Raw genomic sequence first — 54369 nt, 5'->3', positions numbered from 1 at the left:
AACGTCCTCCAGGACGGCGACACCATCACCGTGATCAAGGACCTCAAGGTCAAGGGCTCGTCCCTGGTGGTCAAGGTCGGCACCAAGGTCAAGAACATCCGCCTGGTCGACGGCGACCACGACATCGACTGCAAGATCGACGGCATCGGCGCGATGAAGCTGAAGTCCGAATTCGTCAAGAAGGTCTGAAGACAGCCTCCCCTGGCCGCGATGGATGAGCCTCGGCGATCATCGCGGCCAACACCACGCCCTTCCCAACCCCACTCCTCACCCTGACAAGCCCCTACACTTTGCGGTATACAGGCGCCCGCTCGCCGTCAATCGCAAGGTCCATCATGCCTATCCGCCCGCTTCTCGCCTGCCTCGCCGCCCTGCTGCTGGCCGCCTGCGCCAGCGAGCCGACACCGCCGCCCAACGCACCGGCGCCGGTGAAACCCGCCATTGCCGCCGAGCCCGAACTGCCCGCCCATATGCGCGAACTGCGCGGCAGCCTGCGCACGCCGCCAGCCGGCAGCGAGGTGGAGATGGCCCTGCTGGTGGTCGACGAGCGTGGCCGGCCGCAACAACTGCTGGCCAGCGCCCAGTTGCAGGGCGACGGCCAGGCGCTGCCATTCCGCCTGGCCTTCAACCCGGACAGCTTCCCGGCGCACGCACGCGTGGAGTTGCGCGCGCGGGTCAGCCAGTCCGGAAGGCTGATCCTGCGCCTGCCGCCGCAACGCATCCTCCAGGCCCAGAGCCAGACGCTCGGCGAACTGCCGCTGGTGAATGCGCCGTGAAGGTGCCAGCCAGCCTGCAATCCGCGCTCGGCGAACTGCTCGGCGATGCCCGGCTGGTCGCGGAAACCCTGCCGGACACCGGCCTCAAGCTATGGCTGATCGACGCCGGCAACATGGACCGCGCCTTCAGTCCCGAGGAAACCCGGCGCATCCTCGAGGAGCCGCCCTACTGGTGCTTCTGCTGGGCCAGCGGCCTGGCGCTCGCCCGCTGGCTGGCCGACCGGCCGGAATGGGTGCGCGGCAAGCGCGTGCTGGACTTCGGCGCCGGCTCCGGTGTCGCCGCCATCGCCGCCGCCAAGGCCGGCGCGGCCGAAACGGTGGCCTGCGACCTCGACCCGCTGGCCCTCGACGCCTGCCGCGCCAACGCCGAACTCAACGGAGTGACCCTGGACTACTCGGCGGACTTCTTCGCCGAGGCGGACCGCTTCGACCTGATCATCGTCGCCGACGTGCTCTACGACCGCGCCAACCTGCCGCTGCTCGACCAGTTCCTCAGCCGTGGCCGCGAAGCGCTGGTCGCCGACTCGCGGGTACGTGACTTCCAGCACCCGCTGTACCGCCGCCTGGACATGCTCGACGCCTGCACCTGGCCGGACCTGGCCGAGCCGGACGAGTTCCGCCGGGTCAGCCTGTACCACGCGCGGCGCACATAGGCCGGACCACTTGTATCCTCCGCGGCGCGCCCGCATTTATAGTCACTGTACTTCGCCCACCCGAGACCGATCATGAGCGATACCCCCTATATCTTCGACGTATCCGGCGCCGCCAGCTTCGACCAACTGGTGATCCAGAACTCCTTCCACAAACCGGTGCTGGTGGACTTCTGGGCCGACTGGTGCGCGCCCTGCAAGGCGCTGATGCCCCTGCTCGCGCAGATCACCGAGGGCTACCAGGGCGAGTTGCTGCTGGCCAAGATCAACTGCGACGTCGAGCAGGACATCGTCGCCCGCTTCGGCATCCGCAGCCTGCCCACCGTGGTGCTGTTCAAGGACGGCCAGCCGGTCGACGGCTTCGCCGGCGCACAACCGGAATCGGCGATCCGCGCCATGCTCGAACCCCATGTGCAGGCCCCCCCGCCGGCTGCGGACTCGCCCCTGGAAAGCGCCCAGGCCCTGTTCGCCGAAGGTCGCTTCGGCGAGGCGGAAAACCTGCTCAAGGCCCTGCTCAGCGAGGACAACGGCAACGCCAGCGCGCTGATCCTGTATGCCCGCTGCCTGGCCGAACGCGGCGAACTGGGCGAAGCCGAAACCGTGCTGGATGCGGTGAAGGGCGATGAGCACAAGCAGGCGCTGGCCGCGGCCCGTGCGCAGTTGACCTTCCTGCGCCAGGTTGCCGACCTGCCGGAAGCGGCGCTGCTGAAGAGCCGCCTGGCACAGAACGCCGAGGACGACGAGGCGGCCTACCAGTTGGCCATCCACCAGTTGGCGCGCCAGCAGCACGAGGCGGCGCTGGACGCCCTGCTCAGGCTGTTCGTGCGCAACCGCGGCTACGAGAACGGCCTGCCGCACAAGACCCTGCTGCAGGTCTTCGAGTTGCTCGGCAACGACCACCCGCTGGTCACCACCTACCGCCGCAAGCTCTACCAGGCGCTCTACTGATCCACAACGCCCCCGTAGGGTGGGCTTCAGCCCACACTGGACACACCTTGGTTGGTGGGCTGAAGCCCACCCTGCGGCGGTTATCCGATCCAGCGATACAGCGGCGTTTCCTCGCCGCTTTCCACCTGCACCTGCGGGTGGTGGCGCAGACGCACCAGCAGGCGCTTGCCCGCTGCCGGCCCGCCGGCCAACGCTTCGAGAGCGGCCAGCAAGGCAGTGCCTTCCATTTCGCCGGCCTGGCGCAGCACCCCCAACGCGTTCAGCCACAACGCATCGTCCGGCGTGGCAGGCGCCGGAGCCGAAGGCGACACCGGCGCGGCAGCCGGCAGATGCGCCGCCAGTTGCCGCCAGTCCTCCGCTTCCAACTCCACACTGAGGTCCACCGGCCAGTCGCCGATGATTCCACGAATCCGCAACATCGCTCGCTCCTCCTGCTGACCGGCCAATGCTCCCACGCCTGCGCGCGGCGGCCAAATCGGCATTGCCAACTCGCACGTTATAAAGTAACAATCACTATCCCGTTTTCGTCTCGGAGCCCACCCGTCATGCGCCACCTGCTGCTCGCCCTGCCCTTCGCCCTGCTGCCCCTCGCCGTCGCCCAGGCCGCACACGATCACGACCATGATCACCACGATGCCCATGGTAGCCTCGACAAGCACGAGCACGGCGTCGCCGCGCTGAACGTGGCGCTGGACGGCCAGACCCTGGAGCTCGGCCTGGAAAGCCCGGCGATGAACATCGTCGGCTTCGAGCACGCCGCCAACAGCGATGCCGCCCGGGCCAAGGTCGCCGCCGCCCGGGCGCAACTGGAGCAGCCGCTGGCCCTGTTCGCCCTGCCGCCCGAGGCAGGCTGCACGGTCGCCGGGCAGGAACTGGAAAGCCCACTGTTCGGCAACGACGGGCACGATCATGATCACGACGAACACGAGCACAGCGACATCGACGCCGAGTACAGGCTGACCTGCGCCCAGCCCGAACAGCTCAAGACCCTCGACCTCTCGGCCTTCTTCAAGCAGTTCCCCGGCACCCTGAAACTCAACGTGCAACTGATCGGTCCGAACGGCCAGAAAGGCGCCGAACTGACCCCGGCCAACCCACGCCTGGGTTTCTGAGGCAGGGTGCGCCACGGTCGATCACGGCCACGGATCGCTCCCAGGCTACTATTGGGCACCCGCGCTCATTGGGTTCCTGCGTTATTGGGTTCCCGCGTGCGCGGGAATGACGCCCGGCCATCTCCGCGAGTACGGGGATGGCGAACTACGGAACCGTCCCCCACCTCGTCACTCCCACGCACGCGGGAGTCCAGAAGAAGAGGTAGGGAAAAACGATCGCCCCACATGGACTCCCCGGATTGCAGCCAGCCATGTCCCAACCCCTGCTCGAACTTTCCGACCTCGGCTTCGCCTGGCCCGGCCAGAGCGAGCTGCTGGACATCCCCCGCTTCCAGTTGAACCGTGGCGAAACCCTGTTCCTCAAGGGGCCGTCCGGCAGCGGCAAGACCACCCTGCTCGGCCTCCTCGGCGGCGTGCAGAAGGCCGGGCGCGGTAGCATCCGCCTGCTCGGCGAGGAACTGGGCGAGATGTCCGCCGGCCGCCGCGACCACTTCCGCGTCGACCACACCGGCTACATCTTCCAGCAGTTCAACCTGTTGCCGTTCCTTTCGGTACGCGAGAACGTCGAGCTGCCCTGCCGCTTCTCGCGCCTGCGTGCCGAACGGGCGAAGCAGCGCCACGGCAGCGTCGACACGGCCGCCGTCGCCCTGCTCGAACACCTCGGCCTCGACGCCGGGCTGCTGGCGCGCCGCGCCGACGAGCTGTCCATCGGCCAGCAGCAGCGCGTCGCCGCCGCGCGCGCGCTGATCGGCCAGCCGGAGTTGGTGATCGCCGACGAGCCGACCTCGGCCCTCGACGCCGACGCCCGCGAGGCCTTCCTGCGCCTGCTGTTCGCCGAATGCCGCGAGGCCGGCGCGAGCCTGCTGTTCGTCAGCCACGACCAGAGCCTGGCACCACTGTTCGACCGCAGCCTGTCGCTCGCCGAACTCAATCGCGCCGCCCGCCCGTTGGAGATCTGAGATGCACCTGCTGCGCCTGGCCCTGGCGAGCCTCGCCAATCGCCGTTTCACCGCCCTGCTCACCGTGTTCGCCATCGCCCTGTCGGTGTGCCTGCTACTCGCCGTCGAACGGGTGCGCAGCGAGGCGCGGGCAAGCTTCGCCAGCACCATCAGCGGCACCGACCTGATCGTCGGCGCGCGCTCCGGTTCGGTGAACCTGCTGCTCTATTCGGTATTCCGCATCGGCAACGCCACCAACAACATCCGCTGGGAGAGCTTCGAACACTTCACCCAGAACCCACGGGTGAAATGGGCGATCCCCATCTCGCTGGGCGACTCGCACCGGGGCTACCGGGTAATGGGCACCAGCGACGCGTATTTCGAGCATTACCGCTATGGCCGTGGCCAGCCGCTGCGACTCGCCGAAGGGCGCGCCTTCGCCGACGATCCGTTCGAAGTGGTGCTCGGCTCCGAAGTGGCCGAGGCGCTGCGCTACAAACCCGGTGACCGGATCGTGCTGGCCCACGGGGTGGCGACCGTCAGCCTGGTGCAACACGACGACAAGCCGTTCACCGTGGCCGGCATCCTCGCCCGCACCGGCACGCCGGTGGACCGTACCCTGCACATCAACCTGGCCGGCATGGAAGCGCTGCACATCGACTGGCAGAACGGCGTGCCGGCACGCGGCGCGGGCCAGGTCAGCGCCGAGCAGGCACGGCACATGGACCTGCAACCCAAGGCGATCACCGCGTTCCTGCTCGGCCTGAACAGCAAGATCGCCACCTTCGCCGTGCAGCGCGAGATCAACGAATACCGTGGCGAACCGTTGCTGGCGATTCTTCCCGGCGTCGCCCTGCAGGAACTGTGGACCCTGATGGGGACGGCGGAGAAGGCGCTGTTCGTGGTTTCGCTGTTCGTCGTGCTGACCGGCCTGATCGGCATGCTCACGGCGATCCTCACCAGCCTCAACGAGCGCCGCCGCGAAATGGCCATCCTCCGTTCGGTCGGCGCACGGCCCTGGCACGTCGCCACCCTGCTGGTGCTGGAAGCCTTCGCCCTGGCGCTGGCCGGCGTCCTGCTCGGCCTCGCCCTGCTCTACCTGGCCATCGTGGTTTCCCAGGGCTACCTGCAGAGCCAATACGGCCTGTACCTGCCGCTGGCGCTGCCGAGCGCCTATGAGTGGACGCTGCTTGGCGCTATCCTGGCCGCTGCCCTGCTGATGGGTGTCGTGCCGGCCTGGCGTGCCTACCGGCAATCGCTGGCCGACGGCCTGTCCATTCGTTTATGAGGAAGTCTCGATGCTCCGCCGCCTGCTGTTCGCCACCCTGCTGCTCAGCGGCGCCACCTGGGCGGCGGAGCCGCGCGAGCTGACCTGGTCCGAGCTGATCCCGCCGGACGCACCGCCGGTGGCCTACTCGCAGGCTCCGGTCCATGACCTGTCGCAACTGGCCGACGCGCTGGCCGCCGAGTCGGCGCCGGCGGCCCGGCAGCAGTCGCCGGCCGCTCCGGTGGTCAAGACGCTGGACGGCCAGCAGGTGAAGCTGCCCGGCTATATCGTTCCGCTCGACGTCAGCGAGGAAGGCCGGGTGATCGACTTCCTGCTGGTACCCTACTTCGGCGCCTGCATCCACGTACCGCCACCGCCGTCGAACCAGATCGTCCACGTCACCAGCGAGCTGGGCGTGCAACTGGATGCGCTGTACCAACCGTTCTGGATCGAGGGGCCCCTCAAGGTCGAGGCGAGCAGCAGCGAGCTGGCCGAGTCCGGCTACCAGATGGCGGCGGAAAAGATCTATCCCTACGAAATGACCGAGTAACCAGCTCGGTCTATGCTTTCCGGTGGTAAGTAGCAGGCTTCTTATTCGCTAGCTATTGAGCTGGATCAATATCCGGCGGCCCTGTCTCCTGCACAGTTTTCTCAGCCAACCGTATCAATGCTGAGGAGCAACACATGTACAAGTCTCTCGCCGCCGCGTCATTGACAGCCCTAGCCCTGGCCAGCCCCCTGGCGCAGGCCCACCAGGCCGGTGACATCATCGTCCGTGCCGGCGCCGTGACCGTCGATCCCCGCGAAGACAGCGGCGATATCTATGTCGGCGCTCTCGGCACCAAGGTCGCCGGTAGCGGTGCGACCCTCGACAGCAACACCCAGTTGGGTCTGAACTTCGCCTACATGATCACCGACAACCTCGGCGTCGAACTGCTGGCCGCCACTCCGTTCAGCCACAGCGTCGGCGTGAAAGGCATGCCCGGCCCCTTCGCCGGCCTGAACGGCAAGCTCGGCGAAACCAAGCACCTGCCGCCGACCGTGAGCCTGGTCTACTACCCGCTGGACAGCAAATCGGTCTTCCAGCCCTATGCCGGCATCGGCATCAACTACACCTGGTTCTTCGACAACGACACCTCCAGCAGCGCCGAGGCCAAGGGCTTCAGCGGCCTGGACCTGGACGACTCCTGGGGCCTGGCCGCACAACTGGGCCTGGACTACATGCTGACCGACCAACTGATGCTCAACGCCCAGGTGCGCTACATCGACATCGACACCACCGGCACCACCCACTTCGGCGGCGCCAAGGTCAAGGTCGACGTGGATGTCGACCCGATGGTCTACATGGTTGGCCTGGGCTACAAGTTCTGATCCCGACCGCCGCGAAAAAACCGGCTCATGACAAACACCCCGACAGGCTCGGGGTGTTTGCCTTGCTGCCGGAAAAACCTGGCGACAGCCAGCCATTCGATCGTGCGGCAGGCACCGATTAGCTATCGCCAATGACCTTTCCGACCCACGCCAGTGGTCCATTCCTGTCTGATCCGCAACGCCCCCCTGCTCTCCCCATCCCTTCCTGCCTGAGATCTCGATCCGCGCCGCCTTTTCGCCGTCCCACGAAACGCTCCAAGCCTCCTGGAGGGAGTCGCCCCTCTGTGCGCGCCTGGTACCATTTTCCTGAAGGTTTGCCCGAAGCGGCTTCGCGAGAGGCCATAGCGGAGGGCCTCGGCTAGCGCACTACGTTTTCTTTACAATTATTTTCAAATTCCAGAATATCCAATTATTATGATAAGCATTCTCAATTAATAATAATTGGTAGTAACGTCCATGCACCCTCAGTTCTCTCGGCAACAAAACACGACGACCATCACTCGCTCACCCACGGCCCTCCGTCCACTGGCCCTGGCAGTGCACATGCTTGCAGCCGGTATCGCCTTCGTCGCCCTCCCCTCACAGGCACAGCAATCCGAGGCGGAGAACGGCATCACCCTGGACCCCACGTCCATCACCGATACCGCCAGCCGCGAAGACAGCACCGTCACCGAAGACACCCAGTCGTACACCTCGGGCGCTGCCCGCACGGCCACGCCGCTGAGCATGTCCCTGCGCGAAACGCCCCAGTCGGTCAGCGTGGTCACCCAGCAACGCATGGAAGACCAGGACATGCAGACCATCCTCGACGTGGTCAACAACACCACCGGCGTTTCGGTCAATCGCTACGAAACCAGTCGCGCCCAGTTCAACGCCCGCGGCTTCCAGATCAACGCCCTGATGGTCGACGGCGTGCCCACCATCTGGGAGCAGCCCTGGAGCTCCGGGGAAATCTTCAACAGCCTGGCCATGTTCGACCGCGTCGAAGTGGTGCGCGGCGCCAACGGCCTGATGGCCGGCGTCGGCGATCCTTCCGCCTCTCTCAACATGGTGCGCAAGCGCGCCAGCAGCCGGGAGCTGAAAGGCTCGGTGGAGCTCAGTGCCGGCACCTGGGACACCTACGGCACGCTGGGCGACGTGTCCATGGCGCTGAACGAGGCCGGCACCGTCCGTGCCCGCCTGGTCGGCGAATACAACGAAGGCGATAGCTGGATCGACCTGCACGCCAACCAGCGCGAAACCCTCTACGGCACCATGGATATCGACCTGACGCCCGATACCACGCTGTGGTTCGGCCTGAGCCGGCAGGAGAACAAGTCCGACTCGCCGATGTGGGGTGGCCTGCCGGTCTGGTACACGGACGGCGGCCGCACCAACTGGAGCCGATCCAAGACCACCTCCGCCGACTGGAGCAAGTGGGATAGCACCCACGAGACCTACTTCGTCAACCTGGACCACACCTTCGCCAACGACTGGCAGGCCAACCTCAGCTATACCCGTGGCGAGCGCAACGCCGACTCCTACCTGCTCTACGTGTTCACCTATGCGGACAGGACCGGGAGCGTCCCGATGCTCACCTCCCCGGGCTCGTACAAGACCAAGACCGTGCAGGACGACTACAGCCTCCGTTTCAACGGTCCACTTGCCCTGTTCGGACGCGAGCACGAGCTGGCCTTCGGCTACATCTACAGCGAGCAGGAATTCGATGCCGATACACGCCCCGCACTGACTGGCTTCGAAGGCATTCCCAGCCTGGATGCCTACAAGGGCCACTTCCCCGAGCCGGTGTGGGGACAGCGGATTACCTACGGCTACGGCGATGTCGAGCAGAAGGGGCTGTACGGCGCAACACGCCTGAACCTGACCGATGACCTCAAGGTGATCATTGGCGTCCGGGACAGCAGCTACGAGAAAACCAGCGACGACATCTACTCTTCGCCGAGCCATATCGACGTCGATCACGAACTGACGCCCTATGCCGGCGTCATCTACGACCTCACCGAAAACCTCTCGGCCTATGCCAGCTACACGGAAATCTTCCTGCCGCAGTCGGTGCGCGACATCAACGGCAAGCAACTGGACCCCATCGTCGGCGAGAGCTACGAGGCCGGCCTGAAGGCCGAGTTCTTCGACGGCCGCCTGAACGCCTCAGCCGCCATCTTCCAGATCAAGCAGGACAACCTGGGGCAGAGCACCGGCGTGCTGATTCCCGGTACCATGGGTGAACTCGCCTACGAGGCCACCGAGGGCGCAACCAGCAAGGGCTTCGAACTGGAAATCTCCGGCGAGCTGGCTCCGGGCTGGAATGTCGCGGCGGGCTACACCCAGTTCGACGCCGAGGATGCCGACGGCAAGGACGTCAACACCCTTTACCCGACCAAGCTGCTGCGGACCTTCACCACCTACAGACTGCCGGGCGTGCTCAACAAGCTGACCATTGGCGGCGGGGTGAACTGGCAGGACTCCATCCATACCTACGCCACCAACCCGGCGGGGAATCTCGAGAAGATCGAGCAGGACTCCTACGCCCTGGTCAACCTGATGGCGCGCTACGACATCAGCGAAAACCTCTCGGCCCAGTTGAACGCCAACAACGTCACCGACGAGAAGTACTTCGATATCTTCGACGCGTATGGAGCCATGACCTACGACGCACCGCGCAGCTTTACCGCTTCAGCGAAATACCGCTTCTGAGGCAACACCGGGTACGGCGGCAGGAAGTCACCTCCTGCCGCTGCTGCTTCAGCGTCCCAGCAAACGGGCCAACCCTTCGCGGATCGGCGTCGGCTCGGGGAACTCGAAGCGCTCCAGCAGGCGGCTGTTGTTCGCCCGCGAATGCTTGATGTCGCCAGGCCGCGCTTCGGCATGACGTACCTCGGGCAAGCCGCCGAGCACGTCGCGGATCGCCGCCAGCAACTGGTTGAGGCTGGTGGCGCGATTCAGGCCGACGTTCACCGCCCCGACCTCCAGCACCGGCAGCTCCAGAGCCTGCGCCAGCACCCTCACCAGATCGCCGACATAGACGAAATCACGGGTCTGCTCGCCATCGCCGAACAGGATGATCGGCGTGCCGGCCAGGGCGCGCTCGGTGAAGATGCTGATCACCCCCGAATAGGGCGAGGACGGGTCCTGGCGCGGGCCGAAGATATTGAAGAAACGGAACACCGCCGGCTCCAGGCCGTGCTGCCGGCGGTAGAAATCGAGGTAGTGCTCGCTGGCCAGCTTGTCCGCCGCATAGGGGGTCAGCGGCGCCTTCGCGGTGTCCTCGTCGATCGCCTGCCCCTCGCCGTTGTTGCCGTAGACCGCCGCGCTGGAGGCGAACAGCACGCGCTTGATGCCCGCTTCGCGCATCGCCTCGCAGACATTCAGGGTACCGATGAAATTGCTCTGGTGGGTGGCCACCGGGTCGTCCACGGAGGCCTGTACCGAAGCCACCGCCGCCAGGTGGGCGACCGCCCGGCAGCCGGCCACGGCACGGCGCACCAGGGCGGTGTCGGCGACGTCGCCCTCGAGCAGCTCCAGGCGTGGATTGTCGAGCGGCAGGTTGGCGCGCTTGCCGGTGGACAGGTTGTCCAGGACACGCACGGCATGCCCCTTGGCGAGCAGCGCGTCGACCAGGTGCGAGCCGATGAAACCGGCACCGCCGGTGACCAGAATAGGGCTTGAGTGTTCCATCACAGTTCTCCTGAGAGCCTTGTCGCCGGACTCCGGCGCCGGTCAGACGTGGCGGTAATAGCGGTCCAGCAGGGCCGGCAGGGCGGCGCGCCAGGCGCGTGGTTTGATACCGAAGGTGTGCAGGATCTTCTTGCAGGCCAGCACCGCGTGCTGCGGCTCGTCGGCGGCATCGGGACGGGCGGCGTGGGGCTGCGGGACGATGTTGTCGGTCAGCGCCAGCCGGTAGGCGCGCGCCTCGCCGAGGATCGTCTGGCCCAGCGCCAGCGTGGTGGTCGCCTCGTGGCCACCATAGTGGTAGGTGCCCCACAGCGGCGCCTCGCAATCCAACTGCTTGAGCACGGCGATCAGCACCCGCGCGGCATCGTCGACCGGGGTCGGGTTGCCGCGGCGGTCATCGGCGAGCATCAGCTCCTCGCCCTGCTCGGCGCGCCTGAGGAAGCGATCGATCAGGCCGCCGGGGCTTTCGTCGAGCAACCAGCCGAAGCGCAGCAGCACGTGTCGCGGACAGACCGCACGCACGCTCTGCTCCATCCGCCACAGGGCCTGGCCACGCAGACCGAGCGGCACCTGTTCCTCCTTCTCGCTGTAGGCGGTGGCACGCGAACCGTCGAACACGCGGTAGCTGGAGGGCTGCAACAGGAGGATCTGGTGATGCTGGCAGAGTTCGGCCAGCCGCTCGACCGCCCGTTCCTGGTCGGCCAGGCGGCCGGCGTCGGGCGCCTCGGCCTGGAACCAGTCGAAGTAATAGGCCAGGTTGACCAGGGCGTCGGGGCGGGTGTCGTCGAGCAGTTGGGTCAGGCTGGGGACATCCCAGCCGTCCTTGGGCGGGCGCGGGGCGAGGAAGCCGATGTCTTCCTCGGCGCCGAGGCGGATCAGCGCCTGACCCAGGGCATTACCACCGCCCAACAGCATCAGGCGCATACGCATGGCAGGACCCGCCGATCAGAACGGGATGTCGTCGTCGAAGCTGTCGTAGTCGGCGGCCGGTTGCGCCGCCGGCTGCTGTTGCGGCGCCGGGCGCGACTCGCGCTGCGGTTGGGCTTCACGCTGCGGACGCGGCTGGCGCGGCGCGGAATCGTCGCCACCACGGCCGCCGAGCAGCTGCATCTGGCCGTTCATGTCGACGACGATCTCGGTGGTGTAGCGCTTGACGCCGTCCTTCTCCCACTCGCGGGTCTGCAGGCGGCCCTCGACGTAGACTTGCGAGCCCTTGCGCAGGTACTCGCCGGCGATCTCGGCGAGACGGCCGAAGAACACCACGCGGTGCCACTCGGTACGTTCCTGCTGCTGGCCGGTCTGCTTGTCCTTCCAGCTATCGCTGGTGGCCAGGGTGATGTTGGTCACCGCGTTGCCGTTGGGCAGGTAACGGGTTTCCGGGTCGCCACCGACGTTGCCGAGCAAAATGACTTTGTTAACCCCACGGGCCATAAACGTTCTCCTAGGCTTCAGCACGCCGGCGCGGCATTGATCTCGCGCTCGAGGGACGTGCGGTCCAATTGTTCAGAATCCACTTTGATGTACAGGGCGGCCTCCTCGGCCACCACGATGGCGTCTGCCACGCCGGGTAGCTTCAGCATACGCTCGGCCAGCCCGGCATCCCGGGCCGCGGCGGGCGGCAGGGGCAGGCGCAGGCTGGTCACATACGGCGGTTCGCGCATGGTAACAGCAAATACCAGCCACAGTGCACAGAGTGCCGCACAGCCCAGGAACACCATGCCCAGGCCACCATGCTGGAACAGCCAGCCGCCGAGAATCCCGCCCAGCGCGGCGCCCAGGAACTGGCTGGTGGCGTACACCCCCATCGCCGTGCCCTTGCCGCCGGCCGGCGAAACCTTGCTGATCAGCGAGGGCAGCGTCGCCTCCAGCAGGTTGAAGGCGGTGAAGAACAGCACGGTGCCGAACACCAGCGCCTGCAGACTGCCGCCGAAGCGCCAGAAGAACAGCTCGCAGATCAGCAGCACCGCCACCGCTCCGGACAGCACCCGCTTCATCTGGCGCTTTTTCTCGCCATAGATGATGAACGGCAGCATCCCGAAGAAGCCGATCAACAGCGCCGTCAGGTACACCCACCAATGCTGCTCCTTGGGCAGCCCGGCGTTCTCCACCAGGCTCAGCGGCAGCGCCACGAAGCTGGCCATCAGCACCGCGTGCAGGACGAAGATGCCAAGGTCGAGGCGCAGCAGGTCCGGGTGGCGCAGGGTCGGCAGCAGCGCCTTGCCGGCCACCTCGGACTCGCGGTGGTGCAGCGGGCCGTTCGAGCGCGGCACGACCAGGCCCACGATGGCGATGCCGAGCAGCGCCATGCCGGCGGTCGTCCAGAACAGCCCGTGCAGGCCGAAGGCGCGGGTCAGCAAGGGGCCGGCGACCATGGCCACGGCGAACGACAGGCCGATGCTCATGCCGATCATCGCCATTGCCTTGGTGCGGTGCTGCTCGCGGGTGAGATCGGAAAGCAGCGCCATCACCGCGGCGGAGATCGCCCCGGCGCCTTGCAGGATGCGACCGGCGATCACCCCCCAGATCGAATCGGCCTGGGCCGCCAGCACCGCGCCGGCGGCGAACACCAGCAGGCCGAGGTAGATCACCGGGCGCCGGCCGATACGGTCGGAGAGCATCCCGAAGGGAATCTGCAACAGCGCCTGGGTCAGGCCATAGGCACCGATGGCCAGGCCGATCAGCGCCGGGGTGGCGTCGGCCAGGTCCATGCCGTAGGTGGCCAGTACCGGCAGCACCATGAACATGCCGAGCATGCGGAATGCGAACACCAGCGCCAGGCCACCCGCCGCGCGGGTTTCACTGCCGCTCATACGTTCATTGTGCGGATCGTGCATTGAAAACGCCCTATCGAAACCAGCCGGCGATTCTACCAGCCAGTCCCACGTGCCGGCACCGCCGCGACGCTTTGCCGCTGAACGGAGCGCGGCCGTATACTTGCCGGTTTCCGCCCGCCGTGCGAGGCCGCTGTTTGTGGACAAGATCCTGATCCGTGGGGCACGTACCCACAACCTGAAGAACATCGACCTGACCCTGCCGCGCGACAAGCTGATCGTGATCACCGGCCTGTCCGGCTCCGGCAAGTCGTCGCTGGCCTTCGACACGCTCTACGCCGAGGGCCAGCGACGCTACGTGGAGTCGCTGTCGGCCTACGCCCGGCAGTTCCTGTCGATGATGGAGAAGCCCGACGTCGACACCATCGAGGGCCTGTCGCCGGCGATCTCCATCGAGCAGAAATCCACCTCGCACAACCCGCGCTCGACGGTCGGCACCATCACCGAAATCTACGACTACCTGCGCCTGCTCTATGCCCGCGTCGGCACCCCGCGCTGCCCGGACCACGACGTACCGCTGGAGGCGCAGACCGTCAGCCAGATGGTCGACCAGGTGCTCGCCCTGCCCGAAGGCCGCCGGCTGATGCTGCTGGCGCCGGTGATCCGCGAGCGCAAGGGCGAGCACCTGGCGGTGTTCGACGAGCTACGCGCCCAGGGCTTCGTCCGCGCGCGGGTCAACGGCAAGGTCTACGAACTGGACGAACTGCCCAAGCTGGACAAGCAGAAGAAGCACTCCATCGACGTGGTGGTCGACCGCTTCAAGGTGCGCGAAGACCTGCAGCAGCGCCTCGCCGAATCCTTCGAGACGGCGATCGGCCTGGCCGACGGCATCGCCCTGGTCGCCCCGATGGACGATGGGGAAGGCGAAGAGATGATCTTCTCCGCCCGCTTCGCCTGCCCGATCTGCGGCCACTCGATCAGCGAGCTGGAACCCAAGCTGTTCTCCTTCAACAACCCGGCCGGCGCCTGCCCGACCTGCGACGGCCTCGGCGTGAAGCAGTTCTTCGACCCGCGCCGGGTGGTCAACGGCGAGCTGACCCTGGCCGAAGGCGCGATCCGCGGCTGGGACCGGCGCAACGTCTACTACTTCCAGATGCTCGGCTCGCTGGCCGCGCACTATGGTTTCAGCCTGGAAAAACCGTTCGACGACCTGACCGCCGAACACCAGAAGGTCATCCTGTTCGGTTCCGGGCGCGACAACGTCGAGTTCCGCTACCTCAACGACCGCGGCGATATCGTCAAGCGCGCCCATCCGTTCGAGGGCATCCTGCCCAACCTGGAGCGCCGCTACCGCGAGACCGAATCGGCCACCGTGCGCGAAGAGCTGGCCAAATTCCTCAGCACCCAGCCCTGCCCGGACTGCCATGGTACCCGCCTGCGTCGCGAGGCGCGCCACGTGTGGGTCGGCGACAAGACCCTGCCGGCGGTCACCGCGCTGCCGATCGGCGCCGCCTGCGAGTACGCCGCCGGCCTGTCGCTGAGCGGCCGGCGTGGCGAGATCGCGGCGAAGATCCTCAAGGAAATCCGCGAGCGCCTGCAATTCCTGGTCAACGTCGGCCTCGACTACCTCACCCTGGACCGCAGCGCGGACACGCTGTCCGGCGGCGAGGCGCAGCGCATCCGCCTGGCCAGCCAGATCGGCGCCGGCCTGGTCGGGGTCATGTACATCCTCGACGAGCCCTCCATCGGCCTGCACCAGCGCGACAACGAACGCCTGCTGGCCACCCTCACCCACCTGCGCAACCTCGGCAACACGGTGATCGTGGTCGAGCACGACGAAGACGCCATTCGCCTCGCCGACTACGTGGTCGACATCGGGCCGGGCGCCGGCGTGCATGGCGGCCGCATCGTCGCCGAAGGCACCCCGGGCGAGGTGATGGCGCATCCCGATTCGCTGACCGGCAAGTACCTGTCCGGGCGCAAGAAGATCACCGTGCCCGCGCAGCGCACCCTGCGCGACAGGAAGAAACTGCTCAAGCTCAAGGGCGCGCGCGGCAACAACCTGCAGAACGTCAACCTGGAGATTCCGGTCGGCCTGCTGACCTGCGTCACCGGCGTATCCGGCTCGGGCAAGTCGACGCTGATCAACAACACCCTGTTCCCGATCACGGCGACCGCGCTGAACGGCTCCACCAGCCTGGAGATCGCGCCGCACGAGGCGTTCGATGGCCTGCAGCACCTCGACAAGGTAGTCGACATCGACCAGAGCCCGATCGGCCGCACGCCACGCTCCAACCCGGCGACCTACACCGGGCTGTTCACGCCGATCCGCGAACTGTTCGCCGGCGTGCCGGAAGCCCGCTCGCGCGGCTACGGCCCGGGGCGCTTCTCGTTCAACGTCAAGGGCGGCCGCTGCGAAGCCTGCCAGGGCGACGGCGTGATCAAGGTGGAGATGCACTTCCTGCCGGACATCTACGTGCCCTGCGACGTCTGCAAGGGCAAGCGCTACAACCGCGAGACCCTGGAGATTCGCTACAAGGGCAAGACCATCCACGAGGTGCTGGAAATGACCATCGAGGATGCCCGCGAGTTCTTCGACGCGGTGCCGGCCATCGCCCGCAAGTTGCAGACCCTGATCGACGTCGGCCTGGCCTACATCAAGCTGGGACAGAGCGCGACCACCCTGTCCGGCGGCGAGGCACAACGGGTCAAGCTGTCTCGCGAGCTGTCCAAGCGCGACACCGGCAAGACTCTGTACATCCTCGACGAGCCGACCACCGGCCTGCACTTCGCCGATATCCAGCAACTGCTCGACGTGCTGCACCGCCTGCGCGACCACGGCAACACCGTGGTGGTGATCGAGCACAACCTGGACGTGATCAAGACCGCCGACTGGCTGGTCGACCTCGGCCCCGAGGGCGGCTCCAAGGGCGGCCAGATCATCGCCACCGGCACCCCGGAGCAGGTAGCGGAAATGCCGCAGTCCTATACCGGGCACTTCCTCAAGCCGTTGCTGGAAAGGGATAGGACTTAAGGCTGGAGGCTGGAGGCTGGAGGCTGGAGGCTGGACGAAAAGGCTTGTCGTTCAGCCTCCAGCCTTCCAGCGCCTTTATCGGCTTTTACCGCCGTCCTACATCTGGCTCTGCAGATAGTTCTCCAGCCCGAGCTTGTCGATCAGTTGCAACTGGATCTCCAGCCAGTAGGCGTGGTCTTCCTCGGTGTCCTTGAGCTGGGCCAGGAGGATGTCACGGGACTGGTAGTCCTGATGTCGCTCGCACAGGTCGATCCCCTTGCTCAGGGCGGCCCGCACCTCGTACTCCAAGGCCAGGTCCAGCTTCAGGGCCTCGGGCACGGTCTGGCCGAACTTGAAGGAGTTGGGCGCCATGTCCGGCGTACCTTCGAGGAAGATGATCCGCCGGAGCAGCGCGTCGGCATGCTGGGTCTCCTCCTCCATTTCATGGTTTATCCGCTCGTAGAGCTTGCCGAGGCCCCAGTCTTCGTACAGCCGCGAGTGGATGAAATACTGGTCGCGCGCGGCCAGCTCGCCCTTGAGCAGGGTCTTGAGATAGTTGATGACTTCGATATGGCCCTTCATGCCTGGAGTCCTTGCTGCATCCTTGGAATGGACAAATGCTCCGCCTCGGGCTCGCTTCGGTCAAGCCGAAAAGCACAACGCCTCCCCGCAGGAAGGCGTTGTGCGTCGAGCGGAGCCCCCGCCAGGCGTGGGCAGCGATGGCGCCCACACCCGGCAACGGCTCAGGCGAGGTCGAAGCGGTCGAGGTTCATCACCTTGACCCAGGCCGCCACGAAGTCCTTGACGAACTTTTCCTTCGCATCCGAACTGGCGTAGACCTCGGCCAGCGCGCGCAGCACCGAGTTGGAGCCGAAGACGAGATCACTGCGCGTGCCGGTCCACTTCAGATCGCCAGTCCTGCGGTCCCGGCCTTCGAACAGCTCGGCCTTGTCGTCCACCGGCTTCCACTCGGTCGCCATGTCGAGCAGGTTGGTGAAGAAGTCGGTGCTGAGCACGCCGACCCGGTCGGTGAACACGCCGTGCGCACTTCCGTCGTAGTTCGCGCCGAGCACGCGCAGGCCGCCGACGAGCACGGTCAGCTCCGGTGCTGTCAGGGTCAGCAACTGGGCACGGTCGATCAGCATGGCCTCGGTCGGCGCCACGACACTCTCGTCCCTGTAGTTGCGGAAGCCGTCCGCGCGGGGCTCGAGCACCGCGAAGGACTCGACGTCGGTCTGTTCCTGCAACGCATCCACCCGGCCCGGAGCGAACGGAACCTCGACGCTCACGCCGGCCGCCTTCGCAGCCTGCTCGACGCCGACATTACCGGCCAGCACGATCACGTCAGCCAGCGAAGCCTTGCCCGAATCCCGCTGGATTTCCTCCAGCTTGGCCAGCACCTTGGCCAGTTGCGGCGGGTTGTTGACCTCCCAGTCCTTCTGCGGAGCCAGGCGGATGCGCGCACCGTTGGCGCCGCCGCGCTTGTCGCCGCCACGGAAGGTCGAAGCCGAAGCCCAGGCGGTCACCACCAGTTCGGATACCGACAGGCCGGAGGCTGCGATCGCGGCCTTCAGGTCGGCGATATCGGCCGTCGTCGGCTTGTGGGTCGGCGCCGGCAGCGGGTCTTGCCAGATCAGGTCTTCCTTCGGCACCTCCGGGCCCAGGTAGCGGGCTTTCGGCCCCATGTCGCGGTGCGTCAGCTTGAACCAGGCACGGGCGAAGGCCTCGGCGAAGGCCTGCGGGTCGTTGAGGAACTTGCGCGAGATCTTTCCGAACTCCGGGTCGAAGCGCAAAGTCAGGTCGGTGGTGAGCATCGTCGGCTTGCGCTTCTTCGTGGGATCGAACGGGTCCGGGATGAGTTCCGGCGCGTCCTTGGCCACCCACTGGATCGCGCCAGCGGGCGAGCGGGTCTGCTCCCATTCGTACTTGAACAGGTTCTCGAAGAAGTAGTTGCTCCACTGGGTGGGCGTCTGCGTCCACACCACTTCGATACCGGAAGTGATGGCATCAGGCCCCTTGCCGCTGCCGTAGCTGCTGGCCCAGCCCATACCCTGCGCCTCGATGCTCGCGGCTTCCGGGGCGGGCCCGACATTGTCCGCGGGGCCGGCGCCGTGGGTCTTGCCCAGGGTGTGGCCACCAGCGATCAGAGCAACGATCTCCTCGTCGTTCATCGCCATGTTGCCAAAGGTCGCGCGGATGGCCGGCGCGGCCGAGAGCGGGTCGCCGCTGGCGTTCGGGCCTTCCGGGTTCACATAGATCAGGCCCATCTCGGTGGCGGCGAGCGGGTTCTTGGCCAGGTATTCCGGATTGCGGTGGGCCAGCCAGGCCTTCTCGTCACCCCAGTTCACATCCTCATCCGGCTCCCATACGTCCTCGCGGCCGCCGGCGAAACCGAAGGTGCGGAAGCCCATCGACTCCAGCGCAACGTTGCCGGCGAGGATCATCAGGTCGCCCCAGGAAATCTTCTGGCCATACTTCTGCTTGACCGGCCAGAGCAGGCGGCGCGCCTTGTCCAGGCTGACGTTGTCCGGCCAGGAGTTCACCGGTGCGAAGCGCTGCTGGCCGCGCCCGGCGCCGCCGCGTCCGTCACCGATCCGGTAGGTGCCGGCAGCATGCCAAGCCATGCGGATCATCAGACCACCGTAGTGGCCCCAGTCCGCCGGCCACCAGTCCTGCGAGTCCGTCATCAGGCGTTTGAGGTCGGCCTTCAGCGCGGCATAGTCGAGCTTCTTGAACTCTTCACGGTAGTTGAAGGCCTCACCCAGCGGGTTGGACCTGGATGAATGCTGGTTGAGCAAATCGACTTGCAATTGATTCGGCCACCAGTCCTTGTTGGTGGCACCACCACCTGCGACGTGGTACGGACATTTCGCTTCGTTCGACATTATTTTTCTCCTCTCTCCTCATTGATCAGGTCAGGCCGACTCGTCGCGTGCGAGCCACGATAGAACAAGACTAGTCCTGCCTAGAGAGAGGAACCAATATATGAAACGCAAGAATCCGATAGTTTTTAATTAATTCATATACCGCCAGGCAAGCGGCGGAAGCAGGGCAAACGGAGAGGGGCTTTCCCCGCTGGAGGATACGTCGGGGCGCGATGGGACAATGGGGATTGCGCGATTTTCTCTCGCCCGGAAACGAAAAAACCGGGCACTGGGCCCGGTTCTTCGTACAAGCGGAGCTTACTCGGCGGTTTCCACCGAGCCGCCGACCGGACGGTCGACCAGCTCAACGTAAGCCATCGGTGCGTTATCGCCAGCGCGATAGCCACACTTCAGGATACGCAGGTAGCCGCCCTGGCGGGTGGCGTAGCGCTTGCCCAGATCGTTGAACAGTTTGCCGACGGCTTCTTTCGAACGAGTACGGTCGAAAGCCAGACGACGGTTGGCAACGCTGTCTTCCTTGGCCAGGGTGATCAGCGGTTCGGCGACGCGACGCAGTTCCTTGGCTTTCGGCAGAGTGGTCTTGATCAACTCGTGCTCGAACAGGGAAACCGCCATGTTCTGGAACATGGCCTTGCGGTGCGCGCTGGTGCGGTTCAGATGACGACCACTTTTACGATGACGCATGGTTCAATTCCTTACCAAACTCACGTTCGGTGATTACGACGATCAGGCAGTAGCCTTATCGTCTTTCTTAAGACTTGCCGGCGGCCAGTTGTCGAGGCGCATGCCGAGGGACAGACCACGGGAGGCCAGAACGTCCTTGATCTCGGTCAGGGACTTCTTGCCCAGGTTCGGAGTCTTCAACAGCTCCACTTCGGTGCGCTGGATCAGGTCACCGATGTAGTAGATGTTTTCCGCCTTCAGGCAGTTCGCCGAACGCACGGTCAGCTCCAGATCGTCGACCGGACGCAGCAGGATCGGATCGATCTCGTCTTCCTGCTGAACCACGACCGGCTCGCTGTCACCCTTGAGGTCCACGAAGGCGGCCAACTGCTGCTGCAGGATGGTCGCGGCGCGGCGGATAGCCTCCTCCGGATCCAGGGTACCGTTGGTCTCCAGGTCGATGACCAGCTTGTCCAGGTTGGTGCGCTGCTCGACACGAGCGTTCTCTACCACGTACGCCACGCGGCGTACCGGGCTGAAGGACGCATCCAACTGCAGACGACCGATGCTACGGCTCTCGTCCTCGTCGCTCTGGCGGGCATCAGCCGGCTCGTAACCGCGACCACGGGCTACGGTGAGCCGCATGTTCAGCGAGCCGTTGGCGGCCAGGTTGGCGATGACGTGATCACCGTTGACGATCTCGACATCATGATCCAGCTGGATATCGGCAGCGGTCACAACCCCTGCACCCTTCTTCGCCAGAGTCAGGGTCACTTCATCACGACCATGCAGCTTGATAGCCAGACCTTTCAGGTTGAGCAGGATCTCGATGACATCTTCCTGCACGCCTTCAATGGCGCTGTACTCGTGGAGTACACCGTCAATCTCGGCCTCGACTACTGCACAGCCAGGCATGGAGGACAACAGGATGCGACGCAGCGCGTTGCCCAGGGTATGGCCGAAACCACGCTCGAGCGGCTCGAGGGTGATCTTGGCGCGGGTCGGACTGACCACCTGCACATCGATGTGGCGGGGGGTCAGGAACTCATTTACCGAAATCTGCATGGATGCACCTATTTTCTAGCCCTTACTTGGAGTAGAGCTCGACAATCAGGCTTTCGTTGATGTCGGCGGACAGATCGCTGCGAACCGGCACGCTCTTGAACACGCCAGACTTCTTCTCAGCATCCACATCCACCCACTCGGCACGGCCGCGCTGTGCGGACAGTTCGAGAGCCTGAGCAATGCGCAATTGGTTCTTCGACTTCTCACGCACCGCGACCACGTCGCCAGCCTTGACCTGGTAGGACGGAATGTTCACGGTTTTACCGTTAACAGTGATGGTCTTGTGCGAAACCAGCTGACGGGATTCGGCACGGGTAGCACCGAAGCCCATGCGATAGACCACGTTGTCCAGGCGGCACTCGAGCAGCTGCAGCAGGTTCTCGCCGGTAGCGCCCTTGCGACGGGCAGCTTCCTTGTAGTAACCGCTGAACTGACGCTCCAGAACGCCGTAGATACGACGAACCTTCTGCTTCTCACGCAGCTGGGTACCGTAGTCGGACTGACGGCCACGGCGGGCGCCGTGCTGGCCGGGAGCCGATTCGATGTTGCACTTGGATTCGAGCGCGCGCGCACCACTCTTCAGGAAGAGATCGGTGCCTTCACGGCGAGACAGTTTGCACTTAGGACCAATGTAACGAGCCATCTTTCACTGTCTCCTATTACACGCGACGCTTCTTCGGCGGACGGCACCCGTTGTGCGGGATCGGCGTCACGTCGGTGATGCTGGAAATCTTGTAACCGCAGGCGTTCAGAGCACGCACAGCGGACTCGCGACCCGGGCCCGGGCCCTTGACGTTCACGTCGAGGTTCTTCAGACCGTACTCGAGAGCGGCCTGGCCAGCGCGCTCTGCAGCCACCTGGGCGGCGAACGGGGTGCTCTTGCGGGAACCGCGGAAGCCGGAGCCACCGGAGGTAGCCCAGGACAGAGCGTTACCCTGACGATCAGTGATGGTCACGATGGTGTTGTTGAAAGAAGCGTGGATATGGGCGATGCCATCCACCACTGTCTTTTTGACTTTCTTACGAGGACGAGCAGCAGGTTTTGCCATGACTAGATTCCTGTCGATTCGCGAATGCGATTACTTGCGGATCGGCTTGCGCGGACCCTTACGGGTACGGGCGTTGGTCTTGGTGCGCTGACCACGAACCGGCAGGCCGCGACGGTGGCGCAGGCCACGGTAGCAACCCAGGTCCATCAGGCGCTTGATCTTCATGTTGATTTCGCGGCGCAGGTCACCTTCGGTGGTGAACTTGGCGACTTCGCCACGCAACAGTTCAATCTGCTCGTCGCTGAGATCTTTGATTTTCGCTGCCGGGTTGACCCCGGTCGCCGCGCAGATGCTCTGCGCAGTAGTGCGACCAACACCGTAGATGTAGGTCAGCGAGATAACAGTGTGCTTGTTATCCGGAATGTTAACGCCTGCAATACGGGCCATTCAGTGGAACTCCAATTGACAGCTACCTACGCCCCGGAAGCCAAGAAAAGGGCGCGAGATATTAGCGCTGTAGAAACAAATAATCAACCCGGCAGCGCACTAGCTGCCGGGCTTATGGCGTTTGATCACACTCAGCCTTGGCGCTGTTTGTGACGCGGCTCCGCACTGCAGATCACTCGCACGACACCTTCGCGACGAATGATTTTGCAGTTGCGGCACAGCTTCTTCACCGATGCACGAACTTTCATCACCAACTCCTCGAACCTTACGGGCACATGGTCAGCGGAGCATGCCGCTGCCGTAGCCCTTCAGGTTGGCTTTCTTCATCAGGGATTCGTACTGGTGCGAAACGAGGTGCGATTGTACTTGCGACATAAAGTCCATCACAACCACGACCACGATCAGCAACGAGGTCCCGCCAAGGTAGAACGGCACGTTGGCCGCCACCACCAGGAACTGGGGCAGCAGGCAGACAGCCGTCATGTACAGAGCACCGAACAGGGTCAAGCGGGTCAGCACGCCATCGATATAGCGCGCGGATTGCTCACCAGGACGGATACCCGGGATAAAGGCGCCGGACTTTTTCAGGTTCTCCGCCACGTCTTTCGGGTTGAACATCAGAGCCGTATAGAAGAAGCAGAAGAAAATGATCCCTGCACTAAACAGCAGAATGTTCAACGGCTGGCCGGGGGCAATGGCCTGAGCAACGTCCTGCAGCCAGCCCAGACCTTCGGACTGACCGAACCAGGCTCCCAGGGAAGCCGGGAACAGCAGGAGGCTGCTGGCGAAAATAGCCGGAATCACACCGGCCATGTTCACCTTCAGCGGTAAGTGGCTGGTCTGCGCAGCGAAGACCTTGCGGCCCTGCTGACGCTTGGCGTAATGCACAGCGATACGACGCTGGCCACGCTCGATGAACACCACGAATCCGATGATCGCCACTGCCAGCAGGCCGATGGCAACCAGGGCGAAGATGTTGATATCACCCTGGCGGGCAGACTCGAAGGACTGCCCGATTGCCGACGGCAGACCGGCGACGATGCCCGCGAAGATCAGCATCGAGATGCCGTTGCCGACACCCCGCTCGGTGATCTGCTCACCGAGCCACATCATGAACATCGCCCCCGCCACGAAGGTGGTGACCGCCACGAAGTGGAACCCGAACCCCGCCGAAAACGCCACGCCCTGCCCCGCCAGACCAATGGACATGCCAGTGGCCTGAACGAGAGCGAGCAGCAGCGTACCGTAGCGAGTGTACTGGCTGATCTTGCGACGACCAGCCTCACCTTCCTTCTTCAACTGCTCCAGTTGCGGGCTGACGGCAGTCATCAGCTGCATGATGATCGATGCCGAGATATACGGCATGATCCCCAGCGCAAAGATGCTCATCCGCTCCAGCGCACCGCCGGAGAACATGTTGAACAGGCTAAGAATAGTCCCCTCATTCTGCCGGAACAGGTCAGCGAGCCGGTCAGGGTTGATCCCGGGAACCGGAATGTGCGCCCCTATCCGATAGACGATGATCGCCAGGAAAAGGAAGCGCAGCCGAGTCCAAAGCTCGGACAACCCGCCATTGCTGAGCGCTGAGAGAGCACCTTGCTTAGCCATTTAGTCCTCGAACTTGCCGCCAGCTGCTTCGATGGCCGCACGCGCACCCTTGGTGGCGGCGATGCCTTTCAGGGTTACCGCGCGAGCAACATCACCGGACAGCACGACTTTCACGCGCTGCACGTTGCGATTGATCACGTTGGCATCCTTCAGGGCCTGCAGAGTGACGACATCGCCCTCGACCTTGGCCAGCTCGGAAGTACGGACTTCCGCGCGATCCAGGGCTTTCAGGGAAACGAAGCCGAATTTCGGCAGACGGCGGTGCAGGGGCTGTTGACCACCCTCGAAGCCGGGCGCGATGGTGCCGCCGGAGCGAGAGGTCTGACCCTTGTGGCCACGGCCACCGGTCTTGCCCAGGCCGCTACCGATACCGCGACCCACACGATGCTTCTCGCGACGGGCACCCGGCGCAGAACGCAGATCGTTCAGTTGCATGTCTTAACCCTCCACACGCAGAAGGTAATAGGCCTTGTTGATCATCCCGCGGTTTTCCGGAGTATCCAGAACCTCGACGGTGTGACCGATGCGACGCAGACCGAGGCCCTTGACGCACGCCTTGTGGTTGGCCAGACGGCCATTCACGCTCTTGACCAGCGTGACTTTGACAGTTGCGTTAGCCATGGTTAGAGAATCTCCTCGACGCTCTTGCCACGCTTGGCAGCCACGGAATCCGGGGACTGCATGTCCTTCAGAGCCTTGAAGGTGGCGTGAACCACGTTGACCGGATTGGTGGAGCCGTAGCACTTGGCGAGCACGTTCTGCACACCAGCCACTTCCAGCACGGCACGCATGGCGCCGCCGGCGATGATGCCGGTACCTTCGGATGCCGGCTGCATGTACACCTTGGAAGCGCCATGGGCGGACTTCATCGCGTACTGCAGGGTGGTGCCGTTCAGGTCCACCTGGATCATGTTGCGACGCGCAGCTTCCATCGCCTTCTGGATGGCGGCCGGCACTTCACGGGACTTGCCACGGCCGAAACCGACGCGACCCTTGCCATCACCCACCACGGTCAGCGCGGTGAAGGTGAAGATACGACCGCCTTTGACGGTCTTGGCAACGCGGTTAACCTGGACCAGCTTCTCGATGTAGCCTTCGTCGCGCTTTTGGTCGTTATTTGCCATAACTTAGAACTCCAGTCCGCCTTCACGAGCAGCATCGGCCAGCGCCTTGACGCGACCGTGATACTTGAAGCCAGAACGATCGAAAGCCACCTTGGTGACGCCAGCGGCTTTCGCGCGCTCGGCCACCAACTGACCCACTTTCTTGGCCGCGTCGACGTTGCCGGTAGCGTCGTCACGCAGTGCTTTGTCCAAGGTCGAGGCGCTGGCCAGGACCTGGGCGCCGTCGGCCGAAATGACCTGGGCGTAGATGTGCTGGGAAGAGCGGTACACGCAGAGGCGTACGGATTCCAGCTCGCGCATTTTCAGGCGTGCCTTGCGAGCGCGACGCAGACGAGTTTCTTTCTTTACGCTCATTTGCTATGCCCTACTTCTTCTTAGCTTCTTTACGATGAACGACTTCATCGGAATAACGCACGCCCTTACCTTTGTAAGGCTCCGGCGGACGGAAGTCGCGGATCTCGGCGGCCACCTGACCGACCAGCTGCTTGTCGATACCCTTGATGACGATATCGGTCTGGCTGGGGGTTTCGGCGGTAACGCCTTGCGGCAACTCATAGTCGATCGGGTGCGAGAAGCCGAGAGCCAGGGACAGCACTTGACCTTTGGCTTGCGCCTTGTAACCAACGCCGACCAGTTGGAGCTTGCGCTCGAAGCCCTGGCTGACACCGATCACCATGTTGTTGACCAGGGCACGGGTGGTACCGGCCATGGCTTTGTTCTGCTGATCGCCATTGCGCGCAGCAAAACGCAGTTCACCTGCTTCCTGCTGGACTTCAACGGACGGATGCAGGTTCAACTCGAGAGCGCCCTTGGCACCTTTCACCGAGATCTGCTGACCAGCCAGCTTGACTTCTACGCCAGCGGGCAGCTTGACGGGGTTCTTAGCAACGCGAGACATGCTTATCCCCCCTTAGAACACAGTGCAGAGGACTTCGCCGCCCACGCCAGCAGCGCGAGCAGCACGATCAGTCATCACACCTTTGTTGGTGGAGACAATCGACACGCCCAGGCCACCACGCACTTTCGGCAGCTGGTCTACGGATTTGTACTGGCGCAGGCCAGGACGGCTCACACGCTTCAGCTCCTCGATAACCGGACGGCCTTCGAAGTACTTCAGCTCGATGGACAGCAGCGGCTTGGCATCGCTGCTGACTTGATATCCCGTGATGTAACCTTCGCTCTTGAGAACGTTGGCCACCGCCACCTTCAGCTTGGAGGACGGCATGCTTACGACAGACTTTTCAGCCATCTGGGCATTACGGATACGAGTTAGCATGTCCGCTAACGGGTCCTGCATACTCATGGGCTAGATGCTCCTAAAACAAAAAGGAATGGCCTTGCGGCCACTTGGTACCGCCACGAACGCCCGGCAAAAAACAGGCCTGGCTCTGGCGAGCCGGTCATTTTAGAGACCGTTCATAAATGAATCAAGCCCCAGAAGGGGCTTGATTCATTTTCACGCGGAGGGAACCGCCCTTTCGGGCGGCACTCTCAAGCGATCATTACCAGCTGGCCTTGACCAGACCCGGTACATCGCCACGCATTGCGGCTTCGCGCAGCTTGTTACGGCCGAGGCCGAACTTGCGGTACACGCCGTGCGGACGACCGGTCAGGCGGCAGCGATTACGCAGACGGCTGGCACTGGCATCACGCGGTTGCTTCTGCAGAGCGATCTGCGCCTCCCAACGAGCCTCCGGAGTGGAGTTCGGGTTGACGATGATAGCCTTCAGCTCAGCGCGCTTCTTGGCGAACTTGGCAACCGTTTGCTGACGCTTCAGCTCGCGGTTCTTCATACTCTTCTTGGCCATGTCCTACTCCAATCAGTTGCGGAACGGGAAGCTGAAAGCACGCAGCAGCGCGCGACCTTCATCATCCGTACGGGCAGTGGTGGTCAGGGTGATGTCGAGACCACGCAGTGCATCGATCTTGTCGTAATCGATTTCCGGGAAGATGATCTGCTCTTTCACGCCCATGCTGTAGTTGCCACGACCGTCGAAGGACTTGGCATTCAGGCCGCGGAAGTCACGCACGCGCGGCAGGGAGATGGACAGCAGGCGATCCAGGAACTCGTACATACGATCGCGACGCAGGGTCACCTTGACACCGATCGGCCAGCCTTCGCGGACCTTGAAGCCTGCGATGGACTTACGAGCGTAAGTCACGACAGGCTTCTGGCCGGTGATCTTCTCCAGATCGGCGACGGCGCTCTCGATGACCTTCTTGTCACCGATCGCTTCGCCCAGGCCCATGTTCAGGGTGATTTTGGTAATGCGCGGAACTTCCATCACGTTCGCCAACTGAAGCTCTTCCTTCAGTTTGGGCGCGATTTCTTTCCGGTAAATCTCTTTTAGTCGTGCCATGGTATCTACCTAGCAGTGCTCAAGCGTCGACCGGCTTCTGGTTCGACTTGAAGACACGAATTTTCTTACCGTCTTCGACTTTGAAACCAACGCGATCAGCCTTGCTGGTTTCCGGATTGAAGATGGCCACGTTGGATGCGTGCAGCGGCGCCTCTTTCTCGACGATACCGCCTTGTACGCCCGACATCGGGTTCGGCTTGGTATGACGCTTGACCAGGTTGACCCCGCCGACGACCAGACGGTCGTCAGCGAGCACCTTCAGCACCTTACCGCGCTTACCCTTGTCCTTGCCGGCGATCACGATGATCTCGTCGTCACGACGAATCTTTTGCATGTCGGATCTCCTTACAGAACTTCAGGGGCGAGCGAGACGATCTTCATGAACTTCTCGGAACGAAGCTCACGGGTCACGGGCCCAAAGATACGGGTACCGATCGGCTCCTGCTTGTTGTTCAGCAGAACAGCAGCGTTACCGTCGAAGCGAATGATCGAGCCGTCCGGACGACGCACACCATGACGGGTACGCACCACGACCGCAGTCATTACCTGACCCTTTTTCACCTTGCCGCGCGGAATCGCTTCCTTCACGGTCACCTTGATGATGTCACCAATACCGGCGTAACGACGGTGGGAACCGCCGAGCACCTTGATGCACATAACACGACGCGCGCCACTGTTATCAGCGACATCGAGCATGGATTGAGTCTGAATCATAAAATTTCTCCGACCCTGAGCTCTTAGACTTCGACTGCGCGTTCGACGATCTCAACCAGGGTCCAAGACTTGGTCTTGGCCAGCGGGCGGGTCTCACGGATCGAGACGGTATCGCCAACGCGGCACTGGTTGCTTTCGTCATGGGCGTGCAGTTTGGTCGAACGCTTGACGTACTTACCGTAGATCGGGTGCTTGACGCGACGCTCGATCAGAACGGTGATGGTCTTGTCCATTTTGTCGCTGACGACACGGCCGGTCAGCGTACGGACGGTTTTCTGAGCTTCAGCCATGATTACTTACCTGCCTGCTGAGTGAGCACAGTCTTCACGCGAGCGATGTCGCGCTTCACTTGCGAGAGCAGGTGAGACTGCCCCAACTGGCCAGTCGCTTTCTGCATACGCAGATTGAACTGGTCGCGCAGCAGACCGAGCAATTGCTCGTTCAGCTCCTGCGCGGATTTGCCACGAAGTTCGTTCGCTTTCATCACATCACCGTCCGCTTAACGAAGGAGGTAGCAATCGGCAGCTTCGCAGCGGCCAGGGCGAACGCCTCACGGGCCAGCTCTTCGGAAACGCCTTCGATCTCGTAGAGCACCTTGCCCGGCTGAATCTGGGCTACCCAGTACTCGACGCTACCCTTACCTTTACCCATCCGCACTTCCAGGGGCTTCTTGGTGACCGGCTTGTCCGGGAACACGCGGATCCAGATTTTGCCGCCACGCTTGACGTGACGGGTCAGCGCACGACGCGCAGACTCGATCTGGCGAGCGGTGAGACGACCACGAGCAACGGACTTCAGCGCGAATTCGCCGAAGCTCACTTTGCTACCGCGATGAGCCAGACCACGGTTGTGGCCGGTCATCTGCTTGCGGAATTTTGTACGCTTTGGTTGCAGCATGTTGCGTACTCCTTACTTAGCAGCTTTCTTGCGAGGCGCCGGAGCGACAGGCTTCAGCTCTTCCTGGCGGCCACCAATGACCTCGCCCTTGAAGATCCAAACCTTCACACCGATCACACCGTAGGTGGTGTGCGCTTCGTAGGTGGCGTAATCGATATCGGCACGCAGGGTGTGCAGCGGCACACGACCTTCGCGATACCACTCGGTACGGGCGATTTCCGCGCCACCGAGACGACCACTCACCTGGATCTTGATGCCCTTGGCACCGATACGCATGGCGTTCTGTACAGCACGCTTCATGGCGCGACGGAACATCACGCGACGCTCCAGCTGCTGAGCTACGCTCTGCGCAACCAGCATACCGTCGAGCTCCGGCTTGCGGATCTCTTCGATATTGATGTGCACCGGCACACCCATTTGCTTGGTCAGGTCCTGACGCAGCTTCTCGACATCCTCACCTTTCTTGCCGATCACGATACCGGGACGGGCGGTGTGGATGGTGATGCGTGCGGTTTGCGCCGGGCGATGGATATCGATACGGCTTACGGACGCGCTTTTTAGTTTGTCTTGGAGATACTCACGGACTTTCAGATCCGCGAACAGGTAGTCCGCGTAAGTCCGACCGTCTGCATACCAGACGGAAGTATGATCCTTGACGATTCCCAGGCGGATGCCAACGGGATGTACTTTCTGACCCATCTGATCGACTCCGTTACTTGTCCGCAACCTTGACAGTGATATGGCAAGACCGCTTGACGATGCGATCAGCGCGGCCTTTGGCACGCGGCATGATGCGCTTAAGCGAACGCCCCTCGTTGACGAAAACGGTGGAGACCTTCAGGTCGTCCACGTCCGCGCCCTCGTTGTGCTCGGCGTTGGCTACGGCCGACTCCAGCACTTTCTTCATGATCTCGGCGGCTTTCTTATTGCTGAAAGCCAGGAGGTTGAGCGCTTCACCCACCTTCTTCCCGCGGATCTGGTCGGCGACCAAGCGGGCCTTCTGGGCGGAGATTCGAGCGCCCGACAACTTAGCGGCTACTTCCATCATTCCTTACCCCTTAACGCTTGGCTTTCTTGTCAGCCACGTGCCCACGATAGGTGCGGGTAGCAGCGAACTCGCCGAGTTTGTGGCCAACCATGTCTTCGCTCACCAGGACCGGGACATGTTGACGGCCGTTATGCACAGCGATGGTCAGACCGACCATCTGCGGCAGGATCATCGAACGACGCGACCAGGTCTTAACCGGTTTGCGATCGTTCTTTTCCACCGCCGCCTCGACCTTCTTCAGCAGGTGAAGATCGATAAAAGGACCTTTTTTCAGAGAACGTGGCACTGTCGTATCCCTCTATTTACTTGCGACGACGGACGATCATGTTATCGGTGCGCTTGTTACCACGAGTCTTCGCGCCCTTGGTCGGGAAGCCCCACGGCGACACCGGATGACGACCACCGGAGGTACGACCTTCACCACCACCATGCGGGTGGTCGACCGGGTTCATGGCAACACCACGAACGGTCGGACGAACGCCGCGCCAGCGTTTGGCACCAGCCTTACCCAGCGAGCGCAGGCTGTGCTCGGAGTTGGAGACTTCGCCCAGGGTCGCACGGCACTCGGCCAGTACCTTGCGCATCTCACCGGAGCGCAGACGCAGGGTCACATAGGCACCTTCGCGGGCCACCAACTGGGCGGAAGCACCAGCGGAACGAGCGATCTGCGCGCCTTTGCCCGGCTTCAGCTCGATACCGTGAACGGTCGAACCCACCGGAATGTTGCGCAACTGCAGGCTGTTACCCGGCTTGATCGGCGCCATTGCGCCCGAGATCAGCTGGTCGCCAGCGCTCACGCCTTTCGGCGCGATGATGTAGCGACGCTCACCGTCGGCGTACTTCAGCAGAGCGATGTGAGCAGTACGGTTCGGGTCGTATTCGATGCGCTCGACGATGGCAGGGATGCCATCCTTGTTGCGACGAAAATCGACCAGACGGTAATGCTGCTTGTGACCACCGCCAACGTGGCGAGTGGTGATGCGGCCGTTGTTGTTACGACCACCGGACTTCGACTTCTTCTCGAGCAGCGGAGCATAAGGAGCGCCTTTGTGCAGCTCCTGATTGACCACTTTGACCACGAAACGGCGGCCAGCGGAAGTCGGTTTGCATTTAACGATTGCCATGATGCACCCCTTCCTTACTCAGCACTGCTGGTGAAATCGAGATCTTGGCCCGGCTGAAGGGCGATGATCGCCTTCTTCCAGTCGTTACGCTTGCCTAGGCCACGTGCGGTACGCTTGCTCTTGCCCAGAACGTTCTGGGTAGTCACACGCTCGACTTTGACGCTGAACAGGCTTTCGACGGCCTTCTTGATTTCCAGCTTGGTTGCATCGGTGGCAACCTTGAAAACGAACTGGCCTTTCTTCTCGGCCAGAACTGTGGCCTTCTCGGAGATGTGCGGGCCAAGCAGCACTTTGAATACGCGTTCCTGGTTCATCCCAGCAGCTCCTCGAACTTCTTAACCGCCGACACGGTGATCAGCACCTTGTCGAAAGCGATCAGACTGACCGGATCGGAACCCTGAACATCGCGCACATCGACGTGCGGCAGGTTGCGAGCAGCCAGATACAGATTCTCGTCGACCGAGTCGGCGACGATCAGCACGTCGGACAGACCCAGGCCATTCAGCTTGCTCAGCAGGGCCTTGGTCTTCGGGGCTTCCACGGAGAAGTCCGGAACCACGACCAGACGGTCGCTACGCACCAGCTCGGAGAGGATGGAGCGCAGGGCTGCGCGATACATCTTCTTGTTGAGCTTCTGCGAGTGGTCCTGCGGACGGGCCGCGAAGGTCACACCACCGCCACGCCAGACCGGACCGCGAGTGGTACCGGCACGGGCACGACCGGTGCCCTTCTGGCGCCACGGACGCTTGCCGCCACCGGACACGTCGGAACGGGTCTTCTGCTGCTTGCTGCCTTGACGACCAGCAGCCATGTAGGCCACGACAGCCTGATGCACCAGAGTTTCGTTGAACTCGCCACCGAAGGTCGCTTCGGACACTTCGATCGCTTGTGCGCCATTAACACTCAATTGCATGTCAGCTTCCCCTTAACCGCGAGCCTTGGCTGCCGGACGCACAATCACGTCGCCGCCCGGAGCGCCAGGAATGGCACCCTTGACCAGCAGCAGATTGCGTTCAGCGTCAACGCGAACCACTTCCAGGGACTGTACGGTCACGCGCTCAGCGCCCATGTGACCGGACATCTTCTTACCCTTGAACACACGGCCAGGAGTCTGGCACTGGCCGATGGAACCCGGGACGCGGTGGGAAACGGAGTTGCCGTGGGTATTGTCTTGACCGCGGAAATTCCAGCGTTTGATGGTACCGGCGAAGCCTTTACCCTTCGACTGACCGGTCACGTCGACCAGTTGGCCCGCCTGGAAGATCTCGGCATTGATCAGGTCGCCGGCCTGGTATTCACCTTCTTCAAGGCGGAACTCCCAGACGCTACGACCAGCAGCGACGCTCGCCTTGGCGAAGTGACCAGCCTGAGCCTTGGTCACGCGGGAAGCACGACGCTCGCCCACGGTAACCTGGACAGCGCGATAGCCGTCGCTTTCTTCAGTTTTGAATTGGGTCACGCGATTCGGTTCAATCTCGATGACTGTAACCGGAATGGAGACACCTTCTTCGGTGAAAATGCGGGTCATGCCGCACTTACGACCGACTACACCAATAGTCATGTTGTAACCTCATGAGTGTACGGGGCTTTCACCCGCTATGGCCGCCCATTTCAGAGCGTTACACGACTAAAACCGCAAGGTCTTAGCCGAGGCTGATCTGCACTTCCACGCCTGCAGCAAGGTCCAGCTTCATCAGCGCATCGACGGTCTTGTCGGTCGGCTGAACGATGTCCAGCACGCGCTTATGAGTGCGAATCTCGTACTGATCACGCGCGTCTTTGTTGACGTGCGGGGAGATCAACACGGTGAAACGCTCCTTGCGAGTAGGCAGAGGAATCGGACCACGCACCTGAGCACCAGTACGTTTCGCGGTTTCCACGATTTCCTGGGTGGATTGATCGATCAGGCGATGGTCAAAAGCCTTCAACCGAATACGGATTTGTTGGTTTTGCATTTTGACCTCAGACTCCAAGTTGCCATCCCCACCGAACGCAATACGCCCGATAAAAGGAGGCGCAATTGTACGGATGCGCCCCCAGGGTGTCAATAAATGATCAACAAACAGAAAAGGCCCCAAGAGGGGCCTTTTCCTTAGCGCGATCTTCGATTACTCGATGATCTTGGCAACCACGCCGGCGCCGACGGTACGACCGCCTTCGCGGATCGCGAAGCGCAGACCTTCTTCCATGGCGATCGGGGCGATCAGGGTAACAGTCATCTTGATGTTGTCACCCGGCATCACCATCTCGACGCCTTCCGGCAGCTCGCAGTTACCGGTCACGTCAGTGGTACGGAAGTAGAACTGCGGACGGTAGCCCTTGAAGAACGGAGTGTGACGGCCGCCCTCTTCCTTGCTCAGCACGTACACTTCGCCTTCGAACTTGGTGTGCGGCTTGATGGTGCCCGGCTTGGCCAGAACCTGGCCACGCTCCACTTCGTCACGCTTGGTGCCGCGCAGCAGCACGCCGACGTTCTCGCCAGCACGACCTTCGTCGAGCAGTTTGCGGAACATTTCCACGCCGGTGCAGGTGGTCTTGGTGGTCGGACGGATACCGACGATCTCGACCTCTTCCTGGACCTTGACGATGCCGCGCTCGACACGACCGGTTACCACGGTACCGCGACCGGAGATCGAGAACACGTCTTCGATCGGCATCAGGAACGGCTGGTCGATGGCACGCACCGGCTCCGGAATGTAGGCATCCAGGGTTTCCACCAGCTTGCGAACAGCGGAAACGCCCATTTCGTTGGAGTCTTCGCCGTTCAGCGCCATCAGCGCAGAACCGATGATGATCGGGGTATCGTCGCCCGGGAAGTCATAGGTGGAGAGCAGGTCACGGACCTCCATCTCGACCAGCTCCAGCAGCTCGGCGTCGTCCACCATGTCGGCCTTGTTCAGGAACACGACGATATACGGAACGCCTACCTGACGGGACAGCAGGATGTGCTCGCGGGTTTGCGGCATGGGGCCGTCGGCAGCCGAGCAGACCAGGATCGCGCCGTCCATCTGGGCGGCACCGGTGATCATGTTCTTCACGTAGTCGGCGTGACCCGGGCAGTCCACGTGGGCGTAGTGGCGGATCGGCGAATCGTATTCAACGTGGGAAGTGTTGATGGTGATACCACGCGCCTTCTCTTCCGGAGCGTTGTCGATCTGGTCGAACGCGCGGACAGCACCGCCCCAGGTCTCGGCACAGACCTTGGTCAGCGCTGCGGTCAGGGTGGTTTTACCGTGGTCAACGTGACCGATGGTGCCTACGTTGACGTGCGGTTTGTTACGTTCAAATTTTTCCTTAGCCACGACAGTAAACCTCTTACTTAAAGGGCTGAATCAACCTTGTTTTTTGATGATAGCTTCGGCGATGTTGGCCGGAGCTTCCGCGTACTTCGAGAACTCCATGGAGTAGCTCGCGCGCCCCTGAGACATGGAACGGACGTCGGTAGCGTAGCCGAACATCTCGCCCAGCGGCACTTCGGCGCGGATAACCTTGCCGGAAACGCTGTCTTCCATACCCTGGATCAGACCGCGACGACGGTTCAGGTCACCCATCACGTCGCCCATGTAGTCTTCCGGAGTCACGACTTCGACCTTCATGATCGGCTCGAGCAGAACGGCACCGCCCTTCTGGGACAACTGCTTGGTCGCCATGGACGCCGCGATCTTGAACGCCATTTCGTTCGAGTCGACATCGTGGTAGGAACCGTCGAACACGGTAGCCTTCAGGCCGAGGAGCGGATAGCCGGCGATAACACCGTTCTTCATCTGCTCTTCGATACCCTTCTGGATCGCCGGGATGTATTCCTTCGGAACCACACCACCCACGACTTCGTTCTTGAACTCCAGACCTTCCTGACCTTCGTCGGCCGGCGCGAAGCGAATCCAGCAGTGACCGAACTGGCCACGACCACCGGACTGGCGAACGAACTTGCCTTCGATCTCGCAAGTATTGCGGATGGTCTCACGGTAAGCCACCTGCGGCTTGCCGATGTTGGCCTCGACGTTGAACTCACGCTTCATGCGATCAACGAGGATGTCCAGGTGCAGCTCACCCATACCGGAGATGATGGTCTGGCCGGACTCTTCGTCGGTCTTGACGCGGAACGACGGGTCTTCCTGGGCCAGTTTGCCAAGGGCGATACCCATCTTCTCCTGGTCAGCCTTGGTCTTCGGCTCCACGGCTACCGAGATAACCGGCTCCGGGAAGTCCATCCGCTCGAGGATGATCGGCTTCTCGATGTCGCACAGGGTGTCACCGGTGGTGACGTCCTTCATGCCGATCAGAGCAGCGATGTCGCCAGCGCGTACTTCCTTGATCTCCTCACGGGTGTTGGCGTGCATCTGGACCATACGGCCGACGCGCTCCTTCTTGCCCTTGACGGAGTTGATCACGGAGTCGCCCGAGCTCAGCACGCCCGAGTAAACACGCGCGAAGGTCAGAGTACCGACGAAGGGGTCGGTCGCGATCTTGAACGCCAGAGCCGAGAACGGCTCGCTGTCGTCAGCATGCCGCTCGTCGACCTTCTCCTCGTCATCCGGGTGGGTACCCTTGATGGCCGGGATTTCGGTCGGCGCCGGCAGGAAGTCGATCACCGCATCGAGAACCAGGGGCACGCCCTTGTTCTTGAAGGAGGAACCGCAAACAGCCGGAACGATTTCACAGGCGATGGTACGCTGACGCAGGCCAGCCTTGATCTCTTCGATCGTCAGCTCGCCGCCTTCCAGGTACTTGTTCATCAGCTCTTCGTTGGCTTCGGCAGCCGCCTCGACCATGTTGGAGCGATACTCTTCGGCCAGGTCAGCCAGCTCCGCCGGAATCTCTTCCTCGCGGTAGGTCATGCCTTGGTCGTCTTCGTTCCAGTAGATCGCCTTCATCTTGATCAGGTCGATCTGGCCCTGGAAGTTCTCCTCGGCACCGATCGCCAGTTGCACCGGAACCGGAGTGTGGCCCAGGCGCTGCTTGATCTGGCCGACCACGCGCAGGAAGTTGGCGCCCTGACGGTCCATCTTGTTCACGTAGACGATACGCGGAACACCGTATTTGTTGGCCTGACGCCATACGGTCTCGGACTGCGGCTCAACGCCGGAGGTACCGCAGAACACCACCACGGCACCGTCCAGCACACGCAGGGAACGCTCCACCTCGATAGTGAAGTCCACGTGACCGGGGGTGTCGATGATGTTGACGCGGTACTTGTCGTATTGCTTGGTGGAACCAGACCAGAACGCGGTGGTAGCCGCGGAGGTAATGGTGATACCACGCTCCTGCTCCTGCACCATCCAGTCCATGGTCGCGGCGCCGTCGTGCACCTCGCCCATCTTGTGGTTGACGCCTGTGTAGAACAGGATCCGCTCGGTAGTGGTGGTCTTGCCCGCGTCTACGTGGGCACAGATACCAATGTTCCGGTAGCGGTTGATAGGAGTTGTACGAGCCACAATAAAATCCTCGTGGGATGTGAAGCGCGGTTCTTAGAAACGGTAATGGGAGAAGGCCTTGTTGGCCTCTGCCATACGGTGCACGTCTTCACGCTTCTTGACGGCGGCGCCTTTACCTTCGTAGGCATCCAGCAACTCGCCAGCCAGGCGCAGGGCCATGGACTTTTCACCACGCTTGCGCGCACTTTCCACCAGCCAGCGCATGGCCAGGGCGTTGCGACGGGACGGACGAACCTCGACCGGGACCTGGTAGGTAGCACCGCCTACACGGCGGGACTTGACTTCGACCAGCGGAGCGATGGCGTCGAGAGCTTTCTCGAAGATCTCCAGGGGATCGCTGTTCTTGCGGGATTTGACGGTATCCAGCGCGCCGTAAACGATGCGCTCGGCTACGGCCTTCTTGCCGCTTTCCATCACGTGGTTCATGAACTTGGCGAGGATCTGGCTTCCGTACTTCGGATCGTCCAGGATCTCACGCTTGGCTGCTACACGACGTCTTGGCATTGATAAGCCCTCAAACGGTCTTCAGGTTAGCTCGGGACCATGACGCCAGGGTCACGCCCGACCTTACTCTTATCGACTCAGATAAATGGAAACGGATTATTTCGGACGCTTGGCGCCGTACTTGGAACGACCCTGCTTACGGTCTTTCACGCCGGAGGTATCCAGCGAACCGCGCACGGTGTGGTAACGCACACCCGGAAGGTCCTTCACTCGGCCGCCGCGAATCAGCACAACGCTGTGCTCTTGCAGGTTGTGGCCTTCACCGCCGATGTAGGAGGTGACTTCGTAGCCGTTGGTCAGACGAACACGGCACACTTTACGCAGTGCGGAGTTCGGTTTCTTCGGCGTGGTGGTGTACACGCGGGTGCACACGCCACGACGCTGCGGGCAGTTCTGCAGCGCAGGCACGTCGCTCTTGTCGACGAGACGCTTGCGCGGCTTGCGTACCAGCTGGTTGATAGTTGCCATCTATAGCTCCACTGTTGTCTTTCGACATAAACAAAATGGCAGGACCAAGGTCCCGCCAAATTTAGGGGTACAAAAGTCTAAAGAGCTTGCCACACCCCGTCAAGGCAGGTCCTGCAGCCTGGGAAGGCTACAGGACCCCACACTTTCTTACAGATTGTTGAGCGCTTCCGACAGCTGGGCTTCCGCCTCGCTGGCGCTCACCTGAACCGGCTTGCCGGCATCACGCTTGCGCTTGCGCTCGCTGTGGTAGGCCAGTCCGGTACCGGCCGGGATCAGACGACCCACCACCACGTTCTCCTTCAGGCCGCGCAGGAAGTCGCGCTTGCCGGTGACCGCCGCCTCGGTGAGGACGCGGGTGGTCTCCTGGAAGGAGGCCGCCGAGATGAACGACTCGGTGGACAGCGAGGCCTTGGTAATACCCAGCAGCACGCGCTCGTACTTGGCCGGGAAGCGGTCGTCCGTGCCCAGCTTCTCGTTCTCTTCCAGCACCTGGGTCAGCTCGACCTGGTCGCCTTTGATGAAGCTGGAGTCGCCGGACTCGCTGACCTCGACCTTGCGCAGCATCTGCCGCAGGATGGTCTCGATGTGCTTGTCGTTGATCTTCACGCCCTGCAGGCGGTACACGTCCTGGATCTCGTTGACGATGTACTTGGCCAGCGCGCTGACACCGAGCAAACGCAAGATGTCGTGCGGGTTGCTCGGACCATCGGAGATCACTTCGCCGCGGTTCACCTGTTCGCCTTCGAAGACGTTGAGGTGACGCCACTTCGGAATCAGCTCCTCGTACGGATCGCTACCGTCGGTCGGGGTGATGACCAGGCGGCGCTTGCCCTTGGTTTCCTTGCCGAAGGAGATGGTGCCGCTGATTTCCGCCAGGATCGACGGCTCTTTCGGACGACGCGCTTCGAACAGGTCGGCAACGCGCGGCAGACCACCGGTGATGTCGCGAGTCTTCGAGGTTTCCTGCGGGATACGGGCGATTACGTCACCCACGCCCACCTTGGCTCCGTCGGTCAGGTTGACCAAGGCGTTGGCCGGCAGGAAGTACTGTGCAGGCACGTCGGTACCCGGCAGCAGCAGTTCCTTGCCGTTGGCGTCGACCAGCTTCACGGCCGGACGGATGTCCTTGCCAGCGGCCGGACGATCTTTCGGGTCCATCACCTCGATGTTGGTCAGACCGGTCAGTTCGTCGGTCTGGCGCTTGATGGTGATGCCCTCTTCCATGCCCACGAAGGTCACGGTACCGGCCATCTCGGTGACGATCGGGTGGGTGTGCGGGTCCCACTTGGCGACGATGGCGCCAGCATCGACCTTGTCACCTTCCTTGACCGAGATCACCGCACCGTACGGCAGCTTGTAGCGCTCGCGCTCTCGGCCGAAGTCGTCGGCGATCGCCAGCTCGCCGGAGCGGGACACCGCCACCAGGTTGCCGTCGGCACGCTCGACGTGCTTGAGGTTGTGCAGACGCACGGTACCGCCGTTCTTCACCTGGACGCTGTCGGCTGCCGAAGTCCGGCTGGCCGCACCACCGATGTGGAAGGTCCGCATGGTGAGCTGGGTACCCGGTTCACCGATCGACTGGGCGGCGATGACACCGACCGCCTCACCGATGTTGACCTGGTGACCACGAGCCAGGTCGCGGCCGTAGCACTTGGCGCAGATGCCATAGCGGGTTTCGCAGGTGATCGGCGAACGCACGATCACTTCGTCGATGCTGTTGCGCTCGATGAACTCGACCCACTGCTCGTCGACCAGGGTACCGGCCGGCACGATGACGTCTTCGCTGCCCGGCTTGAACACGTCGCGGGCGATCACACGGCCCAGCACACGCTCACCGAGCGGCTCGACCACGTCGCCGCCTTCGATGTGCGGGGTCATCAGCAGGCCATGTTCGGTGCCGCAGTCGATTTCGGTCACTACCAGGTCCTGGGCCACGTCGACCAGACGACGGGTCAGGTAACCGGAGTTCGCGGTCTTCAGCGCGGTATCCGCCAGACCCTTACGAGCACCGTGGGTGGAGATGAAGTACTGCAGAACCGACAGACCTTCGCGGAAGTTCGCGGTGATCGGGGTCTCGATGATCGAGCCGTCCGGCTTGGCCATCAGGCCACGCATACCGGCCAACTGACGGATCTGTGCGGCGGAACCCCGGGCGCCGGAGTCGGCCATCATGTACATGGAGTTGAAGGACTCCTGCTCGACTTCCTTGCCCTCGCGGTCGATGACCCGCTCTTTCGAGAGATTGGCCATCATCGCCTTGGACACTTCGTCGTTGGCCTTCGACCACAGGTCGATCACCTTGTTGTACTTCTCGCCCTGGGTCACCAGGCCGGAGGCGTACTGGCTCTCGATCTCCTTCACTTCCTCGGTGGCGGCGTCGATGATGCGCGCCTTCTCGTCCGGGATGACGAAGTCGTTCACGCCGATCGACACACCGGAGATGGTCGAGTAGGCGAAGCCGGTGTACATCAACTGGTCGGCGAAGATCACGGTGTCCTTCAGGCCGACAGTGCGGTAGCACTGGTTGATCAGCTTGGAGATTGCCTTCTTCTTCATCGGCTGGTTGACCACCTCGAAGGGCAGCCCGGCCGGCACGACCTGGAACAGCAGGGCACGGCCGACAGTGGTGTCGACGATGCGGGTGTTCTTGGTGATCGAGCCGTCCTTTTCCTTGACGGTCTCGTTGATGCGCACTTTCACGCGGGCGTGCAGGGACGCCTCGCCGGCACGGAATACCCGGTCGACTTCCTGCAGGTCGGCGAACACTCGACCCTCGCCCTTGGCGTTAACGGCTTCGCGGGTCATGTAGTACAGACCCAGAACCACGTCCTGGGACGGCACGATGATCGGATCACCGTTGGCCGGCGACAGGATGTTGTTGGTGGACATCATCAGCGCGCGCGCTTCCAACTGGGCCTCGAGGGTCAGCGGGACGTGCACGGCCATCTGGTCACCGTCGAAGTCGGCGTTGTACGCGGCACAGACCAGCGGGTGAAGCTGGATCGCCTTGCCTTCGATGAGCACCGGCTCGAACGCCTGGATGCCCAGACGGTGCAGGGTCGGCGCACGGTTGAGCAGCACGGGGTGTTCGCGGATGACTTCGGCGAGAACGTCCCAGACCTCGGGCAGCTCGCGCTCGACCATCTTCTTCGCGGCCTTGATGGTGGTCGCCAGACCACGCATTTCCAGCTTGCCGAAGATGAACGGTTTGAACAGCTCGAGGGCCATCTTCTTCGGCAGACCGCACTGGTGCAGACGCAGGGTCGGGCCGACGGTAATCACCGAACGGCCGGAGTAGTCGACGCGCTTGCCGAGCAGGTTCTGACGGAAACGGCCCTGCTTGCCCTTGATCATGTCGGCCAGGGACTTCAGCGGGCGCTTGTTCGAGCCGGTGATGGCACGGCCGCGACGGCCGTTGTCCAGCAGGGCGTCGACGGCTTCCTGCAGCATGCGCTTCTCGTTGCGCACGATGATGTCCGGAGCGGCCAGGTCGAGCAGGCGCTTCAGACGGTTGTTACGGTTGATCACCCGGCGATACAGGTCGTTCAGGTCGGAAGTCGCGAAACGGCCGCCATCCAGCGGGACCAGCGGACGCAGGTCCGGCGGCAGCACCGGCAGGACGGTCAGGACCATCCACTCCGGACGGTTACCGGAGTCCTTGAAGGCTTCCATCAGCTTCAGGCGCTTGGACAGCTTCTTGATCTTGGTCTCGGAGTTGGTCTGCGGAATCTCCTCGCGCAGGCGGCCGATCTCGTGATCCAGATCGATGGCGTTGAGCAGTTCGCGAACCGCTTCGGCGCCCATGCGCGCGTCGAAGTCGTCACCGAACTCCTCGATGGCCTCGAAGTACTGCTCGTCGTTGAGCAGTTGGCCCTTCTCCAGGGTGGTCATGCCCGGGTCGATCACCACGTAGCTCTCGAAGTAGAGCACGCGCTCGATGTCACGCAGGGTCATGTCCAGCAGCAGGCCGATACGGGACGGCAGCGACTTGAGGAACCAGATGTGGGCGACCGGCGAAGCCAGTTCGATGTGCGCCATGCGCTCGCGACGGACCTTGGCCAGCGCCACTTCCACGCCGCACTTCTCGCAGATCACACCACGGTGCTTCAGGCGCTTGTACTTGCCGCACAGGCACTCGTAGTCCTTCACCGGGCCGAAGATCTTGGCGCAGAACAGGCCGTCGCGCTCCGGCTTGAAGGTACGGTAGTTGATGGTCTCCGGCTTCTTCACTTCACCGAACGACCACGAACGGATCATCTCAGGCGAAGCCAGGCCGATACGGATGGCGTCGAACTCTTCGATTTGACCCTGGTTTTTCAACAGATTCAGTAGGTCTTTCAAGGCCTTTCCTCCTGACGGAGCGGGGAGCGAGGCAGCCCCCGCTCCCGATACGCGTCACGTGTTATTCGGTTTCCAGATCGATGTCGATACCGAGCGAACGGATCTCTTTGATCAGCACGTTGAAGGACTCGGGCATGCCCGGCTCCATGCGGTGATCGCCGTCCACGATGTTCTTGTACATCTTGGTCCGGCCGTTCACGTCGTCCGATTTCACGGTCAGCATCTCCTGCAGGGTGTAGGCGGCGCCGTAGGCTTCCAGCGCCCAGACCTCCATCTCCCCGAAGCGCTGACCACCGAATTGCGCCTTACCACCCAGCGGCTGCTGGGTAACCAGGCTGTAGGAGCCGGTGGAACGAGCGTGCATCTTGTCGTCGACCAGGTGGTTCAGCTTGAGCATGTACATGTAGCCGACGGTGGTCGGGCGCTCGAACTGGTTACCGGTACGACCGTCGAACAGGCGCATCTGGCCGCTTTCCGGCAGGTCGGCGAGCTTGAGCATCTTCTTGATCTCAACCTCTTTCGCCCCGTCGAACACAGCGGTCGCCATCGGCACGCCACCCTTGAGGTTGTTGGCCAACGCGAGGATCTCGTTGTCGGAGAGCTCGTCCAGGTTTTCCTGGCGGCCGCCGACCTCGTTGTAGATCTCGTGGAGGAACTTGCGCAGCTCGGCGATCTTGCGCTGCTCTTCGAGCATGCGGTTGATCTTCTCGCCCAGGCCCTTGGCCGCGAGGCCCAGGTGGGTCTCGAGGATCTGGCCGACGTTCATACGAGACGGTACGCCCAGCGGGTTGAGCACGATGTCCACCGGCGTGCCATTGGCGTCGTGCGGCATGTCTTCGACCGGCATGATCACCGAGACCACACCCTTGTTACCGTGACGGCCGGCCATCTTGTCGCCCGGCTGGATGCGACGCTTGATCGCCAGGTAGACCTTGACGATCTTCAGCACGCCCGGAGCCAGGTCGTCGCCCTGCTGCAGCTTGCGCTTCTTGTCCTCGAACTTGTCGTCGAGCAGTTGACGGCGGTCGGAGAGGTAGGCCTGGGCCTTCTCCAACTGCTCGTTCAACGCGTCCTCGGCCATGCGCAGCTTGAACCACTGGCCGCGCTCGAGGCCATCGAGGATCTCGTCGGTGATGACGGTACCCTTCTTCAGGCTGGCGCCGCCTTCGGCAGTCTGGCCGACCAGGGCGGAACGCAGACGCTCGAAGGTGGCGCCTTCGACGATGCGGAACTCTTCGTTGAGGTCCTTGCGGATCTCGTCCAGTTGCTGCTTCTCGATGGCCAGGGCGCGGGAGTCGCGCTCCACGCCGTCGCGGGTGAACACCTGGACGTCGATGACAGTGCCCTTGGTGCCGGTCGGCACGCGCAGGGAGGTGTCCTTCACGTCGGAGGCCTTCTCACCGAAGATCGCACGCAGCAGCTTCTCTTCCGGGGTCAACTGGGTCTCGCCTTTCGGGGTGACCTTGCCGACCAGGATGTCGCCCGGGCCGACTTCGGCGCCGACGTAGACGATACCGGCTTCGTCCAGCTTGTTCAGAGCGGCTTCACCGACGTTCGGGATGTCAGAGGTGATTTCCTCTGGGCCGAGCTTGGTGTCGCGGGCCACACAGGTCAGTTCCTGGATGTGGATGGTGGTGAAGCGATCTTCCTGCACCACGCGCTCGGACAGGCAGATGGAGTCCTCGAAGTTGAAGCCGTTCCAGGGCATGAACGCGACGCGCATGTTCTGTCCCAGAGCCAGCTCCCCCATGTCGGTGGACGGACCGTCGGCGAGGATGTCGCCACGCGCAACCACGTCACCTTTCTGTACCAGCGGGCGCTGGTTGATGCAGGTGTTCTGGTTGGAGCGGGTGTACTTGGTGAGGTTGTAGATGTCCACACCGGCTTCGCCGGTCTCGACCTCGGCATCACGCACACGCACCACGATGCGACTGGCGTCGACCGAGTCGATCACCCCGCCACGACGGGCAACCACGCAGACACCGGAGTCACGGGCGACGTTGCGCTCCATGCCGGTACCCACCAGCGGCTTGTCGGCACGCAGGGTCGGCACGGCCTGACGCTGCATGTTCGAACCCATCAGTGCACGGTTGGCATCGTCGTGCTCGAGGAACGGAATCAGCGAGGCGGCGACCGAGACGACCTGCTTGGGCGAAACGTCCATCAGGGTGACGTCTTCCGGCGCCTTCACGGTGAATTCGTTCAGGTGACGCACAGCCACCAGCTCGTCGATCAGCTCACCCTTGTCGTTCAGGGTGGCGGAGGCCTGGGCGATCACGTGATCGGCCTCTTCGATCGCCGACAGGAACACGATCTCGTCGGTGACCTTGCCTTCCTTGACCACGCGGTACGGGCTTTCCAGGAAGCCGTACTGGTTGGTGCGGGCATAGGCGGCCAGCGAGTTGATCAGACCGATGTTCGGACCTTCAGGGGTTTCAATCGGGCAGACGCGACCGTAGTGGGTCGGGTGCACGTCACGCACCTCGAAGCCGGCACGCTCGCGGGTCAGGCCGCCTGGGCCGAGCGCGGAAACACGACGCTTGTGGGTGATCTCCGACAGCGGGTTGTTCTGGTCCATGAACTGCGAGAGCTGGCTGGAACCGAAGAACTCCTTGACCGCGGCAGCCACCGGCTTGGCGTTGATCAGGTCCTGCGGCATCAGGCCTTCGCTTTCGGCCATCGACAGACGCTCTTTCACCGCGCGCTCGACGCGCACCAGACCGACGCGGAACTGGTTCTCGGCCATCTCGCCGACGCAACGCACGCGACGGTTACCGAGGTGGTCGATGTCGTCGACGATGCCCTTGCCGTTACGGATGTCGACCAGGGTCTTGAGGACCTCGACGATGTCTTCCTTGCTCAGTACGCCGGAACCTTCGATCTCGGTGCGACCGATACGGCGGTTGAACTTCATGCGACCGACAGCGGACAGGTCGTAGCGCTCGGCACTGAAGAACAGGTTGTTGAACAGGGTCTCGGCGGCATCCTTGGTCGGCGGTTCGCCGGGACGCATCATCCGGTAGATCTCGACCAGCGCATCCAGTTGGTTGGTGGTGGAGTCGATCTTCAGGGTGTCGGAGATGAACGGGCCGCAGTCGATGTCGTTGGTGTACAGCGTTTCGATGCGCACCACCTGGGCCTTGGCGATCTTGGCCAGCAGCTCGGTGGTCAGCTCGGTGTTGCACTCGGCGATGATCTCGCCAGTGGACGGGTGCACGATGGCCTTGGCGGTGGTACGGCCAATCACGTAGTCGAGCGGTACTTCCAGTTCCTTGATGCCGGCCTTGTCGAGCTGGTTGATGTGGCGCGCGGTGATCCGGCGGCCCTGCTCGACGATGACCTTGCCGCTACCGTCCTTGATGTCGAGGACGGCGATTTCGCCACGCAGGCGTTGCGGCACCAGTTCCAGGCTCAGGTTCTCACCCTTCACGTGGAAGACGTTGGTGGCATAGAAGGTATCGAGGATTTCCTCGGTGCTGTAGCCCAGGGCGCGCAGCAGGACGGACGCCGGCAGTTTGCGGCGACGGTCGATACGCACGAACACGGCGTCCTTCGGATCGAACTCGAAGTCCAGCCAGGAGCCGCGGTAAGGGATGATGCGCGCGGAGTACAGCAGCTTGCCGGAGCTGTGGGTCTTGCCACGGTCGTGGTCGAAGAACACACCCGGGGAACGGTGCAACTGGGAAACGATGACGCGCTCGGTACCGTTGATGATGAAGGTACCGTTCTCGGTCATCAGGGGGATTTCCCCCATGTAGACTTCCTGTTCCTTGATGTCCTTGATCGCCTTGTTCGACGATTCCTTGTCGAAAATGATCAGGCGCACTTTCACGCGCAGCGGAACGGCGAACGTCACGCCGCGCAGCACGCACTCCTTGACGTCGAACGCCGGCTCGCCCAGGCGGTAGCCGACGTATTCGAGGGCTGCGTTGCCGGAGTAGCTGATGATCGGGAATACGGACTTGAAGGCCGCATGCAGGCCAACGTCGCGGAGCTGTTCCTTGCTCGCTCCTTGCTGCAGGAATTCGCGGTACGAATCCAGCTGGATGGCCAGGAGGTAAGGCACATCCATCACGTCCGGCAACTTGCTAAAGTCCTTGCGGATACGTTTTTTCTCAGTGTATGAGTAAGCCATCAGCGTTCCCCAGCTTGGTCACCTGCTTGTTTGGCCACACCCGGCGGGAGCAGCCAGAAAATCGTGCAAACCTCACGGTCTGCGCCGCCCTCGGGCGGATTTCCGGTCATGGGCAGGCCTGCTCGGCAAACCGCCCATAACGGAAAAAGGCCGGTGGCAAAAGCCACCAGCCGCCAGCCTTTTGCTTAACGCTCGGGCTGTAGACGCAAGGTCGTCGCTTACTTGAGCTCGACTTTGGCGCCAGCTTCTTCCAGAGCCTTCTTGGCTGCTTCGGCTTCTTCTTTCGAAGCGCCTTCCTTGACAACGCCCGGGGCGCCGTCAACGACAGCCTTGGCTTCTTTCAGGCCCAGGCCGGTCAGCTCGCGCACGACCTTGATCACGTTCACTTTCTTGTCGCCAGCTTCGGCCAGAACGATGGTGAACTCGGTCTGCTCTTCAGCAGCGACAGCGGCAACAGCCGGGCCAGCGGCAACGGCAGCAGCAGCGGTAACACCGAACTTCTCTTCCATCGCCTTGATCAGTTCAACGATCTGCATGACGGACATTTCGGATACGGCGTTGATGATGTCTTCGTTGGTCAGAGCCATGACTCTAATTCCTGTATTGGGGTGACAGCCTTCGCGGCCATCAAATTAAACAAATTACGGAAAGGGACGGATTGGCCTGGATCAGGCCGCAGCGCCTTCTTTCTGGTCGCGAATAGCCGCCAGAGTACGAGCCAGCTTGCTGGTGGCGCCTTGGATCACGCTCATCAGTTGGGCAACGGCTTCGTTGTAGGTCGGCAGAGTTGCCAGTACGTCGATCTGGTTAGCGGCGAGGAACTGACCCTCGAACGCAGCTGCCTTGATCTCGAACTTGTCCTGACCCTTGGAGAACTCCTTGAAGATACGGGCAGCAGCGCCCGGGTGCTCGTTGGAGAACGCAATCAGGGTCGGGCCTTTGAACACGTCGTTGAGCACTTCGAACTGAGTGCCTTCAACGGCGCGCTTGAGCAGGGTGTTACGCACGACTTTCACGTACACACCAGCTTCGCGGGCCTCTTTACGGAGTCCGGTCATTGCGCCGACAGTCACGCCACGGGCATCAGCCACGACAGCGGACAGACCAGCTTTGGCAGCCTCGTTGACTTCAGCGACGATGGCCTTCTTGTCTTCGAGTTTAATTGCCACGGGTTTACTCCTGGATGTTACCGTTTCGCCGAGCCGGAGCCCGACGTCGTTTTGGTGTCTGATTCGGTAAGGAATCGGGAGCACCATCTGCGTAGGCTGGTGGTTTAAGGCTTGCGCCACCTACGGTCTTGGACAGCCCCCGCCAGGCAGGGACCCCAATCTTGGCGGCTGGCGGAAGCGCTCCCACCAGCCGTGCATCATCACGCGTTGAGCGATGCCTGATCGATCATCAGCCCCGGACCCATGGTGGTGCTCAGGGTCACGCGCTTGACATAGATACCTTTGGCCGAAGCCGGCTTCAGACGCTTCAGGTCAGCCAGCAGCGCTTCCACGTTCTCTTTCAGCTTGCCGGCTTCGAAGCCGACCTTGCCGACGGAGGCGTGGATGATGCCGTTCTTGTCGGTGCGGTAGCGGATCTGACCGGCCTTGGCGTTCTTCACCGCAGTAGCCACGTCCGGAGTCACGGTACCGACCTTCGGGTTCGGCATCAGGCCGCGCGGGCCCAGTACCTGACCCAGTTGACCGACTACGCGCATCGCGTCCGGGGAGGCGATCACCACGTCGTAGTTCAGATCGCCGCCTTTCATTTCGGCAGCCAGGTCATCCATGCCAACGCGATCGGCACCGGCAGCCAGAGCGGCTTCGGCAGCCGGACCCTGGGTGAACACGGCGACGCGTACGGTCTTGCCAGTGCCATGCGGCAACACGGTGGCGCTACGCACGACCTGGTCGGATTTACGCGGGTCAACGCCCAGGTTCACCGACACGTCGAACGACTCGGTGAACTTGACGGCGGACAGCTCGGCCAGCAGGGTGGCCGCTTCCTCGAAGCTGTAAGCCTTGCCTGCTTCGACTTTGGCCGCGATGGCCTTTTGGCGCTTGGTCAACTTAGCCATTACACACCCTCCACGTTCAGGCCCATGCTGCGCGCGGAACCAGCGATGGTGCGCACGGCGGCATCCAGGTCAGCAGCAGTCAGGTCGGCTTGCTTGGCCTTGGCGATATCTTCCAGTTGGGCACGGGTCACAGTGCCGACTTTCTGGGTATTCGGGCGGCTGGAGCCGCTCTGGACACCGGCAGCCTTCTTCAGCAGAACCGAAGCAGGGGTGCTTTTGGTTTCAAAGGTAAAGCTGCGGTCGCTATAGACGGTGATGATCACCGGAGTCGGCAGACCAGGCTCCATACCCTGGGTCTTGGCGTTGAACGCCTTGCAGAACTCCATGATGTTCACGCCATGCTGACCCAGGGCCGGGCCAACGGGCGGCGACGGGTTGGCCTGACCGGCCTTCACTTGCAGCTTGATATAAGCTTGAATCTTCTTAGCCATGAGCTACTCCAATTGCGGGTATTAGCGCCTGACGGCTCCCCGATTGACATCTATTTATCCCAGCGACGACAAAACCCCGCAGTCAGCGACTGCGGGGTGCGGGATGCGTTTTCAGTTACGCCTTCTCGACCTGACTGAACTCCAACTCGACCGGCGTAGAGCGACCAAAAATGGTAACTGCCACCTGAATCCTGCTTTTCTCGTAGTTGACTTCTTCAACTACGCCACTGAAATCGGCAAATGGCCCGTCAATGACCCGCACCATTTCACCCGGTTCGAACAAGGTTTTCGGCTTCGGCTTGTCACCGCTATCGGCAACGCGACGCAGAATGGCCTCAGCCTCTTTCTCGGTGATGGGAGCCGGCTTGTCGGCCGTACCACCGATGAAGCCCATGACACGAGGGGTATCCTTGATCAAGTGCCAAGTCGCCTCGTTCATTTCCATCTGAACCAGCACATAGCCGGGGAAGAACTTACGCTCGCTCTTGCGCTTCTGGCCATTGCGCATCTCCACCACTTCTTCGGTGGGCACCAGAATTTCGCCGAACTCATCTTCCATACCGGCCAGCTTCACACGCTCGATCAGCGAGCGCATGACATGCTTCTCGTAACCCGAGTAAGCATGCACGACGTACCAACGCTTAGCCACGGGACACCTTTAACCAACAATCAAAGAAACGAGCCAGCCCAGCAGGGAATCCAGCCCCCACAGCAGCAACGCCATCACGAGCACCACGGCCACGACGATCAGGGTCGTCTGGGTGGTCTCCTGGCGAGTTGGCCAGACAACCTTGCGAATCTCGGTACGCGCTTCTTTCAGCAAGCTGAAGAAGAGCTGACCCTTTGCGGTCTGCAAGGCCACGAACGCCGCAATGGCAGCAAGCACTATCAGACCGATGACACGATACAGAATCGGCTCGCCCGAGAAGTACTGATTACCGACCACACCGGCAACGACCAAAGCAGCGACAACCAACCACTTCAGCAGATCTAGGCGTGAATCTTTGGCCTCAGCCTTGGCATTCATTTACGAGGATCCTGTGAAATACAAGCCAACTCCTAAGCGGGAAGTTGGCAGGTCAGGAGGGAATCGAACCCCCAACCTACGGTTTTGGAGACCGTCGCTCTGCCAATTGAGCTACTGACCTGTAACGAAAATCAGGCCGGCCATTATGCCGGCCTGAAAGCGGGAGATCAACCGATTACTCGATGATCTTGGCAACCACGCCGGCGCCGACGGTACGACCGCCTTCGCGGATCGCGAAGCGCAGACCTTCTTCCATGGCGATCGGGGCGATCAGGGTAACAGTCATCTTGATGTTGTCACCCGGCATCACCATCTCGACGCCTTCCGGCAGCTCGCAGTTACCGGTCACGTCAGTGGTACGGAAGTAGAACTGCGGACGGTAGCCCTTGAAGAACGGAGTGTGACGGCCGCCTTCTTCCTTGCTCAGCACGTACACTTCGCCTTCGAACTTGGTGTGCGGCTTGATGGTGCCCGGCTTGGCCAGAACCTGGCCACGCTCCACTTCGTCACGCTTGGTGCCGCGCAGCAGCACGCCGACGTTCTCGCCAGCACGACCTTCGTCGAGCAGCTTGCGGAACATTTCCACGCCGGTGCAGGTGGTCTTGGTGGTCGGACGGATACCGACGATCTCGACCTCTTCCTGGACCTTGACGATGCCGCGCTCGACACGACCGGTTACCACGGTACCGCGACCGGAGATCGAGAACACGTCTTCGATCGGCATCAGGAACGGCTGGTCGATGGCACGCACCGGCTCCGGAATGTAGGCATCCAGGGTTTCCACCAGCTTGCGAACAGCGGAAACGCCCATTTCGTTGGAGTCTTCGCCGTTCAGCGCCATCAGCGCAGAACCGATGATGATCGGGGTATCGTCGCCCGGGAAGTCGTAGGTGGAGAGCAGGTCACGAACCTCCATCTCAACCAGCTCCAGCAGTTCGGCGTCGTCCACCATGTCGGCCTTGTTCAGGAACACGACGATATACGGAACGCCTACCTGACGGGACAGCAGGATGTGCTCGCGGGTTTGCGGCATGGGGCCGTCGGCAGCCGAGCAGACCAGGATCGCGCCGTCCATCTGGGCGGCACCGGTGATCATGTTCTTCACGTAGTCGGCGTGACCCGGGCAGTCCACGTGGGCGTAGTGGCGGATCGGCGAATCGTATTCAACGTGGGAAGTGTTGATGGTGATACCACGCGCCTTCTCTTCCGGAGCGTTGTCGATCTGGTCGAACGCGCGGACGGCACCGCCCCAGGTCTCGGCACAGACCTTGGTCAGCGCTGCGGTCAGGGTGGTTTTACCGTGGTCAACGTGACCGATAGTGCCTACGTTGACGTGCGGTTTGTTGCGCTCGAACTTCTCTTTAGCCATCAGACCATCTCCCATCAATGAATTGAGCTAGCCATGCCGCCATTAAAAGAAAGGCAGATATCGAAATATCTGCCTTCACAAAATGGAGCTCATGAGCGGATTTGAACCGCTGACCTCACCCTTACCAAGGGTGTGCTCTACCAGCTGAGCTACATGAGCCAAACACCTTGCATAAACAGCAAACCTGGAGCGGGTAGCGGGAATCGAACCCGCATCATCAGCTTGGAAGGCTGAGGTTCTACCACTGAACTATACCCGCGGAGCCTGCAGCTCACGCTGAATCTGGTGGAGGGGGAAGGATTCGAACCTTCGAAGTCTATGACGTCAGATTTACAGTCTGATCCCTTTGGCCACTCGGGAACCCCTCCAAACGGGAGGCGGCATTTTCATCGCCTACCATCCCACTGTCAAGCATTTTCTCATTTAAAAACTTGAGGTTAGCAACGCTGACAGCATCTCCACGAACCACCCCTGAAGGGTCGTGCTCGCGAAGCGGGCGCCATTCTATGCAAACTATTGAGAGGTTGCAACGCTTTCGCACGGCATTATCTGATGTTCCAGTCCGGCGAAATCGGCAGCCAGCACTTGCAGCATCGCACCGTCCACCAAACGCCGGCTCTCCGGGGCCACACGCACCCAGTAACTGCGATGCGCGCGGGGCAGCTCGCGCATCATCGGCTCGTATCCGGCATCGCGCAGACGCTGCATGACCGCCTCGGCCGACTCGTTTCTCGGGAAGATACCCAGCGAAATACCGTTGACCAGGTCGCCCTGGGTAATGATGTAGCTGTCGATCCTGCGCGCCTGCAACTCCTTGAGCTGCCGGACGGATGCCTGCCGGGAGGCAAGCGGCGCCAGGTAGACCCAGTAATCGACGCTGGCCGGGGCATTGACCACCCGGACCTCGGAGCGCACGTCGAGACTGATCAAGCGTTGCTCCACCGCCCTGGCAGCCTCATCCTGCTCGAAGCCCCCCAGGAACAGACAAGCCTCCGAGGCGGCAGTCACAGGCTCCTTGCGCTCCTCCTCAGGAGGTCGGCGCTGCTGGGGGCGATCCGCCTCGCTGAGCAGGCGGATACCCTGCCTCTCCCCCTGGTACAGCAGCATCGGCGCCACCTCCTTGGCCCGCAATGGCGCCTGCTGCTGATGCCAGACGTAATAAAAGAGATTCAGAACCAGAAGCAGCAGGAACAGCCAACGCATGGGAGCACGACCTCAAGACAAGGGACAGGCTATCGCCAAACCAACGAAAATCAGATCCGGCACCACGCGCGCATCCGGCAGCATCCCTTCTACCAGGGCCGCATCCCCGCCGGTAAGGAAGGTTTGAAAATCCGCCCCCCAATACTCCTGCGCCATTTCCAGTTGAGTCTGCACGAAGCCTCGCAGCATCAGCGAACAACCACGCTCGACCGCCTCGACCGTCGAACGCCCGGGGGTCAGCGAATGCAGCGCTTCCTCGGCCGCGGCGTCGTCATAGCGGATCCTGCGCGTATGAGTCCTCAACTGATTGCGCATGAGCGGCATCCCGGGACATATGAACCCACCCAGATGCCCACCATCCGCCGCGACGAAATCCGAAGTGACCGCGGTCCCCAGGTCGATCACCAGGCAAGCGCCTCGCGCCTGATGATAGGCCCCCACCAAGGCCAGCCAGCGATCCAGCCCGAGCCGCCTGTAGTCTTCATAGCCATTTCGCACGCCACCCAACGATACCTCCGCGCACGCGGAACAGGCACTTACACCGAAACGCTCGGCCAACAGCGCGACGAGATGAGCCGTCTCCTCATCGCTACGCACGCTGACCATCCGCGAATGACGCAAGGCCAGCGCCGGCACAGCAACCAGAGCGGACAGCAACTGCTCCGCAGAGTCCGCCACACCCGCAGCAACGACCCCTGCCTCATCCTGCGCCAGAACGCGCCACTTAATAAGGCTGTTGCCACAATCGAGCTCAAGAATCATTGTGCAGCCTCAAACTCAGCTCGCCACCGCTGTAGCACTGTTCACCAGCGCTCGTTTGCAGCCGCAAGGCTCCCTGATGATCAACCCCCAAGACAACCCCCTCCACATGCTGCACCCCGGACGCCAGAACGACCCGCTCGCCCTGCCAAAGGTGATTGGCCTCCCACTCTCCCCTCAACGCGGAAAAACCCTGAGTCCGATGACGCTCGAGATACTCGCCAAGACGCGCAACCAGACGCAGCGCCAAAGTCGTCCTATCACACAGAACGCCCGACTCCAGACGTACCGAAGTCCAGGGCTGACCGATCTCCTGGGCAACCGCCTGCATATTGGTATTGATGCCGACCCCGATCACCACATAGCAGACGTCGGCAGGATCACCCGACAGCTCGAGTAGAATGCCAGTTATTTTCTTTCCAGCAGCCAGGAGGTCGTTCGGCCATTTGACACCGATATCGCTCAGGCCGACATCCTGTAGAGCCCGCAAAACCGCAAGCCCTACCACCAGACTCAACCCCTCCAACTGCCGAGCACCGCCATCGAGCCTCAAAGCCAGGCTGCAATAGAGGTTCTCGGCGAACGGGCTGACCCAATCCCGGCCACGACGCCCCCGCCCTGCAGACTGCCCTTCGGCGGTCACCAGGAAAGGCGGCGCATCGGCAGAGAGACGGCGCAAAGCCTCCGCATTGGTCGAATCGATCCGATCGAAGCAAAAAAGCTTCCATCCCGCATCCGCACAAGCCGCCTGCAGCCGCTCGACATCCAACATGGATATCGGGCTGGCCAGCCTGTAACCGCGACCGCGAACCTTGTGAATGGCGAGCCCCAGATCCTCTTCGAGCAACTGCAACTGCTTCCAGACAGCGCTCCGACTCACACCGAGCGCCGCGCCAAGAGCAGTTCCAGAATGGAAATGGCCATCCTGCAAAAGCCTCAATAGAGCCAACATACCGACAGCACCTCCAGCAAGGCAGGCATCATATCGGCGCAGCTCCGGATTGCCTAGAAAGCTGCAGAACCAGACTCCCACGCGCCCGTATTTTCTTCCGCGCAAAGAGAAACCCCCGACCTGTTGCCAGGACGGGGGTTTCGGCATAGGAGCTTGACGATGACCTACTCTCACATGGGGAGACCCCACACTACCATCGGCGATGAGTCGTTTCACTGCTGAGTTCGGGATGGGATCA

General features: G+C 62.3%; 62 protein-coding genes, 4 tRNA genes and 1 rRNA gene (1 of these 67 only partly in view). 11 read left to right on the top strand and 56 right to left on the bottom strand.

What is annotated here, in order from left to right; genetic code table 11:
- From PSEWESI4_RS16115 to trxA, 4 genes are all read left to right on the top strand, one after another.
- Positions 1 to 189, top strand: the 3' portion of a protein-coding gene (locus PSEWESI4_RS16115) for a zinc ribbon domain-containing protein YjdM (RefSeq protein ID WP_187672231.1). The gene continues 156 nt to the left of window position 1, outside the view; only the last 189 of its 345 coding nucleotides appear in the window; its start codon lies off the left edge, out of view; the stop codon is at positions 187 to 189.
- Between the two features lie 146 nt (positions 190 to 335).
- On the top strand, positions 336 to 776 hold the full coding sequence (locus PSEWESI4_RS16110) for a YbaY family lipoprotein (protein ID WP_187672230.1): 441 nt from the start codon (positions 336 to 338) through the stop codon (positions 774 to 776).
- A complete protein-coding gene (locus tag PSEWESI4_RS16105) occupies positions 773 to 1429 on the top strand; it encodes a class I SAM-dependent methyltransferase (protein WP_187672229.1) in 657 nt (218 codons plus the stop codon). The genes PSEWESI4_RS16110 and PSEWESI4_RS16105 overlap by 4 nt, the downstream gene beginning before the upstream one ends.
- Positions 1430 to 1501: 72 nt before the next feature.
- Positions 1502 to 2374: a thioredoxin gene (trxA, locus tag PSEWESI4_RS16100; protein WP_187672228.1), complete on the top strand. Its 873-nt coding sequence runs from the start codon at positions 1502 to 1504 to the stop codon at positions 2372 to 2374.
- Positions 2375 to 2454: 80 nt separating this feature from the next.
- Here the strand turns inward: trxA and PSEWESI4_RS16095 are convergent, their stop codons facing one another.
- A complete protein-coding gene (locus PSEWESI4_RS16095; protein WP_187672227.1) occupies positions 2455 to 2793 on the bottom strand; it encodes a hypothetical protein in 339 nt (112 codons plus the stop codon).
- A 126-nt stretch (positions 2794 to 2919) separates the two neighbouring features.
- Between PSEWESI4_RS16095 and PSEWESI4_RS16090 the strand changes: the two genes are divergently transcribed.
- The 6 genes from PSEWESI4_RS16090 to PSEWESI4_RS16065 all read left to right on the top strand — a co-directional run bounded on the left by PSEWESI4_RS16090 (position 2920) and on the right by PSEWESI4_RS16065 (position 9756).
- On the top strand, positions 2920 to 3486 hold the full coding sequence (locus PSEWESI4_RS16090; protein ID WP_187672226.1) for a DUF2796 domain-containing protein: 567 nt from the start codon (positions 2920 to 2922) through the stop codon (positions 3484 to 3486).
- Positions 3487 to 3737: 251 nt separating this feature from the next.
- On the top strand, positions 3738 to 4445 hold the full coding sequence (locus tag PSEWESI4_RS16085; protein WP_187672225.1) for an ABC transporter ATP-binding protein: 708 nt from the start codon (positions 3738 to 3740) through the stop codon (positions 4443 to 4445).
- Position 4446: 1 nt separating this feature from the next.
- Positions 4447 to 5712, top strand: coding sequence for an ABC transporter permease (locus tag PSEWESI4_RS16080; protein ID WP_187672224.1), 1266 nt, complete (start codon positions 4447 to 4449; stop codon positions 5710 to 5712).
- A 10-nt stretch (positions 5713 to 5722) separates the two neighbouring features.
- Positions 5723 to 6241 (top strand): DUF3299 domain-containing protein, encoded by a 519-nt coding sequence (locus PSEWESI4_RS16075; RefSeq protein WP_187672223.1) that lies wholly within the window; start codon positions 5723 to 5725, stop codon positions 6239 to 6241.
- A 134-nt stretch (positions 6242 to 6375) separates the two neighbouring features.
- Positions 6376 to 7062 carry an OmpW/AlkL family protein gene (locus tag PSEWESI4_RS16070; protein WP_187672222.1) on the top strand — a complete coding sequence of 229 codons (687 nt, stop codon included), beginning with the start codon at positions 6376 to 6378 and terminating at the stop codon, positions 7060 to 7062.
- A gap of 543 nt (positions 7063 to 7605) precedes the next feature.
- Positions 7606 to 9756 carry a TonB-dependent siderophore receptor gene (locus PSEWESI4_RS16065; protein WP_235978951.1) on the top strand — a complete coding sequence of 717 codons (2151 nt, stop codon included), beginning with the start codon at positions 7606 to 7608 and terminating at the stop codon, positions 9754 to 9756.
- A gap of 48 nt (positions 9757 to 9804) precedes the next feature.
- On the opposite strand, the gene PSEWESI4_RS16060 is transcribed toward PSEWESI4_RS16065, so the two are convergent.
- The 4 genes from PSEWESI4_RS16060 to PSEWESI4_RS16045 are packed head-to-tail and all read right to left on the bottom strand — an operon-like array spanning position 9805 to position 13568.
- Positions 9805 to 10737, bottom strand: a complete 933-nt coding sequence (locus PSEWESI4_RS16060) for an NAD-dependent epimerase/dehydratase family protein (RefSeq protein ID WP_187672220.1) — start codon at positions 10735 to 10737, stop codon at positions 9805 to 9807.
- Between the two features lie 42 nt (positions 10738 to 10779).
- A complete protein-coding gene (locus PSEWESI4_RS16055) occupies positions 10780 to 11664 on the bottom strand; it encodes a sugar nucleotide-binding protein (protein ID WP_187672219.1) in 885 nt (294 codons plus the stop codon).
- Positions 11665 to 11679: 15 nt separating this feature from the next.
- Positions 11680 to 12165 (bottom strand): single-stranded DNA-binding protein, encoded by a 486-nt coding sequence (locus PSEWESI4_RS16050; RefSeq protein ID WP_187672218.1) that lies wholly within the window; start codon positions 12163 to 12165, stop codon positions 11680 to 11682.
- A gap of 17 nt (positions 12166 to 12182) precedes the next feature.
- On the bottom strand, positions 12183 to 13568 hold the full coding sequence (locus tag PSEWESI4_RS16045; RefSeq protein ID WP_187672217.1) for an MFS transporter: 1386 nt from the start codon (positions 13566 to 13568) through the stop codon (positions 12183 to 12185).
- Positions 13569 to 13704: 136 nt separating this feature from the next.
- Here PSEWESI4_RS16045 and uvrA point away from each other — a divergent pair, with 136 nt between their 5' ends.
- On the top strand, positions 13705 to 16539 hold the full coding sequence (uvrA, locus tag PSEWESI4_RS16040) for an excinuclease ABC subunit UvrA (RefSeq protein ID WP_187672216.1): 2835 nt from the start codon (positions 13705 to 13707) through the stop codon (positions 16537 to 16539).
- 96 nt (positions 16540 to 16635) lie between these two features.
- Here uvrA and bfr read toward each other — a convergent pair whose 3' ends face one another.
- From bfr to rrf, 51 genes are all read right to left on the bottom strand, one after another.
- Positions 16636 to 17100, bottom strand: coding sequence for a bacterioferritin (gene bfr, locus PSEWESI4_RS16035; protein ID WP_187672215.1), 465 nt, complete (start codon positions 17098 to 17100; stop codon positions 16636 to 16638).
- A gap of 161 nt (positions 17101 to 17261) precedes the next feature.
- Complete coding sequence (gene katG, locus PSEWESI4_RS16030; protein ID WP_187672214.1) at positions 17262 to 19403, bottom strand: catalase/peroxidase HPI; 2142 nt, start codon at positions 19401 to 19403, stop codon at positions 17262 to 17264.
- A 297-nt stretch (positions 19404 to 19700) separates the two neighbouring features.
- Positions 19701 to 20087 (bottom strand): 50S ribosomal protein L17, encoded by a 387-nt coding sequence (rplQ, locus tag PSEWESI4_RS16025; RefSeq protein ID WP_187672213.1) that lies wholly within the window; start codon positions 20085 to 20087, stop codon positions 19701 to 19703.
- A 42-nt stretch (positions 20088 to 20129) separates the two neighbouring features.
- A complete protein-coding gene (locus PSEWESI4_RS16020) occupies positions 20130 to 21131 on the bottom strand; it encodes a DNA-directed RNA polymerase subunit alpha (RefSeq protein ID WP_187672212.1) in 1002 nt (333 codons plus the stop codon).
- 22 nt (positions 21132 to 21153) lie between these two features.
- Complete coding sequence (rpsD, locus tag PSEWESI4_RS16015; RefSeq protein WP_187672211.1) at positions 21154 to 21774, bottom strand: 30S ribosomal protein S4; 621 nt, start codon at positions 21772 to 21774, stop codon at positions 21154 to 21156.
- Between the two features lie 16 nt (positions 21775 to 21790).
- Entirely contained in the window at positions 21791 to 22180 is a 390-nt protein-coding gene (rpsK, locus tag PSEWESI4_RS16010; protein WP_187672210.1) for a 30S ribosomal protein S11, read from the bottom strand.
- A 30-nt stretch (positions 22181 to 22210) separates the two neighbouring features.
- Positions 22211 to 22567 carry a 30S ribosomal protein S13 gene (rpsM, locus tag PSEWESI4_RS16005; protein WP_187672209.1) on the bottom strand — a complete coding sequence of 119 codons (357 nt, stop codon included), beginning with the start codon at positions 22565 to 22567 and terminating at the stop codon, positions 22211 to 22213.
- Positions 22568 to 22698: 131 nt separating this feature from the next.
- A complete protein-coding gene (gene rpmJ / locus PSEWESI4_RS16000; RefSeq protein WP_002555468.1) occupies positions 22699 to 22815 on the bottom strand; it encodes a 50S ribosomal protein L36 in 117 nt (38 codons plus the stop codon).
- Between the two features lie 31 nt (positions 22816 to 22846).
- Entirely contained in the window at positions 22847 to 24175 is a 1329-nt protein-coding gene (gene secY / locus PSEWESI4_RS15995) for a preprotein translocase subunit SecY (RefSeq protein WP_187672208.1), read from the bottom strand.
- Entirely contained in the window at positions 24176 to 24610 is a 435-nt protein-coding gene (gene rplO, locus PSEWESI4_RS15990; RefSeq protein ID WP_187672207.1) for a 50S ribosomal protein L15, read from the bottom strand.
- Positions 24611 to 24613: 3 nt separating this feature from the next.
- A complete protein-coding gene (gene rpmD / locus PSEWESI4_RS15985; protein WP_187672206.1) occupies positions 24614 to 24796 on the bottom strand; it encodes a 50S ribosomal protein L30 in 183 nt (60 codons plus the stop codon).
- A gap of 2 nt (positions 24797 to 24798) precedes the next feature.
- Positions 24799 to 25299 (bottom strand): 30S ribosomal protein S5, encoded by a 501-nt coding sequence (gene rpsE, locus PSEWESI4_RS15980; protein ID WP_187672205.1) that lies wholly within the window; start codon positions 25297 to 25299, stop codon positions 24799 to 24801.
- A 3-nt stretch (positions 25300 to 25302) separates the two neighbouring features.
- Entirely contained in the window at positions 25303 to 25653 is a 351-nt protein-coding gene (gene rplR, locus PSEWESI4_RS15975; protein WP_187672204.1) for a 50S ribosomal protein L18, read from the bottom strand.
- Between the two features lie 10 nt (positions 25654 to 25663).
- Positions 25664 to 26197: a 50S ribosomal protein L6 gene (gene rplF / locus PSEWESI4_RS15970; RefSeq protein ID WP_187672203.1), complete on the bottom strand. Its 534-nt coding sequence runs from the start codon at positions 26195 to 26197 to the stop codon at positions 25664 to 25666.
- Positions 26198 to 26209: 12 nt separating this feature from the next.
- Positions 26210 to 26602, bottom strand: a complete 393-nt coding sequence (rpsH, locus tag PSEWESI4_RS15965) for a 30S ribosomal protein S8 (RefSeq protein WP_187672202.1) — start codon at positions 26600 to 26602, stop codon at positions 26210 to 26212.
- Positions 26603 to 26801: 199 nt separating this feature from the next.
- Complete coding sequence (rpsN, locus tag PSEWESI4_RS15960; protein WP_187672201.1) at positions 26802 to 27107, bottom strand: 30S ribosomal protein S14; 306 nt, start codon at positions 27105 to 27107, stop codon at positions 26802 to 26804.
- 12 nt (positions 27108 to 27119) lie between these two features.
- Positions 27120 to 27659, bottom strand: coding sequence for a 50S ribosomal protein L5 (gene rplE / locus PSEWESI4_RS15955; RefSeq protein WP_187672200.1), 540 nt, complete (start codon positions 27657 to 27659; stop codon positions 27120 to 27122).
- 19 nt (positions 27660 to 27678) lie between these two features.
- Entirely contained in the window at positions 27679 to 27993 is a 315-nt protein-coding gene (gene rplX, locus PSEWESI4_RS15950) for a 50S ribosomal protein L24 (RefSeq protein ID WP_187672199.1), read from the bottom strand.
- A gap of 11 nt (positions 27994 to 28004) precedes the next feature.
- Positions 28005 to 28373, bottom strand: a complete 369-nt coding sequence (rplN, locus tag PSEWESI4_RS15945) for a 50S ribosomal protein L14 (protein ID WP_003289207.1) — start codon at positions 28371 to 28373, stop codon at positions 28005 to 28007.
- A gap of 23 nt (positions 28374 to 28396) precedes the next feature.
- Positions 28397 to 28663 (bottom strand): 30S ribosomal protein S17, encoded by a 267-nt coding sequence (gene rpsQ / locus PSEWESI4_RS15940; RefSeq protein WP_187672198.1) that lies wholly within the window; start codon positions 28661 to 28663, stop codon positions 28397 to 28399.
- 2 nt (positions 28664 to 28665) lie between these two features.
- Positions 28666 to 28857 (bottom strand): 50S ribosomal protein L29, encoded by a 192-nt coding sequence (gene rpmC / locus PSEWESI4_RS15935; RefSeq protein WP_187672197.1) that lies wholly within the window; start codon positions 28855 to 28857, stop codon positions 28666 to 28668.
- The gene (gene rplP / locus PSEWESI4_RS15930) at positions 28857 to 29270 is read right to left on the bottom strand and encodes a 50S ribosomal protein L16 (RefSeq protein ID WP_187672196.1); all 414 of its coding nucleotides are present in this window, start codon (positions 29268 to 29270) and stop codon (positions 28857 to 28859) included. The genes rpmC and rplP overlap by 1 nt, the downstream gene beginning before the upstream one ends.
- 12 nt (positions 29271 to 29282) lie before the next feature.
- Positions 29283 to 29969, bottom strand: a complete 687-nt coding sequence (gene rpsC, locus PSEWESI4_RS15925; protein ID WP_187672195.1) for a 30S ribosomal protein S3 — start codon at positions 29967 to 29969, stop codon at positions 29283 to 29285.
- A 13-nt stretch (positions 29970 to 29982) separates the two neighbouring features.
- Positions 29983 to 30315: a 50S ribosomal protein L22 gene (rplV, locus tag PSEWESI4_RS15920; RefSeq protein ID WP_014854224.1), complete on the bottom strand. Its 333-nt coding sequence runs from the start codon at positions 30313 to 30315 to the stop codon at positions 29983 to 29985.
- Positions 30316 to 30328: 13 nt separating this feature from the next.
- Entirely contained in the window at positions 30329 to 30604 is a 276-nt protein-coding gene (rpsS, locus tag PSEWESI4_RS15915) for a 30S ribosomal protein S19 (protein WP_187672194.1), read from the bottom strand.
- A gap of 16 nt (positions 30605 to 30620) precedes the next feature.
- Positions 30621 to 31442 carry a 50S ribosomal protein L2 gene (gene rplB / locus PSEWESI4_RS15910; RefSeq protein ID WP_187672193.1) on the bottom strand — a complete coding sequence of 274 codons (822 nt, stop codon included), beginning with the start codon at positions 31440 to 31442 and terminating at the stop codon, positions 30621 to 30623.
- 14 nt (positions 31443 to 31456) lie between these two features.
- A complete protein-coding gene (gene rplW / locus PSEWESI4_RS15905) occupies positions 31457 to 31756 on the bottom strand; it encodes a 50S ribosomal protein L23 (RefSeq protein WP_187672192.1) in 300 nt (99 codons plus the stop codon).
- Positions 31753 to 32355, bottom strand: a complete 603-nt coding sequence (rplD, locus tag PSEWESI4_RS15900; RefSeq protein WP_187672191.1) for a 50S ribosomal protein L4 — start codon at positions 32353 to 32355, stop codon at positions 31753 to 31755. The genes rplW and rplD overlap by 4 nt, the downstream gene beginning before the upstream one ends.
- Before the next feature lie 12 nt (positions 32356 to 32367).
- Positions 32368 to 33003, bottom strand: coding sequence for a 50S ribosomal protein L3 (gene rplC / locus PSEWESI4_RS15895; RefSeq protein ID WP_187672190.1), 636 nt, complete (start codon positions 33001 to 33003; stop codon positions 32368 to 32370).
- An 82-nt stretch (positions 33004 to 33085) separates the two neighbouring features.
- Positions 33086 to 33397, bottom strand: a complete 312-nt coding sequence (gene rpsJ, locus PSEWESI4_RS15890) for a 30S ribosomal protein S10 (RefSeq protein WP_003103876.1) — start codon at positions 33395 to 33397, stop codon at positions 33086 to 33088.
- Between the two features lie 153 nt (positions 33398 to 33550).
- Positions 33551 to 34744 carry an elongation factor Tu gene (tuf, locus tag PSEWESI4_RS15885; protein WP_187672178.1) on the bottom strand — a complete coding sequence of 398 codons (1194 nt, stop codon included), beginning with the start codon at positions 34742 to 34744 and terminating at the stop codon, positions 33551 to 33553.
- A 30-nt stretch (positions 34745 to 34774) separates the two neighbouring features.
- The gene (gene fusA / locus PSEWESI4_RS15880; RefSeq protein WP_187672189.1) at positions 34775 to 36877 is read right to left on the bottom strand and encodes an elongation factor G; all 2103 of its coding nucleotides are present in this window, start codon (positions 36875 to 36877) and stop codon (positions 34775 to 34777) included.
- A 33-nt stretch (positions 36878 to 36910) separates the two neighbouring features.
- Positions 36911 to 37381 (bottom strand): 30S ribosomal protein S7, encoded by a 471-nt coding sequence (rpsG, locus tag PSEWESI4_RS15875; RefSeq protein WP_187672188.1) that lies wholly within the window; start codon positions 37379 to 37381, stop codon positions 36911 to 36913.
- Between the two features lie 96 nt (positions 37382 to 37477).
- Positions 37478 to 37849, bottom strand: coding sequence for a 30S ribosomal protein S12 (rpsL, locus tag PSEWESI4_RS15870; protein ID WP_187672187.1), 372 nt, complete (start codon positions 37847 to 37849; stop codon positions 37478 to 37480).
- A gap of 147 nt (positions 37850 to 37996) precedes the next feature.
- Positions 37997 to 42190: a DNA-directed RNA polymerase subunit beta' gene (gene rpoC, locus PSEWESI4_RS15865; protein WP_187672186.1), complete on the bottom strand. Its 4194-nt coding sequence runs from the start codon at positions 42188 to 42190 to the stop codon at positions 37997 to 37999.
- A 61-nt stretch (positions 42191 to 42251) separates the two neighbouring features.
- Positions 42252 to 46325 carry a DNA-directed RNA polymerase subunit beta gene (gene rpoB, locus PSEWESI4_RS15860; protein WP_187672185.1) on the bottom strand — a complete coding sequence of 1358 codons (4074 nt, stop codon included), beginning with the start codon at positions 46323 to 46325 and terminating at the stop codon, positions 42252 to 42254.
- A 218-nt stretch (positions 46326 to 46543) separates the two neighbouring features.
- Positions 46544 to 46912, bottom strand: a complete 369-nt coding sequence (gene rplL / locus PSEWESI4_RS15855) for a 50S ribosomal protein L7/L12 (RefSeq protein ID WP_187672184.1) — start codon at positions 46910 to 46912, stop codon at positions 46544 to 46546.
- Between the two features lie 81 nt (positions 46913 to 46993).
- Positions 46994 to 47494, bottom strand: coding sequence for a 50S ribosomal protein L10 (rplJ, locus tag PSEWESI4_RS15850; protein WP_187672183.1), 501 nt, complete (start codon positions 47492 to 47494; stop codon positions 46994 to 46996).
- A 200-nt stretch (positions 47495 to 47694) separates the two neighbouring features.
- Entirely contained in the window at positions 47695 to 48390 is a 696-nt protein-coding gene (gene rplA / locus PSEWESI4_RS15845) for a 50S ribosomal protein L1 (RefSeq protein ID WP_187672182.1), read from the bottom strand.
- Positions 48390 to 48821 (bottom strand): 50S ribosomal protein L11, encoded by a 432-nt coding sequence (rplK, locus tag PSEWESI4_RS15840; RefSeq protein WP_187672181.1) that lies wholly within the window; start codon positions 48819 to 48821, stop codon positions 48390 to 48392. Before rplK ends, rplA begins: the two co-directional genes overlap by 1 nt.
- Positions 48822 to 48936: 115 nt before the next feature.
- Entirely contained in the window at positions 48937 to 49470 is a 534-nt protein-coding gene (gene nusG / locus PSEWESI4_RS15835; protein ID WP_187672180.1) for a transcription termination/antitermination protein NusG, read from the bottom strand.
- Positions 49471 to 49479: 9 nt separating this feature from the next.
- The gene (secE, locus tag PSEWESI4_RS15830; RefSeq protein WP_187672179.1) at positions 49480 to 49848 is read right to left on the bottom strand and encodes a preprotein translocase subunit SecE; all 369 of its coding nucleotides are present in this window, start codon (positions 49846 to 49848) and stop codon (positions 49480 to 49482) included.
- Between the two features lie 45 nt (positions 49849 to 49893).
- Positions 49894 to 49969: transfer RNA gene (locus PSEWESI4_RS15825), tRNA-Trp, on the bottom strand.
- A gap of 54 nt (positions 49970 to 50023) precedes the next feature.
- A complete protein-coding gene (gene tuf, locus PSEWESI4_RS15820; protein ID WP_187672178.1) occupies positions 50024 to 51217 on the bottom strand; it encodes an elongation factor Tu in 1194 nt (397 codons plus the stop codon).
- 83 nt (positions 51218 to 51300) lie between these two features.
- A tRNA-Thr gene (locus PSEWESI4_RS15815) sits at positions 51301 to 51376 on the bottom strand.
- Between the two features lie 26 nt (positions 51377 to 51402).
- Positions 51403 to 51476: transfer RNA gene (locus tag PSEWESI4_RS15810), tRNA-Gly, on the bottom strand.
- A gap of 24 nt (positions 51477 to 51500) precedes the next feature.
- Positions 51501 to 51585, bottom strand: a tRNA-Tyr gene (locus PSEWESI4_RS15805).
- Between the two features lie 145 nt (positions 51586 to 51730).
- Positions 51731 to 52420, bottom strand: coding sequence for an SPOR domain-containing protein (locus PSEWESI4_RS15800; protein WP_187672177.1), 690 nt, complete (start codon positions 52418 to 52420; stop codon positions 51731 to 51733).
- A 12-nt stretch (positions 52421 to 52432) separates the two neighbouring features.
- Entirely contained in the window at positions 52433 to 53182 is a 750-nt protein-coding gene (locus PSEWESI4_RS15795; RefSeq protein ID WP_187672176.1) for a pantothenate kinase, read from the bottom strand.
- Positions 53172 to 54131 carry a bifunctional biotin--[acetyl-CoA-carboxylase] ligase/biotin operon repressor BirA gene (gene birA, locus PSEWESI4_RS15790; RefSeq protein ID WP_187672175.1) on the bottom strand — a complete coding sequence of 320 codons (960 nt, stop codon included), beginning with the start codon at positions 54129 to 54131 and terminating at the stop codon, positions 53172 to 53174. Before birA ends, PSEWESI4_RS15795 begins: the two co-directional genes overlap by 11 nt.
- 151 nt (positions 54132 to 54282) lie before the next feature.
- Positions 54283 to 54369, bottom strand: a 5S ribosomal RNA gene (gene rrf, locus PSEWESI4_RS15785); the annotation flags it as partial.

This window comes from Zestomonas carbonaria (assembly GCF_904061905.1).
GTDB lineage: Bacteria > Pseudomonadota > Gammaproteobacteria > Pseudomonadales > Pseudomonadaceae > Aquipseudomonas > Aquipseudomonas carbonaria.
Note: the sequence above shows the minus strand (reverse complement) of the source record. Positions and strands in the feature narration are given on the sequence as shown.

What these genes read in the sequence shown, in the direction of transcription:
- rpmC (WP_187672197.1), bottom strand. Translation starts at nt 28,857, where the DNA reads ATGAAAGCGAACGAACTTCGTGGCAAATCCGCGCAGGAGCTGAACGAG.
- rplF (WP_187672203.1), bottom strand. Translation starts at nt 26,197, where the DNA reads ATGTCTCGCGTTGCTAAGAACCCCGTCAAGCTGCCCGCTGGCGTAGAA.
- rplV (WP_014854224.1), bottom strand. Translation starts at nt 30,315, where the DNA reads ATGGAAGTAGCCGCTAAGTTGTCGGGCGCTCGAATCTCCGCCCAGAAG.
- rpsQ (WP_187672198.1), bottom strand. Translation starts at nt 28,663, where the DNA reads ATGGCTGAAGCTCAGAAAACCGTCCGTACGCTGACCGGCCGTGTCGTC.
- rpsE (WP_187672205.1), bottom strand. Translation starts at nt 25,299, where the DNA reads ATGGCAAATAACGACCAAAAGCGCGACGAAGGCTACATCGAGAAGCTG.
- rpsM (WP_187672209.1), bottom strand. Translation starts at nt 22,567, where the DNA reads ATGGCCCGTATTGCAGGCGTTAACATTCCGGATAACAAGCACACTGTT.
- rpmJ (WP_002555468.1), bottom strand. Translation starts at nt 22,815, where the DNA reads ATGAAAGTTCGTGCATCGGTGAAGAAGCTGTGCCGCAACTGCAAAATC.
- rplA (WP_187672182.1), bottom strand. Translation starts at nt 48,390, where the DNA reads ATGGCTAAGTTGACCAAGCGCCAAAAGGCCATCGCGGCCAAAGTCGAA.
- PSEWESI4_RS16095 (WP_187672227.1), bottom strand. Translation starts at nt 2,793, where the DNA reads ATGTTGCGGATTCGTGGAATCATCGGCGACTGGCCGGTGGACCTCAGT.
- trxA (WP_187672228.1), top strand. Translation starts at nt 1,502, where the DNA reads ATGAGCGATACCCCCTATATCTTCGACGTATCCGGCGCCGCCAGCTTC.
- PSEWESI4_RS16020 (WP_187672212.1), bottom strand. Translation starts at nt 21,131, where the DNA reads ATGCAGATTTCGGTAAATGAGTTCCTGACCCCCCGCCACATCGATGTG.
- katG (WP_187672214.1), bottom strand. Translation starts at nt 19,403, where the DNA reads ATGTCGAACGAAGCGAAATGTCCGTACCACGTCGCAGGTGGTGGTGCC.
- birA (WP_187672175.1), bottom strand. Translation starts at nt 54,131, where the DNA reads ATGTTGGCTCTATTGAGGCTTTTGCAGGATGGCCATTTCCATTCTGGA.
- rpsK (WP_187672210.1), bottom strand. Translation starts at nt 22,180, where the DNA reads ATGGCAAAACCTGCTGCTCGTCCTCGTAAGAAAGTCAAAAAGACAGTG.
- rplK (WP_187672181.1), bottom strand. Translation starts at nt 48,821, where the DNA reads ATGGCTAAGAAGATTCAAGCTTATATCAAGCTGCAAGTGAAGGCCGGT.
- rpsN (WP_187672201.1), bottom strand. Translation starts at nt 27,107, where the DNA reads ATGGCCAAGAAGAGTATGAAGAACCGCGAGCTGAAGCGTCAGCAAACG.
- rpsH (WP_187672202.1), bottom strand. Translation starts at nt 26,602, where the DNA reads ATGAGTATGCAGGACCCGTTAGCGGACATGCTAACTCGTATCCGTAAT.
- rpmD (WP_187672206.1), bottom strand. Translation starts at nt 24,796, where the DNA reads ATGGCTAACGCAACTGTCAAAGTCACGCTGGTCAAGAGCGTGAATGGC.
- rplW (WP_187672192.1), bottom strand. Translation starts at nt 31,756, where the DNA reads ATGAACCAGGAACGCGTATTCAAAGTGCTGCTTGGCCCGCACATCTCC.
- rplQ (WP_187672213.1), bottom strand. Translation starts at nt 20,087, where the DNA reads ATGCGTCATCGTAAAAGTGGTCGTCATCTGAACCGCACCAGCGCGCAC.
- PSEWESI4_RS16075 (WP_187672223.1), top strand. Translation starts at nt 5,723, where the DNA reads ATGCTCCGCCGCCTGCTGTTCGCCACCCTGCTGCTCAGCGGCGCCACC.
- rplB (WP_187672193.1), bottom strand. Translation starts at nt 31,442, where the DNA reads ATGGCAATCGTTAAATGCAAACCGACTTCCGCTGGCCGCCGTTTCGTG.
- secE (WP_187672179.1), bottom strand. Translation starts at nt 49,848, where the DNA reads ATGAATGCCAAGGCTGAGGCCAAAGATTCACGCCTAGATCTGCTGAAG.
- PSEWESI4_RS16050 (WP_187672218.1), bottom strand. Translation starts at nt 12,165, where the DNA reads ATGGCCCGTGGGGTTAACAAAGTCATTTTGCTCGGCAACGTCGGTGGC.
- PSEWESI4_RS16080 (WP_187672224.1), top strand. Translation starts at nt 4,447, where the DNA reads ATGCACCTGCTGCGCCTGGCCCTGGCGAGCCTCGCCAATCGCCGTTTC.
- PSEWESI4_RS16085 (WP_187672225.1), top strand. Translation starts at nt 3,738, where the DNA reads ATGTCCCAACCCCTGCTCGAACTTTCCGACCTCGGCTTCGCCTGGCCC.
- rpoB (WP_187672185.1), bottom strand. Translation starts at nt 46,325, where the DNA reads ATGGCTTACTCATACACTGAGAAAAAACGTATCCGCAAGGACTTTAGC.
- secY (WP_187672208.1), bottom strand. Translation starts at nt 24,175, where the DNA reads ATGGCTAAGCAAGGTGCTCTCTCAGCGCTCAGCAATGGCGGGTTGTCC.
- rplO (WP_187672207.1), bottom strand. Translation starts at nt 24,610, where the DNA reads ATGCAACTGAACGATCTGCGTTCTGCGCCGGGTGCCCGTCGCGAGAAG.
- PSEWESI4_RS16110 (WP_187672230.1), top strand. Translation starts at nt 336, where the DNA reads ATGCCTATCCGCCCGCTTCTCGCCTGCCTCGCCGCCCTGCTGCTGGCC.
- rplX (WP_187672199.1), bottom strand. Translation starts at nt 27,993, where the DNA reads ATGCAAAAGATTCGTCGTGACGACGAGATCATCGTGATCGCCGGCAAG.
- PSEWESI4_RS16055 (WP_187672219.1), bottom strand. Translation starts at nt 11,664, where the DNA reads ATGCGTATGCGCCTGATGCTGTTGGGCGGTGGTAATGCCCTGGGTCAG.
- PSEWESI4_RS16070 (WP_187672222.1), top strand. Translation starts at nt 6,376, where the DNA reads ATGTACAAGTCTCTCGCCGCCGCGTCATTGACAGCCCTAGCCCTGGCC.
- PSEWESI4_RS16090 (WP_187672226.1), top strand. Translation starts at nt 2,920, where the DNA reads ATGCGCCACCTGCTGCTCGCCCTGCCCTTCGCCCTGCTGCCCCTCGCC.
- PSEWESI4_RS15795 (WP_187672176.1), bottom strand. Translation starts at nt 53,182, where the DNA reads ATGATTCTTGAGCTCGATTGTGGCAACAGCCTTATTAAGTGGCGCGTT.
- rpsL (WP_187672187.1), bottom strand. Translation starts at nt 37,849, where the DNA reads ATGGCAACTATCAACCAGCTGGTACGCAAGCCGCGCAAGCGTCTCGTC.
- PSEWESI4_RS15800 (WP_187672177.1), bottom strand. Translation starts at nt 52,420, where the DNA reads ATGCGTTGGCTGTTCCTGCTGCTTCTGGTTCTGAATCTCTTTTATTAC.
- tuf (WP_187672178.1), bottom strand. Translation starts at nt 51,217, where the DNA reads ATGGCTAAAGAGAAGTTCGAGCGCAACAAACCGCACGTCAACGTAGGC.
- rplR (WP_187672204.1), bottom strand. Translation starts at nt 25,653, where the DNA reads ATGAGCGTAAAGAAAGAAACTCGTCTGCGTCGCGCTCGCAAGGCACGC.
- PSEWESI4_RS16045 (WP_187672217.1), bottom strand. Translation starts at nt 13,568, where the DNA reads ATGCACGATCCGCACAATGAACGTATGAGCGGCAGTGAAACCCGCGCG.
- rplD (WP_187672191.1), bottom strand. Translation starts at nt 32,355, where the DNA reads ATGCAATTGAGTGTTAATGGCGCACAAGCGATCGAAGTGTCCGAAGCG.
- rplE (WP_187672200.1), bottom strand. Translation starts at nt 27,659, where the DNA reads ATGGCACGACTAAAAGAGATTTACCGGAAAGAAATCGCGCCCAAACTG.
- PSEWESI4_RS16065 (WP_235978951.1), top strand. Translation starts at nt 7,606, where the DNA reads ATGCTTGCAGCCGGTATCGCCTTCGTCGCCCTCCCCTCACAGGCACAG.
- rpsG (WP_187672188.1), bottom strand. Translation starts at nt 37,381, where the DNA reads ATGCCAAGACGTCGTGTAGCAGCCAAGCGTGAGATCCTGGACGATCCG.
- rpsJ (WP_003103876.1), bottom strand. Translation starts at nt 33,397, where the DNA reads ATGCAAAACCAACAAATCCGTATTCGGTTGAAGGCTTTTGACCATCGC.
- rplN (WP_003289207.1), bottom strand. Translation starts at nt 28,373, where the DNA reads ATGATTCAGACTCAATCCATGCTCGATGTCGCTGATAACAGTGGCGCG.
- rpsC (WP_187672195.1), bottom strand. Translation starts at nt 29,969, where the DNA reads ATGGGTCAGAAAGTACATCCCGTTGGCATCCGCCTGGGAATCGTCAAG.
- rplP (WP_187672196.1), bottom strand. Translation starts at nt 29,270, where the DNA reads ATGCTGCAACCAAAGCGTACAAAATTCCGCAAGCAGATGACCGGCCAC.
- bfr (WP_187672215.1), bottom strand. Translation starts at nt 17,100, where the DNA reads ATGAAGGGCCATATCGAAGTCATCAACTATCTCAAGACCCTGCTCAAG.
- PSEWESI4_RS16060 (WP_187672220.1), bottom strand. Translation starts at nt 10,737, where the DNA reads ATGGAACACTCAAGCCCTATTCTGGTCACCGGCGGTGCCGGTTTCATC.
- rpsD (WP_187672211.1), bottom strand. Translation starts at nt 21,774, where the DNA reads ATGGCTCGTTACATTGGTCCTAAGTGCAAACTGTCTCGCCGTGAAGGC.
- rplL (WP_187672184.1), bottom strand. Translation starts at nt 46,912, where the DNA reads ATGGCTCTGACCAACGAAGACATCATCAACGCCGTATCCGAAATGTCC.
- rplC (WP_187672190.1), bottom strand. Translation starts at nt 33,003, where the DNA reads ATGACTATTGGTGTAGTCGGTCGTAAGTGCGGCATGACCCGCATTTTC.